At 48.9% G+C, this 57,671-nt stretch carries 46 protein-coding genes and 4 tRNA genes (2 of these 50 cut by a window edge); 20 read left to right on the forward strand and 30 right to left on the reverse strand.

From position 1 onward, the window contains the following. From rnhA to OCV68_RS04270, 8 genes are all read right to left on the reverse strand, one after another. Positions 1–97 carry the 5' portion of a ribonuclease HI gene (rnhA, locus tag OCV68_RS04235; protein WP_022476117.1) on the reverse strand. 347 nt of this gene lie to the left of the window's left edge, so 97 of the gene's 444 nt are visible here — the first part of the coding sequence; its start codon is at positions 95–97; its stop codon lies off the left edge, out of view. Positions 98–109: 12 nt separating this feature from the next. Further along, the gene (locus tag OCV68_RS04240; RefSeq protein ID WP_262570995.1) at positions 110–901 is read right to left on the reverse strand and encodes a hypothetical protein; all 792 of its coding nucleotides are present in this window, start codon (positions 899–901) and stop codon (positions 110–112) included. Next, complete coding sequence (locus tag OCV68_RS04245) at positions 891–1,328, reverse strand: acyl-CoA thioesterase (RefSeq protein ID WP_262570996.1); 438 nt, start codon at positions 1,326–1,328, stop codon at positions 891–893. Before OCV68_RS04245 ends, OCV68_RS04240 begins: the two co-directional genes overlap by 11 nt. Before the next feature lie 14 nt (positions 1,329–1,342). Then, positions 1,343–1,963 (reverse strand): NUDIX hydrolase N-terminal domain-containing protein, encoded by a 621-nt coding sequence (locus OCV68_RS04250; protein WP_262570997.1) that lies wholly within the window; start codon positions 1,961–1,963, stop codon positions 1,343–1,345. A 77-nt stretch (positions 1,964–2,040) separates the two neighbouring features. Next, positions 2,041–3,987 carry a threonine--tRNA ligase gene (thrS, locus tag OCV68_RS04255; protein WP_262570999.1) on the reverse strand — a complete coding sequence of 649 codons (1,947 nt, stop codon included), beginning with the start codon at positions 3,985–3,987 and terminating at the stop codon, positions 2,041–2,043. A 94-nt stretch (positions 3,988–4,081) separates the two neighbouring features. Beyond that, on the reverse strand, positions 4,082–4,795 hold the full coding sequence (locus OCV68_RS04260) for an ABC transporter permease (protein WP_022476113.1): 714 nt from the start codon (positions 4,793–4,795) through the stop codon (positions 4,082–4,084). Positions 4,796–4,868: 73 nt separating this feature from the next. Next, positions 4,869–6,005 (reverse strand): ABC transporter substrate-binding protein, encoded by a 1,137-nt coding sequence (locus tag OCV68_RS04265; protein ID WP_262571002.1) that lies wholly within the window; start codon positions 6,003–6,005, stop codon positions 4,869–4,871. A gap of 10 nt (positions 6,006–6,015) precedes the next feature. Further along, entirely contained in the window at positions 6,016–7,200 is a 1,185-nt protein-coding gene (locus OCV68_RS04270) for an ATP-binding protein (RefSeq protein ID WP_262571004.1), read from the reverse strand. A 777-nt stretch (positions 7,201–7,977) separates the two neighbouring features. On the opposite strand from OCV68_RS04270, the gene rny reads away from it, so the two are divergent. Together rny and OCV68_RS04280 are read left to right on the forward strand one after the other, a co-directional pair. After that, a complete protein-coding gene (gene rny / locus OCV68_RS04275; protein ID WP_262571006.1) occupies positions 7,978–9,549 on the forward strand; it encodes a ribonuclease Y in 1,572 nt (523 codons plus the stop codon). Between the two features lie 354 nt (positions 9,550–9,903). Beyond that, positions 9,904–10,707 (forward strand): CheR family methyltransferase, encoded by an 804-nt coding sequence (locus tag OCV68_RS04280; protein WP_022476109.1) that lies wholly within the window; start codon positions 9,904–9,906, stop codon positions 10,705–10,707. Positions 10,708–10,740: 33 nt separating this feature from the next. On the opposite strand, the gene rlmH is transcribed toward OCV68_RS04280, so the two are convergent. The 8 genes from rlmH to pyrB form a co-directional block, all read right to left on the reverse strand. Next, positions 10,741–11,223, reverse strand: a complete 483-nt coding sequence (gene rlmH, locus OCV68_RS04285; RefSeq protein WP_147622890.1) for a 23S rRNA (pseudouridine(1915)-N(3))-methyltransferase RlmH — start codon at positions 11,221–11,223, stop codon at positions 10,741–10,743. A gap of 14 nt (positions 11,224–11,237) precedes the next feature. Continuing rightward, entirely contained in the window at positions 11,238–12,491 is a 1,254-nt protein-coding gene (gene hflX, locus OCV68_RS04290; RefSeq protein ID WP_147622891.1) for a GTPase HflX, read from the reverse strand. A gap of 3 nt (positions 12,492–12,494) precedes the next feature. Next, the gene (locus tag OCV68_RS04295) at positions 12,495–14,405 is read right to left on the reverse strand and encodes an EAL domain-containing protein (protein WP_262571010.1); all 1,911 of its coding nucleotides are present in this window, start codon (positions 14,403–14,405) and stop codon (positions 12,495–12,497) included. A gap of 585 nt (positions 14,406–14,990) precedes the next feature. Continuing rightward, complete coding sequence (locus OCV68_RS04300) at positions 14,991–15,509, reverse strand: DUF4240 domain-containing protein (RefSeq protein ID WP_147622893.1); 519 nt, start codon at positions 15,507–15,509, stop codon at positions 14,991–14,993. A gap of 202 nt (positions 15,510–15,711) precedes the next feature. Then, complete coding sequence (gene lysA, locus OCV68_RS04305; protein ID WP_022476104.1) at positions 15,712–17,013, reverse strand: diaminopimelate decarboxylase; 1,302 nt, start codon at positions 17,011–17,013, stop codon at positions 15,712–15,714. Between the two features lie 50 nt (positions 17,014–17,063). After that, positions 17,064–17,666 carry a ribosome biogenesis GTP-binding protein YihA/YsxC gene (gene yihA / locus OCV68_RS04310; RefSeq protein WP_147622895.1) on the reverse strand — a complete coding sequence of 201 codons (603 nt, stop codon included), beginning with the start codon at positions 17,664–17,666 and terminating at the stop codon, positions 17,064–17,066. 16 nt (positions 17,667–17,682) lie between these two features. Further along, positions 17,683–20,076 (reverse strand): endopeptidase La, encoded by a 2,394-nt coding sequence (gene lon / locus OCV68_RS04315; RefSeq protein WP_262571013.1) that lies wholly within the window; start codon positions 20,074–20,076, stop codon positions 17,683–17,685. 311 nt (positions 20,077–20,387) lie between these two features. After that, positions 20,388–21,473, reverse strand: a complete 1,086-nt coding sequence (pyrB, locus tag OCV68_RS04320) for an aspartate carbamoyltransferase (protein WP_022476101.1) — start codon at positions 21,471–21,473, stop codon at positions 20,388–20,390. A gap of 264 nt (positions 21,474–21,737) precedes the next feature. On the opposite strand from pyrB, the gene OCV68_RS04325 reads away from it, so the two are divergent. Continuing rightward, complete coding sequence (locus OCV68_RS04325) at positions 21,738–22,352, forward strand: ECF transporter S component (RefSeq protein ID WP_262571016.1); 615 nt, start codon at positions 21,738–21,740, stop codon at positions 22,350–22,352. 18 nt (positions 22,353–22,370) lie between these two features. After that, positions 22,371–23,138 (forward strand): type III pantothenate kinase, encoded by a 768-nt coding sequence (locus OCV68_RS04330; protein ID WP_262571018.1) that lies wholly within the window; start codon positions 22,371–22,373, stop codon positions 23,136–23,138. Positions 23,139–23,289: 151 nt separating this feature from the next. Here the strand turns inward: OCV68_RS04330 and OCV68_RS04335 are convergent, their stop codons facing one another. The 9 genes from OCV68_RS04335 to OCV68_RS04375 all read right to left on the reverse strand — a co-directional run bounded on the left by OCV68_RS04335 (position 23,290) and on the right by OCV68_RS04375 (position 34,543). Then, positions 23,290–23,946 (reverse strand): LexA family protein, encoded by a 657-nt coding sequence (locus OCV68_RS04335; protein WP_022476098.1) that lies wholly within the window; start codon positions 23,944–23,946, stop codon positions 23,290–23,292. A 113-nt stretch (positions 23,947–24,059) separates the two neighbouring features. Further along, positions 24,060–26,717 carry a transglutaminase-like domain-containing protein gene (locus OCV68_RS04340; RefSeq protein ID WP_262571020.1) on the reverse strand — a complete coding sequence of 886 codons (2,658 nt, stop codon included), beginning with the start codon at positions 26,715–26,717 and terminating at the stop codon, positions 24,060–24,062. Next, complete coding sequence (locus OCV68_RS04345) at positions 26,717–27,709, reverse strand: DUF58 domain-containing protein (protein WP_262571022.1); 993 nt, start codon at positions 27,707–27,709, stop codon at positions 26,717–26,719. Before OCV68_RS04345 ends, OCV68_RS04340 begins: the two co-directional genes overlap by 1 nt. A 146-nt stretch (positions 27,710–27,855) precedes the next feature. Next, positions 27,856–28,809, reverse strand: a complete 954-nt coding sequence (locus tag OCV68_RS04350; protein WP_262571023.1) for an AAA family ATPase — start codon at positions 28,807–28,809, stop codon at positions 27,856–27,858. 69 nt (positions 28,810–28,878) lie between these two features. Further along, positions 28,879–29,853, reverse strand: a complete 975-nt coding sequence (locus tag OCV68_RS04355; protein ID WP_022476094.1) for a hypothetical protein — start codon at positions 29,851–29,853, stop codon at positions 28,879–28,881. Positions 29,854–30,000: 147 nt separating this feature from the next. Further along, positions 30,001–30,633: a redox-sensing transcriptional repressor Rex gene (locus OCV68_RS04360; protein WP_022476093.1), complete on the reverse strand. Its 633-nt coding sequence runs from the start codon at positions 30,631–30,633 to the stop codon at positions 30,001–30,003. A gap of 294 nt (positions 30,634–30,927) precedes the next feature. Further along, positions 30,928–32,142: an NADP-dependent isocitrate dehydrogenase gene (locus OCV68_RS04365; protein ID WP_262571025.1), complete on the reverse strand. Its 1,215-nt coding sequence runs from the start codon at positions 32,140–32,142 to the stop codon at positions 30,928–30,930. 198 nt (positions 32,143–32,340) lie between these two features. Beyond that, entirely contained in the window at positions 32,341–32,571 is a 231-nt protein-coding gene (locus OCV68_RS04370) for a hypothetical protein (RefSeq protein WP_022473811.1), read from the reverse strand. A 34-nt stretch (positions 32,572–32,605) separates the two neighbouring features. Beyond that, positions 32,606–34,543, reverse strand: a complete 1,938-nt coding sequence (locus tag OCV68_RS04375; protein WP_262571029.1) for an aconitate hydratase — start codon at positions 34,541–34,543, stop codon at positions 32,606–32,608. Between the two features lie 252 nt (positions 34,544–34,795). On the opposite strand from OCV68_RS04375, the gene OCV68_RS04380 reads away from it, so the two are divergent. The 3 genes from OCV68_RS04380 to OCV68_RS04390 all read left to right on the forward strand — a co-directional run bounded on the left by OCV68_RS04380 (position 34,796) and on the right by OCV68_RS04390 (position 35,158). Further along, positions 34,796–34,869 (forward strand) — tRNA-Gly (locus OCV68_RS04380). 5 nt (positions 34,870–34,874) lie between these two features. Continuing rightward, a tRNA-Arg gene (locus tag OCV68_RS04385) sits at positions 34,875–34,951 on the forward strand. Between the two features lie 130 nt (positions 34,952–35,081). Further along, a tRNA-His gene (locus tag OCV68_RS04390) sits at positions 35,082–35,158 on the forward strand. A 224-nt stretch (positions 35,159–35,382) separates the two neighbouring features. Here the strand turns inward: OCV68_RS04390 and OCV68_RS04395 are convergent. Continuing rightward, positions 35,383–35,469: transfer RNA gene (locus OCV68_RS04395), tRNA-Leu, on the reverse strand. A gap of 195 nt (positions 35,470–35,664) precedes the next feature. Between OCV68_RS04395 and OCV68_RS04400 the strand changes: the two genes are divergently transcribed. The 6 genes from OCV68_RS04400 (at position 35,665) to OCV68_RS04425 (ending at position 42,672) form a co-directional block, all read left to right on the forward strand. Next, positions 35,665–36,468: a JAB domain-containing protein gene (locus tag OCV68_RS04400; RefSeq protein WP_262571031.1), complete on the forward strand. Its 804-nt coding sequence runs from the start codon at positions 35,665–35,667 to the stop codon at positions 36,466–36,468. A 46-nt stretch (positions 36,469–36,514) separates the two neighbouring features. Beyond that, positions 36,515–39,343, forward strand: a complete 2,829-nt coding sequence (gene uvrA, locus OCV68_RS04405; protein ID WP_147622904.1) for an excinuclease ABC subunit UvrA — start codon at positions 36,515–36,517, stop codon at positions 39,341–39,343. 25 nt (positions 39,344–39,368) lie between these two features. Then, positions 39,369–40,037, forward strand: coding sequence for a uracil-DNA glycosylase (locus tag OCV68_RS04410; protein WP_022474049.1), 669 nt, complete (start codon positions 39,369–39,371; stop codon positions 40,035–40,037). A 189-nt stretch (positions 40,038–40,226) separates the two neighbouring features. Then, positions 40,227–40,940, forward strand: coding sequence for a hypothetical protein (locus OCV68_RS04415; RefSeq protein WP_022474048.1), 714 nt, complete (start codon positions 40,227–40,229; stop codon positions 40,938–40,940). Continuing rightward, positions 40,937–42,424, forward strand: a complete 1,488-nt coding sequence (locus tag OCV68_RS04420; RefSeq protein WP_262571033.1) for a PH domain-containing protein — start codon at positions 40,937–40,939, stop codon at positions 42,422–42,424. The genes OCV68_RS04415 and OCV68_RS04420 overlap by 4 nt, the downstream gene beginning before the upstream one ends. Beyond that, entirely contained in the window at positions 42,421–42,672 is a 252-nt protein-coding gene (locus tag OCV68_RS04425) for a DUF6171 family protein (RefSeq protein ID WP_262571035.1), read from the forward strand. The genes OCV68_RS04420 and OCV68_RS04425 overlap by 4 nt, the downstream gene beginning before the upstream one ends. Positions 42,673–42,725: 53 nt before the next feature. Here OCV68_RS04425 and OCV68_RS04430 read toward each other — a convergent pair whose 3' ends face one another. Further along, a complete protein-coding gene (locus OCV68_RS04430; protein WP_022474045.1) occupies positions 42,726–43,388 on the reverse strand; it encodes a DUF2975 domain-containing protein in 663 nt (220 codons plus the stop codon). Between the two features lie 254 nt (positions 43,389–43,642). Between OCV68_RS04430 and OCV68_RS04435 the strand changes: the two genes are divergently transcribed. From OCV68_RS04435 to glgA, 5 genes are all read left to right on the forward strand, one after another. Beyond that, on the forward strand, positions 43,643–45,988 hold the full coding sequence (locus OCV68_RS04435; RefSeq protein ID WP_262571037.1) for a SpoIIE family protein phosphatase: 2,346 nt from the start codon (positions 43,643–43,645) through the stop codon (positions 45,986–45,988). Between the two features lie 225 nt (positions 45,989–46,213). Next, positions 46,214–48,412, forward strand: a complete 2,199-nt coding sequence (gene glgB, locus OCV68_RS04440) for a 1,4-alpha-glucan branching protein GlgB (protein ID WP_262571039.1) — start codon at positions 46,214–46,216, stop codon at positions 48,410–48,412. Between the two features lie 35 nt (positions 48,413–48,447). Next, entirely contained in the window at positions 48,448–49,656 is a 1,209-nt protein-coding gene (locus OCV68_RS04445) for a glucose-1-phosphate adenylyltransferase (protein WP_262571041.1), read from the forward strand. Positions 49,657–49,685: 29 nt separating this feature from the next. Next, positions 49,686–50,810: a glucose-1-phosphate adenylyltransferase subunit GlgD gene (gene glgD / locus OCV68_RS04450; RefSeq protein WP_262571043.1), complete on the forward strand. Its 1,125-nt coding sequence runs from the start codon at positions 49,686–49,688 to the stop codon at positions 50,808–50,810. Between the two features lie 74 nt (positions 50,811–50,884). Next, the gene (glgA, locus tag OCV68_RS04455; RefSeq protein WP_147622908.1) at positions 50,885–52,306 is read left to right on the forward strand and encodes a glycogen synthase GlgA; all 1,422 of its coding nucleotides are present in this window, start codon (positions 50,885–50,887) and stop codon (positions 52,304–52,306) included. A gap of 458 nt (positions 52,307–52,764) precedes the next feature. On the opposite strand, the gene OCV68_RS04460 is transcribed toward glgA, so the two are convergent. Continuing rightward, positions 52,765–53,052 (reverse strand): hypothetical protein, encoded by a 288-nt coding sequence (locus tag OCV68_RS04460; RefSeq protein ID WP_262571045.1) that lies wholly within the window; start codon positions 53,050–53,052, stop codon positions 52,765–52,767. Between the two features lie 108 nt (positions 53,053–53,160). Then, on the reverse strand, positions 53,161–54,768 hold the full coding sequence (locus tag OCV68_RS04465) for a hypothetical protein (protein ID WP_262571047.1): 1,608 nt from the start codon (positions 54,766–54,768) through the stop codon (positions 53,161–53,163). A 340-nt stretch (positions 54,769–55,108) separates the two neighbouring features. On the opposite strand from OCV68_RS04465, the gene OCV68_RS04470 reads away from it, so the two are divergent. After that, positions 55,109–56,113, forward strand: coding sequence for a 2-hydroxyacid dehydrogenase (locus OCV68_RS04470; RefSeq protein ID WP_262571049.1), 1,005 nt, complete (start codon positions 55,109–55,111; stop codon positions 56,111–56,113). Between the two features lie 143 nt (positions 56,114–56,256). On the opposite strand, the gene OCV68_RS04475 is transcribed toward OCV68_RS04470, so the two are convergent. After that, complete coding sequence (locus OCV68_RS04475) at positions 56,257–56,700, reverse strand: hypothetical protein (protein ID WP_262571050.1); 444 nt, start codon at positions 56,698–56,700, stop codon at positions 56,257–56,259. Between the two features lie 296 nt (positions 56,701–56,996). Here OCV68_RS04475 and OCV68_RS04480 point away from each other — a divergent pair, with 296 nt between their 5' ends. Then, positions 56,997–57,671: the 5' end (the start) of a hybrid sensor histidine kinase/response regulator gene (locus tag OCV68_RS04480; protein ID WP_262571052.1), read on the forward strand. It continues 1,842 nt past the right edge of the window; only the first 675 of its 2,517 coding nucleotides appear in the window; its start codon is at positions 56,997–56,999; its stop codon lies off the right edge, out of view.

The following is a 57,671-nucleotide window of genomic DNA, read 5'->3' on the forward strand; positions in this document are numbered from 1 at the left end:
CCTTGTAATGCTCACCCATTCGCAGGATAGCTCCCCAGCCGCCGGGGCCCGGATTTCCCGAACAGGCTCCGTCGGTGAATATTTCTACTGTGTGCATAAGCTCTCCTTTTTACTCGGCATAAAGCACGGAATCTATGTTTGCTACGCTGATGATTGTTCCTCTGCCCACAGTCACCCAGTCATGAGCATCGTATTCGTCAAAGGCGGAGTTGTATTCCTCTTCCGTTACATATTCATCATTTACTTTATACTTCAGTGAAAAATGATAAGGTTCATCGTCGGTGGGGTCAGGGAACTCTTCCGATACGATGCTTTTTTTCAGCACAAGCTTATCACCTTCGAGCTTATAAAAATAATCAGATGTCATACCCATTCCCATATATCCGCTTGTGAGATATCCGTCGGCACTTACAGCTGCTTCGCCGTATGAACCGAATGTGGTGTTGCCTCCTGACAGGTTCACAAGAGTGCCGTTTTTGAATGTGTATGCAAAAACGCCTGCTGCGTGATAGTTGTCGATAGACATAAACAGCTCGGGTATGCCGTCATTATCCATATCAAAGAGATCGAATGAGGGAGATGTTGCGTTTTCGTCATACATCACTTCAATGAGCTTTGCTTTGTAGGCATCTCTGTAATCGGCGGTATTTTCCGTTTCCTGCTCCTCCGATGATGCTTCGGTTATATCCTCAGTAACAGCTTCTGTTTCCGCAAGGGTCTCCTCAGAGACTTCGGCAGTGGTTTCGGAAGCAGTCTCGGAAGCTGTTTCGCTTTCCGCAGATATCTCGGTGATCGTCTCACTTTCGGTAACGGACATATCGGGTGCTGTATTGTCATTATTTCCGCAGGTGGTGAGCATAAGTGCAAGCCCCAGTACCGCCGCAATTTGTTTATTCATCATAAAGTTCCTCCGTACTTCTGCAAATCTCGTCATACACCTCATAAACGTGAGGGTGGGTCTTTTTTATCCTTACGGGGCGCATATCCATATCAACAAAGCAGTGAGTAGTCTTTCCCGAAGCGTGGAGCACGCCCTCATTGTCATAGACCTCATAGGTCACGGAAAACCTTGCCCCGCCGAAATCGGGGATATATGCCTTTACAATAAAATCATCACCGAACCTGAACGGCAGCTTGTAGGTACATTCCGCACTGAGCACGGGGGTCATAAGCCCCTGAGCTTCCACTGTTTCAAAAGGCAGTCCCGCCTGCTCGATAAGGTCAACTCTCGCCTCCTCGAACCAGCGGATATAGTTGGAATGGTGTACTATGCCCATCTTATCAGTTTCATAATAGTAAACACGTCTTGAATATGGTCTGAGCTTCATATTTTACCTCCGCATCAGTCAAACAGCGTCCTGAAATCCTCGTTTTCCGCCGCCTCAAAGCACATTTCTACCTGCTCTCTTGTATTTTTGGCACCACACAGCTCGGGAAGCTCATCTAACGAGAAAAATCCGCATTCCACAGTCTCACTGTTGGGAGCAAACTCGCCGCCCTCAAGCCTGCAAAGCACAAATACCTTGCATATTTTCCAGGCATATTCGGGCTTATTGTGCCTGTCCCTGTCCTGGACTGCAATTATCCGCAGAGGGGTCACGTCCATACCCGACTCCTCCTTTGTTTCCTTTACGGCATTTTCACCTACCGAGAGCCATGGGTCGCACCAGCCGCCCGGGAGAGACCACTCGCCGTTATTTTCCTTCACAAGGAGAATTTTCCCCTCCCTGAAAACGGCAGAACGGGTGTCTATCTTAGGTGTCTGATACCCCTTATCCGTGCAGAAAAGATCTTTCACCTTTTCTATAGGCTCGCCGCTTATCATGCTCATAAGCTCAGCGGAAAGCTCCCGCAGGCGGGTATAGCGCTCCATGTCATATACGTCCTTGACATAGGCAAGTCCATTCTGAGCTATGCTCTGAAGCTCTTCGGCAATGTCAAGGAGCCTGTTTTCGCTTCTCAAATGCAGTCCTCCTAAAAATACAGGGAGCGAAAAAGTTCCGCTCCCTGAGAGTCACAAAATCAAGTTATGAAATATGGTTATCTTGCCTTGGAAGCGTTCTCCTCAACGATCTTGGAAATAACATCGTTCAGAGGTGATGCGCCCATGTCGCCGTCCTTTCTGGAACGGAGAGAAACGGTGTTGTCCTCAACTTCCTTGTCGCCTACGATAAAGAAGTAAGGAATCTTTTCAAGCTGTGCCTGACGGATCTTGTAGCCTATCTTCTCGTTTCTGTTATCAACAGTTACACGGATACCCATGTTTGTGAGCTTGTCCGCAATGCTCTCGCCGTATTCCTTTGCACGGTCGGTAACAGGAAGGATACGTACCTGCTCGGGTGAGAGCCAGAGAGGAAGTGCGCCTGCATACTTTTCAAGCAGATATGCAAGTGTTCTCTCATAGCAGCCAAGGCTTGTACGGTGAATGATGTAAGGATTTTTCTTAGTGCCGTCAACATCAACATATTCCATGCCGAAGCGCTGTGCAAGGAGCATATCTATCTGGATCGTTACCAGAGTATCTTCCTTGCCGAATACGTTCTTGTACTGGATATCGAGCTTAGGACCATAGAATGCAGCCTCGTCGATACCGATGGTATATTCAATGCCAAGGTCCTCAAGGATAGTCTTCATGGCAGCCTGAGCGTGTTCCCACTGCTCGGGAGTACCCTCGTACTTATTCTTGGGGTTAGCGGGATCCCACTGGGAGAATCTGAATGTGCAGTCCTCAAGAAGTCCTACAGTGCCAAGGAAGTACTTTGCAAGCTCCAGGCAGCCTCTGAACTCGTCCTCCAGCTGCTCGGGACGAACAATGTAGTGACCCTCGGAAATGGTGAACTGTCTTACTCTGATAAGGCCGTGCATCTCACCGCTGTCCTCGTTTCTGAACAGTGTGGAGGTCTCGGTCAGTCTCATGGGCAGGTCACGGTAGGAACGCTGACGGTTCAGAAATACCTGATACTGGAAGGGGCAGGTCATGGGACGGAGTGCGAAGCATTCCTTTTCCTCATCGTTGGGGTCGCCCAGAACGAACATACCGTCAAGGTAGTGATCCCAGTGGCCGGAAATTTTGTAAAGCTCTCTCTTAGCCATGTAAGGAGTCTTGGTGAGCTGGCAGCCCTTGGAAGCCTCAACGTCCTCTACCCATCTCTGCATCAGCTGGATAACCTTTGCGCCCTTGGGGAGGAGTATAGGCAGACCCTGACCGATATAATCAACAGTTGTGAAATATTCAAGCTCACGGCCGATCTTGTTGTGGTCACGGTTCTTAGCCTCTTCTACCTGCTTGAGATAAGCCTCAAGCTCGGAAGCCTTGGGGAATGCAGTACCGTAAATTCTGCAAAGCTGCTTGCCCTTGGAGTCGCCTCTCCAGTAAGCGCCTGTGCAGTTGGTGAGCTTGAATGCCTTTACGGGTGCAACGGACATAAGGTGGGGGCCTGCGCACAGGTCAATGAACTCGCCCTGCTTGTAGAAGCTTATCTTTTCACCCTTGTCGCTGTGCTCCTTGCAAAGCTCCACCTTGTAAGGCTCGCCCATTTCGGTAAGCTTTGCAACAGCCTCGTCGGGAGTAAGCTCAAAGCGTGAAAGCTCCAGACCCTCCTTGACGATCTTCTTCATCTCAGCCTCGAACTTAGCCAGGTCATCGGAGGTAAAGGGGTGGTCTGTGTCAAAATCATAGTAAAATCCGTTTTCGATAGAGGGGCCGATAGAAAGCTTTACCTCAGGGTAAACTCTCTTTACAGCCTGAGCAAGAATGTGGGAAGCGGTGTGCCAGAAGGTCTTCTTGCCGTCCTCGGAATCAAAGGTGCATACCTCAAAGGTGCAGTCCTTTTCAACGGGAGTGCGCAGGTCGCATACAACGCCATCCAGCTTTACGCAGCAGGCAGCCTTGTACAGTCCCATGCCGATGTCCTTGATTATTTCAGCAGCGGAAACTCCGCTCTCGGCTTCTCTTACGGAGCCGTCTTTTAAAGTAAGCTTTACCATAATAAATATCTCCTTATATATATTTTTTTGCATGATTTACAGAAATTCAACGGCATTTGCCGCAGGTGCGGTATGCCGCTCCTTTGAAAAATTTTTACTTGTCATCGGAGCAAACACCCCCTTTTATTTTCACTTTCTGTGATCTTTTGTATATAAAACCCAGAGCCTTTGATATCAAAAGCTCAAAGAGCTTTGCCAATATGATTATTACCAGCGTCCAAGCAAAAAGGTCGGCAGTTTCAAGATAAATTTTCGCCCGATAAAGCATATCGCCCATGGTAAGATCGGGCTGACCTATCACCTCTGCCGCAGTGCCGCTTTTGAAAGCCAGCGCCGCTCCCGTCCTGCACGCCGCAGTTAGGAATGGCATAACAGCGGGAAAATACAGGTATCGGAGCTTTTTTGCACCGTCCAGCCTGAATACTTCCGCCGCTTCTTTAAGCTCCCTGTCTGTGCTTTCCGCTCCCTCCAGCACCGCCTCGTATATCACGGGAAGCACCATGAGGAAAGATATCAGAACCGAAAGCTCTCTGCTTTTCATAAAAAACAGTGCAAATATGATGAACGATGCCACAGGCACCGCCTTAACCGCCGTCATAAGGGGCGATATCAGGGTGCGCATGAGCTTGTATCCTGCGGAAAGCGCCGCAAGCACCGTTCCCATGATAAGCGCCAGCATAAATCCGCCGCCTATCCTGAGGAATGAGTTTAGCACCGTCCGCCGGAAATCCGCCTGCGGGATAAGCTCAAAAAGCCTTTTCACCGCCGCAACGGGAGTTACCAGTATAATGCTTTTGTTGAGTGCCATTGCCACCGCCTGCCACAAAGCAAGCCAGAACAATATGCTCAGCATCTTTTGAAAAAAGTCCTTTTTGTCAGACTTATTCATTTATCATTTCCATATAAAAAGCGCCGTCATCAGGGAGCGTACCGCCAACAGCCTTGGGGTCTGCCTCGAAAAGCACATTCCAGTAGCCGCTTACAGCGCTTCTCATATCCTCGCCCCTCAGCAGGGTGATGTTGCAGTATGGAAGAGCCTTTTTGGCAACAGGCGCTTTTACAATATCATAGCCGCCGATAAGCTCTGCAGCTTCATCGGTATTTTCATTCACGAAATCCACCGAAGCCTGATATTCGCCAAGGAAATCATCAAATGCAGCAGTGTTCTCTTCTATAACGCTTTTCTGCGCCACGGTAACGCCCGTGATAAGAGGAGTATCGCACACCTTTTCCCACTCGTCCGTAAGGCTGAGAGCTATCTTTATGTTCTCGTTCCGGAGCTGTGCCGCAGTAACATAAGGCTGTGGGAGAACTGCTATCGCATTTTCGCTTTCAGCCATAACGGCAGCACATTCGCTTGCCTCGGACTTATATTCAACAGTAACGTCCGTCTGCGGCTCAAGACCGTTCTGACGGAGAATGTAGTTGAAAACATACTCGGGAGTGGTGCCCTTGCCTGTGGAATAAACCACCTTGCCTTTAAGGTCGGCAACAGAGTTTATCTCCTCGCCGCTTGTTACCACGTAAAGCACGCCGAGAGTATTAACGGCGGCAACATCTATTGCCCCCTCGGTCTTGTTGTAAAGCACAGCCGCCAGATTTGCGGGAACATTTGCAATATCTGTGCTTCCGCTGACAACTCCCGCAACTATCTCATCGGCAGTGCCGAAAATCGACACATTATATTTATTTGCGGTAAGATTGTTTTCGCTGTCGGACATAAGCTTTGCCATGCCCATTGTGGTAGGGCCTTTAAGGGAAGATATGTTATATTCGGCAGGAGATACGACATTATCAATATCAGATGCTTCAGTTTCAGTCGCATCTTCCGACTGAGCTTCCTCAGCGGTTTCCGATGTTTCCTGTGTTTCAGCCTCATCTGTCACAACAGGCTTGCCGTCTGTCATCGGCAGTGTCACAGCATTATTTTCGGCAGTGCCATTGCTTGCGTTATCACCACAAGCGGAAAGTGCCATAACGGATAACAGGCAAATTACAGTTAAAAATCTTTTTTTCATAACGTTTTCCTTATTCATTGTCGGATGGCTCTTCAGCCTTGAGCATTTCAACAAAATGACGTGCGGCACGTCCGCTTCTGCCGCTTCTGCGGAGAGCATACGCCTCAGCCTTGGTGAACAGCTCGTCCTTATCCATTTCAATTCCGTACTGACCTGCAAGGTACTCAACTATCTTCAGATATGTGTCCTTGTCAGGCTTCAGGAACGTTACCTTCAAGCCGAAGCGCTCGGAAAGGGAAGCCAGCTCCTCACGGGTATCTCTTGCATGGATATCGTCACCGTCACGGTCGGCAAAGCTTTCCTTGACAAGGTGGCGGCGGTTGCTGGTGGCGTAGATGACAGCATTTGATGCCTTGGAGGCAATGGAGCCTTCAAGCACAGCTTTCAGCGCACCGAAATCCGCATCGTCCGAGGAGAATGACAGGTCGTCGATGAAAATGATGAATTTAAGGGGATTATCCGCAATAGCGTCCATAACGTCGGGCAGTTCGTGGAGCTGGGATTTTTTCAGTTCTATGAGCCTCAGTCCCCTGTCCGCAAACTCGTTTACCACAGCCTTTACAGTGGAGGATTTGCCAGTGCCCGCATCGCCGTAAAGCAGGCAGTTTGCCGCAGGCTTGCCCTTGATGAGAGCAAGTGTGTTGTCAATGACCTTTTTCCTCTGGGTCTCATAAGCGGGAAGCTGAGAGAGCCTCTGGGGGTCGGGAGTGAGAACAGGCTCGATAACGTGGTCTTTGAGCATAAATGCGGTGTATTTTGCAAAAATGCCGTAGCCCTTGGTAAAAAGCTGGTCAAGGCGCTCAGCGTAAAGGGCATGGAAATCGTAATGAGTGTTCTCCCACTCGGGCAGATAACCCATGTAGCCCATAGCTGTGCGGACATTTTCCGTGGTCAGCATGGAAATTTCCTCAAAAAGCCCCAGTTCACGGCGGACAGCGTTCTCCATTACGGGAGAAACATTGTCACGGCGTGCCTTTCGCAGCAGATATGCGTTCTCGTCCTCGGTAACAGCCTTGATGACATAGTCGGAAAGGTTGGAGCCGTGCCTGTAAAGAGAGTGAACGAACTCGCCGCAGGCCTCGGGGGACTGTTCCTTGAGCATCGTCAGCAGCCTTCCCATGGTTTTGAGCTTCAGCACGTTGCGGAACACCGCAATGCTTGAAAGCCTTACATACAGATCGTTTAATGTGTTCATCTTAAAATCTTCCTTATAAAAAATAAAAACGTCCCGAAGCCGAAGCCTCGGGACGATATTTTACCGTGATTCCACCCGTTTTCGCACTTGCACCGCCTCATTGCAGGCTGCAAATGCCTCATATGCTCTGTAACGGGAGCGCCGCTGCCTATTAAGCAGGCTCAGAAGACGGTTCCCGTTCATGCGCAGCCCCGCCCGATCCCAGCCTACCGTCGGACAGTCTCTGAAAGCCGCAATGCGTGAAAAGGATTCTTCATCAACACTTTAAAAGTATTTTTTCTTATGATTATCATATCACTAAACCGCATTCCTGTCAACTGTATTTTTATACAGCAAAACCACAAATTTCTTATTGAATAGTGTTAAATTATATAAAATTCCTTGACAAGCGGGGAAAATTATATTACAATAAAAATGTGTTTGCAGTATATAAATCAATGCACTCCGCAAAGCCCGCTGACACAGTGTCAGGAAGCTGCGGCGTGTTATAAAATAAAACTGCTTTTACATTTGTCGCTTCTATAGGTATTTTGTGTATAGAAGATTTTCATATACATTCGGGCAGCAAATGCCCGTCAGGCTTAATATTCTGAATGTGTTCTTATTTTAAATGGAGAAAGCATATGCAATAAGACCAAAGCAAACCATAAAGTAGGACTGCGCTCGCCGTATTATAACTTAATGTTCTTAATATCCGCATAACAAAAAGAAAACTGCGGATAACGAAAATCAATCAAATACCAACTGCCTCCGAAGCGATTATCATAATCAGTTTGAATGAAGGAGGTAATAAATTTGCAGTACGTGATCTATATTGCAATATTTGTGGCAACGGCGGCCGTAGCGGGATTTGTATTTTTCCGTGCAGGCATAAAGTACCGCAAATCCCAGGCAGAAGCAGCGATAGGCTCTGCCGAAAAGGAAGCCGAAAGAATCATTGAAGCAGCAAAGGAAGAGGCTGACAGCAAGAAGAAGATAGCGCTGGTCGAGGCTAAGGACGAGATCCACAAGAGCCGCACAGAGCTTGAAAAGGAGATCAAGGAGCGCAGGAACGAGCTTACCCGTCAGGAACGCCGTATCCAGCAGAAGGAAGAAAACCTTGACAAGAAGAATGACGCCCTTGAAAAGAAGGACGATCAGCTCCAGAAAAAGCTGAAAGCAGCCGATGAAAAGCTTGAAGAGGCTGACAAGATCAAGAAATCCCAGATGGAAATGCTGGAAAAGATATCCCAGCTCACCATGGATCAGGCAAAGGAGCATCTGCTTTCAATGCTGGAAAATGACCTTGTCCACGAAAAGGCTCTCAAGATCCAGCAGTACGAGCAGCAGCTCAAGGATACCTGCGAGGAAAAGGCAAGAGACCTTATCTCGCTGGCAATATCCAAGTGTGCAGCAGATCAGGTAGCTGAGACCGCAGTCTCGGTAGTTCCCCTTCCCAACGATGAGATGAAGGGAAGAATAATAGGTAGAGAGGGAAGAAACATCAGAACTCTCGAAACACTTACAGGCGTCGAGCTCATCATCGACGATACTCCCGAAGCGATCACACTTTCCTGCTTCGACCCTGCCCGCCGTGAGGTAGCAAGGATCGCACTTGAAAAGCTTATCGCCGACGGAAGAATCCACCCCGCAAGAATAGAGGAAATGGTGGATAAGGCAAAGCGTGAGGTCGAGCATAAGATCAAGCAGGAGGGCGAAAGAGCTATCCTCGAGACCAATGTTCACGGAATCAATCACGAGCTGGTACGCCTTATCGGCCGTCTCAGATACAGAACCTCCTACCGTCAGAACGTGCTCAACCATTCTATCGAGGTCGCACATCTGGCAGGCATAATGGCTTCCGAGCTTGGTGTTGACGCAAACCTTGCAAGACGTGCAGGTCTGCTCCACGATATCGGCAAGGCGCTGAGCTATGAGATCGAAGGTTCTCACGTTCAGATAGGCGTTGACGTGTGCCGCAAGTACAAGGAAAGCCCCGAGGTAATCCACGCTATCGAGGCTCACCACGGCGATGTTGAGACCAAGACCGTTATCGCCGCTCTGGTCCAGGCAGCAGATGCGATTTCCGCTGCAAGACCCGGTGCAAGAAACGAAAATTACGAAAACTACATCAAGCGTCTCCAGAAGCTTGAGGAAATATGCACCTCCTACGAGGGCGTTGAGAAATCCTACGCTATCCAGGCAGGCCGTGAAGTCCGCATAATGGTAGTTCCCGAGCAGGTAAACGACGAAAAGATGGTACTCGTTGCAAGAGAAATTGCTCAGAGGATCGAAAACGAGATGGATTATCCCGGACAGATCAAGGTACATCTTATCAGAGAGAGCCGTGCAATCGAATACGCAAAGTAAAAAATATGCCGCACCCCCAAAAAGGTGCGGCATTGCTGTATCTTATTGCCTGAGCTTGAAAAATATTCAGGATTTGAAAAATGGTTAAGCGTCTGCAAGGACTGGGATACCTCCGCTGGGGAATAAAAGTTAAGATATCCTATCTCACATAATAACAAATCGACATTTTGTACAAATTAGCTGAAAATGAGCCTGCAAATTCTTATGATAAATCACCGTAATATTTCGGCAATTCTCTTGTAGAAGCTGTAAAAATATAGTATAATGGTTTCAAAGGGATTTTTGATACAGCACAAGCAAAAGTTCAGATATCAACACTCATTACCCTTTAATACGAGAGAGATAGGTGCACCGATGCTTAAACTGAGCGACGATGATTTTTACCGTGTGGTTAATTTTATAAAAACCAACTACGGTATCAACCTTGAAAAAAAACGAATACTTATAGAAAGCCGCCTGACAGGCATTGCCGCCGCAAGAGGATATGATAATTTCACCGACTATCTTGACCACGCCCTGAACGACAGCGGCAGGGAAAAGATACGCCTGATAAACAGCCTTACCACCAACCATACCTCATTTATGCGTGAGCCTGACCATTTCAGGTTCCTTGAAACGGATATCCTGCCCTATATCGAGAATACCGTGACCGACCACGATATGCGTATATGGTGCGCAGCTTCATCAACGGGTCAGGAGGCATATACCCTTGCAATGACAATCGACCACTACTTCGGCAGCCGCAAGGAGCTGTGGGACACCCATATCCTTGCTACCGACCTTGATACCGAGGTTCTTCGGACAGCCAAGGCAGGCATCTATACCGCCGATATGCTGGAGGGTCTCCCACCCGAATGGGTAAGGAGCTACTTTGTGCGCATGGAAAAGGGCGTATATCAGGTGGCAGACAGGATACGCAACCAGGTCATATTCAAGAAGTTCAACCTTATGGACGACATAAAGTACAAAAAGCCCTTTGACCTTATAAGCTGCCGGAATGTTATGATATATTTTGACGCACCCACCAGAGATGCCCTTGCGGAGCGTTTTTATAACGTGACCAAGCAGGGGGGATATCTGTTTATCGGTCATGCGGAGTCCCTTTCCCGTGATACCAAGTACAAATATATCAAACCTGCAGTTTACAGAAAAATGTAAAAGCTCCGCCAATCGACGGAGCTTTGTTTATTCTTATTTATGATATTTTCCATTCGCCGAAATGCTCATAGCACGGTAAAGCTGTTCCAGCAGCATCACCCTTGCCAGCTGATGAGGAAATGTCATGGGCGACATTGAAAGTCTCAGGTGCGCCGCACTCTTCACCCTGTCCGAAAGCCCGTATGAGCTGCCGATTATCAGGTTCACAGTGCTTTTGCCCTCCAGCGCAAAGCCCTCCAGCTTGTGCGAAAAGTCCTCGGAGGACATCATCTTGCCCTCGATGCACATGGCTATGACTGCACTCTGAGGTGTGATCTTTTTCAGTATCATGTCCGCCTCGTTTTCAAGGGCATTTGCTATCTCTTTCTGAGAGGGCGAGTCGGGCAGACGGCTTTCAGCCAGCTCTATGACCTTTATGGTGCTGTATGCCCCCAGCCGCTTTTCATATTCGGCGCAGGCATCTCTCAGGTAGCTTTCCTTGAGCTTGCCCACGGTTATAACGTTTATGTTCAGCATTTTTATTACCTATATTACTGTTTGTATTTTTCTACAAGATAATACACTTTGTTATCAACAAGAGCGTCAATGAGAGTGCCCTCCGCTGTGTATTCTTCGGAGAATATCTTGCCCTCGTCACGGATAACATTCAGCAGATTTCCCTTGTCATAGGGGATAACAAAGCTGCCACGCACCGATGTTTCGGGGAGATTTGCCGCTATACATTCAAGGAGACGGTCAAAGCCTATCTTCTCCTTTGCGGATATCTTGACGGTGTTATCGTCCTCTGGGATATTTTCCCAGCCTGCCAGCTTGTCGCACTTGTTGAGCACGTTTATTCTGGGAATGCCCTCGCAGCCCAGCTCGTTCAGCAGCTCTTCCGTGACCTGAGCCTGTCCGTATGCGTCATCGGAGCTGATGTCGATGATGTTCAGGATAATATCCGCATTGGCAGCCTCTTCAAGAGTGCTCTTGAACGCCTCAACCAGATTGTGGGGCAGCCGCCTGATAAGCCCTACAGTATCCGCCAGAAGAACGCTTCTGCCGTCGGGCAGCTCTATCGCACGGGAAGTTACGTCCAGGGTTGCAAAGAGCTTGTTTTCAGCCAGAACTCCCGCATCGGTAAGGGCGTTGAGCAGCGTGGACTTGCCCACGTTGGTGTAGCCCACAATGGCAGCCGTAATAACATTATCCTTTTTGCGCCTGTTTCTGATAAGGTCACGGCGCTTTCGTATCTCTTTAAGGTCGCCCTCAAGTATTTCTATCCTGCGGCGGATATGTCGCCTGTCGGTTTCAAGCTTGGACTCACCGGGGCCTCTGGTTCCGATACCGCCGCCCAGTCGTGACAGCGACACGCCCTTGCCCGCAAGGTGGGCAAGGCGGTACTTCTGCTGCGCCAGCTCGACCTGAATGCGTCCCTCTGCGGAAAGTGCCCTCTGTGCGAATATATCAAGAATAAGGGTGGTGCGGTCGATAACACGCACATCTGTGACCGCTTCGATGTTTTTGGTCTGATTTGCGGTAAGCTCGCAGTCGAATATGAGCAGGTCTGCTTCCAGCGCCTCTATCTGAGGCACCAGCTCTTCAAGCCTGCCCGAGCCGATATATGTGGCAGTGTCGGGAGAAGGCCTTTTCTGGAGCACGCTTCCCACAACCTCCGCACCTGCGGTATGAGCAAGCTCTTCCAGCTCGCCCAGCGAAAGCTCTGCGTCAAATTCACCCGTATCTACAGTAACGATTATCGCCTTTACAGGCTGCTCGTCATAGGTTGGTGTAAGTTCTGCCATAAATTATGTTCCTTTCATGTTGTGCTGCTTTATAAATTCCAGGAATTTACCCTCGCTGAGGGGTCTGGAGTAATAATATCCCTGAAGATAGTTTACCCCGTCGGAAATAAGCTCATTCGCCATCTCTTCGGTCTCAACGCCCTCTGCGGCGATCTCAATGCCCAGCTGACGTATCATTCCGATAAGGCTTTCAAGGATAATGCCCGCCTTTTTGTTTTCCCTGTCAAGGCATGGCTGAACAAGGCTCTTATCCAGCTTGATGATGTCAAAACCGTTGTCGGTTATCTTTGAAAGACCCGAACCCACCTTGCCGAAATCCTCCAGCGAGAAGCCGCTTCCGCCGCTCCTTATCCTGTGGATATTCACCGCCATGTGGTTTGAAGTCTCGGCTGTTTCAGCCATTTCAAAGTTGAGGAAATGCGAGGGAACATTGTGCTCGTTCAGCACCGCCATAATATCGTCGGGCAGGCTGCTGTTAACTATCTGCACGCCCGAAAGATTTACTTCCACGTAGTCGATACCCAGCTCGTTTATCCTGTTTCCGCTGATAAAGCGGCACACCTTTTTCAGCACGATGTTGCCGATATCCGTGATAAGTCCGTTCTTTTCCGCCACGGGAATGAACTCGTCGGGCGATACCTGACCGAAGCTGCCTGTGTCGCTGAGGCGGATAAGCGCTTCCGCAGAAGTGTATTTTTCCTTTTCAAGGTTATATATAGGCTGATAATATACGTCGAAACCGTCATTTTCAACCGCATTTTTCAGCAGAGCCACCAGCTCCGTCTCATGCTTGAAGCCGTCGGCGCACTTTTTGTCGATAACGTTCACCAGCTTGCCGCTCTCAACGTGTTCACCCGCATATTTGAGGATATCGTTGACCTCGGCGCAGTTGTGAGCAAAATCGGGAAACCTCAGCACATCCGCATGAGCACTCACTGCAACGGGCATTCCCTGAAGCACCCAAGTGCCCCCAAGCCTTTTCCGGATAGCACAGCAGACGGTCTCCGTAGTCCCCTCATTGTCCGAGAAAAATGCAAAGCAGTCGTCACGGTAAACGTAAACGTTTTTACTGGAAAGCGAGGTCAGAAAGTCTGCCATTTCCTTCATAAGCCTGTGTGACTCGGCGTATCCGAAGCGGGTGATGACCGCATCAAGCTCGTCAATAACAACGCTTATGATATCAAAGGGCTTTTCGGAGTGCATCTTCTCATTGAGCACGCTGTCAAAAGCAAATCTGTTGTAGCAGCCTGTCTGGTGATCAGTGTATTCTCCGGGGTTTTCAAATGCCAGATACACAAGCAGCAGCATTACGGAAATTCCCAGACCCGTAAGCAGGAGATTTGGCACAAAATACTGTATTATACAAACGGTTATCCAGATACCAACGCCGCAGAGTATCATTATCTTGTTTTCGGCGGGTATCCTTATCCTTACAGTGGTGCTGATGATTATAAGCAGCAGTATTCCCACGAAGAAGAACATCGCCACCACCGCAGCGCCCTGTGAGTAGGCGTATTTTTCATTGTCGCACACAAAGTATATTTTCAGGAACAGCGCACTTGCCACCGCCGCCGCAAAGGGCAGATTGCACAGCGCCGATACTATCTTGTTTTCCGTGCCCTTGTCGCTGTCAAGAGCGCATATGTACTTGTAGAAGCTCTGCACAACGGCAGCAATGGATATGTAAAGCGCCCTGTGGGCTATTTTGTTTACTGTGTCGGGAACGGTGTCCATATGAGTGATGGTGTAAACAGTAGTTATGTCACAGAACAGGTTGATAACAGTGCAGATTATTACCACACGGAATTTCTTGTTGGCAACGGTAGGTATCTTTTTTGACCTGAGAAAATCAAAAAGTATTACCGCAACAAATATCAGTGCCGCCAGCTGAAAGCGGATATTTAGCTCAAACAAGCTGCTGCCTCCTATCACTTTGCTAATTTTTATATAATAATGCGATACATAATAATTATACGTTAGCGCCGTATAAGATTTCTACAGTATTTTATTTCCTTTTCATATATTTTTAACCACACCCGATTTGCATTGGCAGCGTGATAATGTAATAAAGCTTTGCAGTAAATCAACCAATTAAAAAAGTCCGCACAAATAAGCACAAAGGTAAAAAGTTTAGCCCACCTTTTCAAAGGTGGCAGGTTTCCAAAGGGCGGAGCCATTTGGTCGTCGCTCGCAAGCGACGAAACCTTTTTGCTGACGGCTAAAATGATTACAACGTTAGCCGACTGATTATAAATTACATAAGCCGCCTGCACCGAAATTTCAAAGTCTTGCATATGAATATGCCCTATCGAAATAAGCTAAAAACTATTTCATGCAGGCGGCTTGAAATCAAGAGGCGTTCCGCAAGGAACGTCGAATTTGATTTCCGCCGTTAGGCGCAGGTACGGACAAATCAGTAAAATTCACTTGCACAGCATTATAACACAAAAGGCTGCCGCAGTATGACACTGCAACAGCCATTTCATTAGTTTTTTGATATTATTGCCACATTTCCGCATTGCTGTGTGACTTTACATCATATTTCAGCTTGTGCGGATATTTGCTCACAGGCTCATTGTGCTTATAAGACCATGCCTCCGCAGCAGCAGTCATAAGGCCGTCAGTCTCGCCCTCCCACTTGCCGTCATGGTCATAGATATGATCGTCGGAAAGCTTTTCCCTGTGACCGATTATCTTGCTGTAATGCTCCATTCCGTCTGCCACAGCCGCATATCTGGCGCTGAGGAACTTATCCTCGGAAAAAGGCTCGCTGCCGAAAAGCTCGTCAGCCCAGCTCTTGCCGTCCAATGCGTGCACCAGCTCGGAAAGCTTGTCATCAAAGGCAAATATATATTCGTCCTCGCACTTTTTCAGGTGGCGTATAAGGGAAGATACAACTGCCTCGCTGTCACCCTTGTATTCGTGATCTATAGTATGTATAAGTTCCCAGAATTCTTCGTCTGTAAGTGTTTTGCTGTGCTGATGGCTGCGGACAAAAAGATCCATTATTATGCTCAAATTACTTCCCCCTTGTTCTTTGCATATACATCTATATGTTTTACATTATAAAATTATAACATATTTTCCAATAAAATCAAGTGCTGATACCAAAAAATCGGCAGAATTTCACAAAAATATCACCTTGCACAAAAGGCGGCGGAATGTTATATACAATACGCATATAATCTTCCGCCGCCAATGCTTATTTCAAAGGATCATCTCAGTCAAGGTCGTTTCTTACGATATCTTCAAGATTTTCTCTTTTTACAACCACCCTGCTCTTGCCGCCGCTTACCATAACAACAGCGGGCTTGGGGATACGGTTGTAGTTTGAGGACATGGAGTAGTTATATGCGCCTGTTGCAAGGACTGCAAGGATATCGCCCGGTTCAACGGGCTGAATGGGCATACCCTCGCCGATAAGGTCGCCTGTTTCACAGCACTTGCCCGCAACGGTAACGACTTCGCTCTTGGGCAGGTCTGCCTTGTTTGCAACTTCAACGTCATACTTGGACTGATAAAGCGCATATCTGGGATTATCGCCCATACCGCCGTCAACGGAAACATATGTTCTGATGTTGGGGATAACCTTCTTTCCGCCCACAGTGTAAAGTGTTATGCCAGCAGGAGCGGCAATAGATCTGCCCGGTTCGATAAGGATAAAGGGCTGTGTGAGCTTCTGCTCAGCGCAAACCTCCGCAACCTTTGCGGAAACCTTTTCCATGTACTTCTCATATGCAACGGGAGCGTCCTCCTCGGTGTACTTGATACCGAAGCCGCCGCCCAGATTAAGCTCCTTTACCTCGAAGCCAAGCTCGTTCTTTATCTTTGCAATGAATGTGAGCATTACCTCAGCAGCCTTTACAAAGGGGTCGATATCGAATATCTGGCTGCCGATGTGGCAGTGAAGTCCCACAAGGTTGATGTGGCTTGCGGAGATCGCCTTCTTCACAGCCTCATAAGCCTCGCCTGTTTCAAGGGCAAAACCGAACTTGCTGTCGATCTGACCTGTCATGATGAAGTTATGGGTGTGAGCGTCGATACCGGGCTTTATTCTGTACATGATGTTTGCGGTCTTGCCTGTTTTCTCGGCAAGAGCGTTCAGGCGGTCAAGCTCGAAGATATTATCAACGATGATTCTTCCCACGCCCTGCTCCAGCGCATAGGAAAGCTCATGGTCAGTCTTGTTGTTGCCGTGGAAGCAAAGCTTTTCGGCAGGGAAGCCGACGCTGAGAGCTGTGTAAAGCTCACCCTCGGAAACAACGTCCAGTCCCAGTCCCTCTTCAAGCATTATCCTGCACATAGCCTTGCAGCAGAACGCCTTGCTTGCGTAGCATACAAGACCCTTTCCGCCGTAATACTTATCCATAGACTGCTTGAAGCTGCGGCAGTGCTCACGGATAAGGTCCTCGTCCATTACATAAAGAGGCGTGCCGTATTCATGCGCAAGCTCCACAGTGTCTATTCCGCCTACGGTAAGGTGTCCTTCACCGTTCACAGCAAGATTTTTCGATACTAACATCCCAGATCAGATCCTTTCGGTTTATTTTTCTGCGCCGACCATTTGTCAGGTCAGCCTATATCGTCATTTCCGCTTTCGGCAAGCTCGCAGATGATATTTCTTATCTTATCCGCTCCCTCGCCGTTCTCGGCGGAAAACTCAACGTGTTCAATGTCGGAGAAATACGGTATCTCCTGCGCAAAGCCTGCCATGCGCTCCTCCCTCTGGCGCTTTGAGAGCTTGTCCGCCTTGGTGAAGATTATCACAAAGGGTATCTCGCTTTCAATGAGGAAGTTTATCATCTGCATATCGTCGGCAGTGGGCGGGTGACGCATATCTATAAGCTGGAAGATAAGCCCCAGATTTCTGTCATCATGAAGATACCCCTCGATAAGCCCCGACCAGCGCACCTTGTCGGACTTTGCCACCTTTGCATAGCCATATCCGGGAAGATCCACCAGATAGATGTTCTCCAGCGAATAATAGTTTATTGTGGCGGTCTTTCCGGGAACTGCCGATACACGGGCAAGATTTTTCCTGTTGAATATCTTGTTTATAAGCGAGGATTTTCCCACATTTGACCGCCCCGCAAAAGCAAGCTCCAGCCTGTCGGAAGGGGGCAGCTGGGAATATTCTCCGTATGACCTGACAAATTCTGCCTTGTTAAAGTTCATCTGTTCCTCCTTGGGTTCAGGTTGTTGTCATAAGCTCCGACTTTTCGGCTTTTTCGGGCTTTTCGGTAAGAGCAGCGTCCAGCACATCGGTTATCTTCTCGGCAAATACAAAGCTGATGCCAGATTTTACCACATCGTCCACATCATCAAGGTCGCCCTTGTTGCCTGCGGGAATGATAACGGTCTTGAGCCCCTCCTTGTATGCCGCCATGGTCTTTTCACGAAGTCCGCCGATGGGAAGCACCTTTCCGTGGAGGGTTATCTCGCCTGTCATTGCCACGTCGCAGCGGACAGGTATTCCCGACAGTGCCGAAACAAGGGCAGTCGTCATGGTAACGCCTGCGGAGGGACCGTCCTTGGGAGTAGCCCCCTCGGGAGCGTGGATATGTATATCCTTCTCCTTGTAGAAGTTGCGGTTGATGCCGTAATCATCGGCAATGGAGCGCACATAGCTTACAGCAAGCTTGGAGCTTTCCTTCATAACGTCACCCAGTGAGCCTGTGGCTTCAACTGTGCCCTTGCCGTCCATTACAAGAACTTCGAGAGGCATTATAACACCGCCTGCGGAAGTCCATGCCAGTCCGTTTACAACGCCAACCTCATCAGTCTTGGAAACTTCATCGCCCAAGAACTTCTGATGTCCCAGAAATTCTTCCAGATTTTTGAGTGTGACAGTCACCTTTCCTGCCTTGCCGTTTTCAGCCATGCCCTCCGCAATTATTCTTGCAGCCTTTCTGCATATCTTTGCGATAAGGCGTTCCAGACCTCTTACGCCTGCTTCTCTGGTGTAGCTGTCAATGATCTCATAAAGGGCCTTGTCATCTATTTTAAGCATAGAAGCTTTAAGGCCGTGCTTTTTCAGCTGCTTGTGGATAAGATGCTCCTTTGCAATGTGGAACTTCTCTTCACGGGTGTAGCTTGAAAGCTCTATTATCTCCATACGGTCCCTCAGAGGAGGGTCGATGGTGCTTATATCGTTTGCTGTGGTAATGAAAAGCACATTGCTCAGGTCAAAGGGCAGCTCGATGTAATGGTCACGGAATGTGCTGTTCTGCTCGCTGTCAAGAACTTCCAGCAGCGCAGATGAGGGGTCGCCCTTGTAGTCCCCCGATATCTTGTCTATCTCGTCCAGCAGGATAAGGGGATTGTTGCTTCCCGCCCTTGTGAGAGCGTCGATTATACGTCCGGGCATTGCGCCCACATAGGTCTTTCTGTGACCTCTGATATCGGATTCGTCCCTTACGCCGCCCAGTGAGATACGCTCATATTTCCTGCCCAGTGCCTTTGCAATGGACTTGGCAATAGAGGTCTTGCCCACTCCCGGAGGGCCGTAAAGGCATATTATCTGACCCTTGATATCGGGAGCCAGCTGCCTTACGGCAATGGTCTCCAGTATCCTGTCCTTTACCTTGTCAAGGCCGTAGTGATCCTTATCCAGAACAGCCTTGGTGCGTGCAAGGTCGGTCTTGTCCTTTGTGGATTTGTTCCACGGCAGGTCAAGGCAGGTGTCAAGGTAGTTCCTTATAACATAAGCTTCCTGAGATGCGGAAGCTGTTCTTGCCAGCCTGTCCGCCTCTTTAAGCAGCTTTTCGGTTATCTCGGGAGCAAGCTTCAGAGCGTTTATCTTCTCCATATATTCGTAGGCTTCGTCCTGAACGGACTCGTCCTCGCCCAGCTCCTGGGAGATAGCCCTCATCTGTTCCCTCAGGTAATATTCCTTCTGGGACTCGTCTATCTGTAATTTAACCTTGTCCTGTATCTCACGCTCGATGCCCATGACCTCCGCTTCGTGTGAAAGCAGTGCCAGCAGCATGCTGAGCTTGTTGTGCAGTCCGTTTGCTTCAAGAAGCTGCTGCTTCTCGGGCACGGGCAATGGCATACTTACGGCAATGTTATCAAACACAGCCTTGGGGTCATCGCTGCCCAGTATGGACTCTATGTATTCCTTGGGCATACGGGGCATATTGGCGCTGTACGCCATAAATTCGTCCTTGACTGCCCTTACAAGAGCTTCCATCTCCATAGGGTCGATCTTGGGCGCACGCTCGGGAGCTTTCTTCACCGTGCAGATGAAATAAGGCTCTTCGCTGATAACATCAACACGCTTTGCCCTGTACAGACCCTCAGCCATAACACGGGTGATCCCCCCGGGGACTTTGAGCATCTGCTTTACCTCGGCAACAACGCCTGTGGTATATATCTTATCTGCGCCCACATCATCGGTATAATCGCTCTGAGCGGCAAGAAATATAAGCTTGCTGCCATTTGCAGCGGCAGTAAGCGCTTTAACGGATTTCTCCCTGGCAACGTCAAAATGTATTATCACTTTCGGGAAAACAACAAGTCCCCGCAAAGCAAGCATGGGCAGCTCCTGAGGTGCCGCAGCCGCCTTTTTCGCTTCAGTTTTCATAGTATAAAAGCCATCCTTTACAAAAACTTGCAGTGAGCAGGTTCAAAAAATTCATTTTGCACGATCTGTTCTCTGCAAAGCAAACGCAAACAGCACCCCTGAACGCCTCTGACAAAAGTCCGATAAATTACGCCTGCATATATATTATAATATAAAAACCCCTTTTTGACAAGTAACAATTTCTATATTTTTAGTTTCATAACAATGCCTTAAACAGTGCATAATATTGCATTTTCAGTCCTATTCAGCCCCAAAAGACAAAAAGCCGCACAAAGCAGCCATGTCGGCGGCTCTGTGCGGCATTGCATTTGTTATACTCCGAGACGTCTCTCGTCGCAGTATTCGCATTCAAGCATATCGCCGACGCCTCTGAAGGACTTAGGCAGATAATTTTCCTTGTGAGTTATGCAGTTGGGATTTGTGCAGCAAACTCCGGGAATGACCTCTCCTGTAAGCAGGGGGCGGGACTCATTGGGGCTGTTCAGCACCGTGAGGATTATTGCCATACGTGCATACATACCGTACTTAGCCTGCTTGAAGTACATGGCTCTGGGGTCATCGTCCACGTCCATGGTTATCTCATCAACTCTGGGCAGGGGGTGGAGCACGATGCAGTCGCTCTTTGCCTTATTGAGCTTTGCCTTGTCAAGGATATAAGCGTCCTTAAGTGCATAATATTCTTCCTCGGAAGCAAAGCGCTCCTTCTGAACTCTTGTCATGTAGAGCATATCAAGTCCGCCGATAGCGTCCTCCAGAGAGGGATTTTCGACAAACTCGCAGTTCTTTGCTCTCAGTATATCCTTGATGTACTCGGGCATACCAAGCTGAGGAGTGGAGATGAACACGAACTTTATTCCCTTGAAGCTTGAAAGTGCCTTGCACATTGAGTGAACGGTTCTGCCGTTTTTCAGGTCGCCGCACAGACCGATAGTCAGGTCTTCAAGTCTGCCCTTTTCCTTGTAAAGAGTGAGCATATCAAGCAGTGTCTGAGAGGGGTGAAGATGGCTTCCGTCGCCTGCGTTGATGATAGGGCAGTCGGCAGTAAGGGCCGCAGCCTTTGCAGCGCCCTCGGAGGGGTGGCGCATAACCATGATATCAGCGTAGGAGGATACTATCTTTGTGGTATCCTTCAGGTTCTCGCCCTTTGCAACGGAAGAGGTTGCGGGGTTATCGAAGCCGATGATAGTACCGCCGAGACGGAGCATTGCAGTCTGGAAAGACATCTGAGTACGGGTAGAAGGCTCATAGAACAGGGTAGCCATGATCTTGCCCTCGCAAGCCTTGGCATATTTTGCGGGATTATCGCAGATATCGGCGCCGAGCTTTACAACGTTCAGCCACCAGTCGCTGCTCATGTCATTTAAGTCAATAAGATTGGTGAAACGTGAATTTACCATAATTAACCATTCCTTTCAGACAGCAATAGCCATAAATTTGCATTATTTTTATAATAGCACACCCGCTAAAAATAATCAACTGTTTTTTGTGAATAATGCACTGCACCGATGATGAAAAAAAGTAAAAAGCCACGGTTATGACGGTTATTTCCCCAATTCACAAATATTGCTTGAAATCCGCAGAACATTATGCTATAATACTCGGGTATTGTATCCATAATTGTATTGTATCCCTTTCGGGAATAATAACAAGGAGGATTTTTTATGAAAAAGTACGACACAAAGAAACTGGTGCTCCTGGCTCTTCTGACAGGACTGCTGGTGCTGATGGCATTCACACCCATCGGCTATCTCAACATTGGCCCGCTGAGTATCACCTTCAATATGATACCCGTAGCCATCGGAGCCGTTGCTCTCGGCCCGACAGGCAGCGCAGTTCTGGGACTGGTATTCGGCATAACAAGCTTTGCACAGTGCTTCGGAATAAGCGCATTCGGCACCGTTCTCTGCGGTATCAGCCCTCTGCTCACGCTCATCGTGACCATTGGCTCAAGAACACTGGCAGGCTACCTCACAGGAGTTGTGTCCTCTCTGCTCAGAAAGGCACCCGCTCCCGTGAACTTTGCGGTCACAGGCCTTGCAGGCGCAGTTCTCAACACTCTCTTCTTCATGACTCTTCTTATGGTATGCTTCGGTTCTTCCGACTACATCATGAGCATGAGGGGCGAGCTGAATGTTCTTGCATTCGTTGCCGCATTCGTGGGAATAAACGCTGTGGTCGAGGCTGTTGTCTCCACCGTTCTCACTCTTGCAGTGTCTATGGGACTTAAAAGCGCAAAGCTTATCGGCAACAAGGGCAGCGAATCATCTAAGGCTTGATGAAAGGACTCGGATAAAATGATCTTTGCAGTTGATATCGGCAACACTAATATTGTTATCGGCGGCGCAGAGCGGCAGGGAAAGATATGCTTCACCGAGCGCATCTCCACTGACCACAAGGCTACCGACTTTGAGTATGCCGTTTCCTTCAAAAGCATTTTTGAGATCCACAACGTCAGCCCCCATGATATCGAGGGCGCAATAATCTCGTCGGTAGTTCCCTTTGTGACCAACACCGTGAAGTCCGCCGTGAAAAAGATCATGGGGATAACCCCCATGGTGGTAGGTCCCGGGATAAAAACGGGACTGAGCATCAAGATCGACAACCCCGCTCAGCTGGGCAGCGACCTTGTTGTGGGAGCAGTTGCGGGAATAAACGAGTACCCCTGCCCGCTGGCTGTCATCGACATGGGAACAGCCACTACATTTTCCGTTATCGACAGGAGCAAAAGCTACATCGGCGGCATGATAATGCCGGGCTTAAAGGTATCCATGGAAGCGCTTACCGAGCGCACCTCCCAGCTCCCGAAGATAGGCTTTGAGCCGCCCAAAAAGCTTATCGGCTCAAACACCGTGGAGTGCATGAAAAGCGGCTTCCTTTACGGAAGCGCATCAAGCATTGACGGAATGCTGGAGCGCATAGCAGACGAGCTTGGCGAAGAGCCTTTTGCGGTTGCCACAGGCGGTCTTGCATCGGTGGTCATACCCCTTTGCAGAAAAAAGATCGTTCGTGATGATGACCTTATGCTTAAAGGTCTTATGCTCATATATTCTAAAAACAAGTGATTTAATTTTGAGATACAATACAAAAAGGACTGTTGCGTGAATGGCGGCAGTCCTTTTATTTTGTAGTTGAATTTGTTTATGAAAATATGATTTGTGCGGGCTTTGGGGTTTGTCCTTTTTTCTTTTCCTTGCTTTTTCTTTGCTTTGCTTCTCAGAACTTCCTTTTGCACTCAATGACCTTACCAAAGATACGCACTCTTGCGCACTCCTCGCCCTCAAATATCCTCGGCGGATAATATGGGTTCTCGCTCCTCAGCTCAATTCGTCCCTTGGACATATATATCTTCTTGACCACGCCGTCCTCATTGTCTATTATGACCACTGCATATGTGCCGCTGTCAACGATATCCTGGCATCTTACAAGGATAAGGTCATCTTCAAGTATAAGGGGAGACATGGAATCGCCCTTTACCCTGAGATAGACATAATTCTCATCGGGGTTGATATCCTCCGCAGGTGCATATTCATAGCCCTCAATATCCATATCCGCATGGCAGGCAAGACCTGCGGCGACACGGCCGATAACCGGTATTCGCACATTTCCGCTCATATCGGCGGGATATGCGTTGGCAGGCATATTAGCTATCTCGTCCGCACCGCCCGTTATCCACGAATAGCTTACCCCCAGAGCGGAGGCGATAGCTTTCAGGACGGGTATTTTGGGTCTTGCGATAGAGCCTGCCTCATACCTTTGAATTGTAGAGGGGGCAACGCCTATCATATTTGCTATTTCCGACAATGTAAGCTCCAGCTCCAGTCGGCGTGATTTAATGCGGTTGCCCGCAAGAACTTTGTTGAATTTTTCCATAACGGTACTCCATTTTCAGATTATGATACTATTATAGCCTATTTTTTTGCGGAATGCAATAGAAATGCAGCAAAAAAGGACTGTTGCAGGCGCAGCAGTCCTTTTTGTTACCGTTATTTTGAATATCTGTCCAGCATGATGATCTTTGCCAGCACTGTTTTTTCTGCCGAAAGTCCGCTGATAAGCTTCTCCGCCGCAGTGCGGTACTGTTTTGCAGACACCGCCGCATCTTTTGCACTGACGCTGCCGTTCTGACCGAACCTTGCCCGCAGTGCCGCAGACACAATATCGCCGCATTCAATGCCGAAGTCCGTTTTCAGCTGTTCGGGAAGCTTTTCAGCCGATACACAAATGCCCTGCATAGCCGCCAGCCGTGCAAGCATTCGGTATATCTCCGCAGCTGCCTTTTCGGGGGCATTTTCAGCCAGCTTCTTTCTGCGCATAAGCTCTGCATATCGCAGTGCAAAAACAGCGCCTACGATAATGACCGCCCACAAAATCACCGTAAGCAGTATCTTCACAGCCTTTGGCATAGGCTTCTTTTCAGCCTGTTGTATTTCTCCGTCAGATGATGTTGTTTCCTCAGTGCTGTCGTTGGAGCTGATGCCAACGCCGTTTATATCATACTCGCTTTGTATGCTGCCCTCGCCTGTCTGCTCCTCGCCTGCAACGTCCGTGTTGCCGCCGTTTCCGTCACCGTTATCGCCTGTGCCGTGAGGGGAAGTTCCGTTATTGCCGTTGTTATCTCCGTCCTGAGAAGACGTATCATCAGCATTTTCACTGCCGTTCTCGGAGGATTCCAGCGATGTTGCCGATGTTCCCTCCTGAGCGGGAGCAGTGTCCGAACCCTCTATCATCTGCACAGTTTCGGTAGCTGTGGTAAGGTCGGGATTTTCTGTAAACACGGGAGCCTGAGTGGTTACGGAGGTTATCTCGGAGACTTCCTCGGGGTTGGCATAATCCTCTGCATTTTCGCTGAACACCATATTTCCGTAGCCGGGAGTAGTCTCGAAAACTATCCAGCCGAAGCCGTCCGCATATATCTCCACCCATGCGTGGGCACGGCTGTCGGGAACGCTGACGGTGGTATATCTGCCCTCGGAGGGGAACATGGCAATGTCGCTGCCCTTGATGACAAAGCCCTCGCAATACCTTGCGGGAATGCCCATATATCGGCAGAGAAGCGCCGCCGCCGATGCAAAGTGAGTACAGCTGCCCTTTTTGTTTTCCGTCAAAAACCACTGAACAAAGTCCGTGCCGAAAGGCTTCTTGCCCGATTCCAGGTCATATTCGCAGGTGTCCGCAAGCTTTTTGCGGATAAATTCCAGCGTATCCCATGTGCTGCCGCCCTCAAAGTCGGCAAAAAAGTCCTCTGCGGCAGTAAATGTGTCGGGAACATCAAGGCAGTGGGCATAAGCATAGTTCCTCATGCGCTCCTGATCTCTTGCCATTTTGTCGTTAAGGCTTATGCTGTCGGGGTTGTCGATGATATACTTGCCATTGTTATAATACGCTCTGTTCTGGGGAAAATACACGCCGAACCTGCGGCGAATGCCGTTTGTCTCCAGCAGACCTGCGCTGTTATTTGGCAGATATTTCACCGTATCGGAGGAATCCGATGTCCTGACAATAACATCTCTCAGCTCCAGATCGCCCAGACCATCTACATATTTAAGGGCACGTCCGCTGAAAAATTCGGGAGAGGTAAGCTTTGTCTCCAGCTGTGGGAGAGCAGGCCCCGCATTCCACCGTGAGCCTGTGTAATCGGTGGCGGTGAAGCCCTTGAGATAAAGCTCTGCCGCATCGGAGGGCAGCGTTACCTCAAGCACATTTTCGCCTGTGAACTCCACCTTGTCGGTGTTGCCCAGCCTGCCGTCATGGGTAACGTTCTTGCTCTTCACGGGAATAAGCGCATCATGTACATCGTCCGAAAGCTTTTCCCAGCTGAAATTCTTCATATATATCGAAAACCGGTCTCTGAACTCGTCCGCCTTGTCGGGACGGGTATAGCCCGTGGCTTTCATGTAAAGTCCCGCTCCGCCAAAGCACAAGGTCAGTATTATCATGCCGCACAAAGCGCTCTGAGCCGCAGTTCTGGCGCAAAGCCTTTCCGCCGACTGCTCCCACATGGAGAGCCGTGCTATCTCCGCCGCCATAGCTCCGCACTGTGCGGCTATCAGCACCGCAAAGGGCACTGTATCGGGTACCAGCCCGAAGTACAGGCACAGCTCGGGCAATGGCACCGTTGCCAGCAGAAAAAGTATGATGTTTGGTCTTTTAACGCTCCTGCACACTAGCAGGCTTATTATGGATACTGTCACCGCAAGGGCGCTGTCAAGGCACTTGAGCCGCATATTCTCATATATTTCATTTGGAGCAAAGATGGGCGCTTCCGCAAACTTTTTGAAAAGGCTGCCCATAAAGTCATTGACGGCGTACATATATCCCGCAATGACCATATCACGGTTGAAAAGCACATAAAAGAATATAACAAGGCTCGATGCCAGCAGCAGCGACCTTGAAAGCATGGGCTTTCTGTCCCACATTCCGAAGATAAATGAGAACACCCACCATGACGCAAGGGTCGATATAATGGCAACAGCAGGGCTGAAGTTCATGAAATATCCGCAGGAAGTGAGGAATGTGAACACCGAGCCATATATGCCGCAAAGCGCCAAAGCGCTCATAATAAAGCGGTATATGGGCGATGCCTCACCCGAGGGAACGTTCACGCCCACGGTTATCTTGGCGGGAGAATAAGGCTTTGCCATCACTCAGCCTCCTTTCCCACGTCGCACATAATGAAGCCGTATGCCTCGGGAATGCCCTCGAAGCTGCTTTCGCAAAGCACTTCCGCCAAAGCAAAGTAAGAAGCATCGTCGGAATACTGCGCCGCAAGTCCGTTTTCGGTGTAAATGCCATCGCACTGCGAATGGGCAGGCACAGCGGCATATACCTCCGCTCCCCCTGCATTCAGATAATATGCGCAGCTCATGAGCCTGCACAGTACCTCGTCACGGACAGTCAGGTCGCCGTGAGAAAGGTCTGCGGTAAGCAGATATTTGCTGCTGTTGTTAACGCTCAGCACCTTTACGATATCCTTGTCAAATCGTGCGCTGAGCTTGTAGTGCATAAGTGAAAGCCTGTCGCCCGGGGCAAACTCACGGAAGCCGCACACATCGCCGGGAGTGCCGTTTTTAGGCTTCTCGCCGCTTTCGCCCTCTGCCTCGCCCCCAAGTGAAAGAAAATATTCCGCCAGAGCAGAAAACCTCTCCGAGATCCTTGGAATGATATGCACAGCGGCGGACAGCTTTTTCCTGTAAAGCGTCCATGAAAAAAGCCCCATAATGTCGCTGACCCTGATGTATTCCACGAAAATATCCGTCCTGCCGCAGTGCTCGGAGGAAACATTCACCGAAACACATTCGCTGCTGCGTGCAGGCACAGGCACCGTTACCGTGTGAAAGCTCACCTCGCCCGTGGGCATAAACACCGTCCTGAGCCTTATCTTTACGCAGGAAAGAGGGAATATCGAGCGGTTTATGAGCCTTATGCCCACCTCTCCCTCGCTGTTTCTGAACACGGTAACATGGTCATTTTCATTTTCCGCACTGAACATACGCACCGTTACCGCCAGCTGAACCGCCAGCAGAAAGGGCAGTATGATAAGCGCCGCCAGAAGCAGGAACGCAACATCGCCCTTGTAAAGCGGCCAGAAAAGTGCGGCAGCCGCAAGCAGAATAAGATATAACAGCTTTATCACAGCGGCTCCTTTCCGCAGAAATTTACTGCATTATCGCAAAAATCCCCCGTTTGATAATAATACAATCGGGGGAATGGATTTGTTTCATTTATACCGCACGCCGAGCAAAAAAATGCAAATTACCGGCGGTGGGTATCTCGTACTGATCATATTTTCGGCGGAGTTACCCCTCTGCAAATGTCGCAGAGAATGTCCCTTACCTCGATGTCGGAGGGAAGCTTGCCCTTGACCCTTGCGGGGATTATCCTGTGGGCGCACACATCGGTGTAAACAAAGGTAACGTCCTCGGGGATAACAAAGTTCCTGCCCTTGAACATGGCGGCGCACTTTGCCATTGCCGCAGCCGCCAGCGAGCCTCTTGTGCTGACGCCAAGCTCCAGCCGCCTGTCGGAGCGGGTAGCCCCCGAAAGCCTTGCGATATAGTCATATATCTCGTCGCTTACAAAAACATCCTCGGCAGCGCCTCTTATCTCGATAAGGTCCTGCGCCGTCATTATGGGTTCAACCCGGGGAGCAGCCTTTTTGGATGACTTTGCCTTTAATATCTCAGTTTCCTCGCCTACAGTGGGATAGCCCATGGAAAGCCTTATCATAAAGCGGTCAAGCTGGGATTCGGGGAGCAGCTGTGTTCCCGCAGAGCCTGAGGGGTTCTGTGTCGCAAGGACGATAAAGGGGTCGGGCAGCTTTCTTGTAACGCTGTCCACGGTAACAGCCCCCTCCTCCATAGCTTCAAGAAGGGCAGACTGGGTCTTGCTGGAGGTTCGGTTTATCTCGTCCGCCAGGAACAGGTTGCAGAACACCGCACCGGGCTTGAAATCAAACTCGCCCGTGGCACGGTTGGGCATATAAAAGCCCGTAACGTCCGCAGGCATAACATCGGAGGTAAACTGCATTCTGTTGTATTTCAGCGACAGTGCCTTTGAGAAAGCCACAGCCATAGTGGTCTTTCCCACGCCGGGGATATCCTCCAGCAGGATATGTCCGCCTGCACAGGCTGTCATCAGTATTTTTATAATGATATCGTCCTTGCCGATAACGGTCTTTTTTATCTCGTCCGCCGACCTTTTCAACAAAACTATCAGCCGCTTGTCAATTTCCATGCAAAAGTCCTCCGTAAAAATATGCGGCGAAGCTGTGCCCCGCCGCATGATAATTATTTGATCAGCAAATCAGCTCATTGCGAGTATTGCCATATCGCCGTTTGTTGCAAGACCTTCCTTGACGTTTGCGTCAACTATTCTCTTTACCACGTTGCCCTTGATCTCTCTGAGAGAGGTGTCAAACGCCTTTATTGCGGTAAGGAACGCCTCGTCCTTGTCCTCTCTGTCAAAGGTATAGCAGGTAAGCATTACCTTGATGGTGTTGAAGAGTGTGTTGAAGAATACGAAGTTATCCCACAGAGGAATGGAGAAGTCAGCGTAAGGCATACAATATGTCCATACGTAATTTACCATTATGTGCTCGATGTAATGCTCTCTGCCCTTGAGGAAGTCCTCATAATAAGCCTTCTTCATGGGAATATACTTGCTTTCATCGAACTTGAAGTCTCTCATGCTCTGGTCGCAGCCCACGTTCTTGAAAACGGTGAAGCGGACCTTGTCAAGTGCCTCGTTGGAGGGCATTGTGCGCAGGAAGGAAAGGCCGTCGCAAAGGCTGTAAGCAAAGTTGGGCTTTACAGACTCGAAGTACTTTATTACCTCGTCATGCTCCGGCGTTTTAAGGAACTCGCCCACAAATGCGGGGATAAGATGACCCTTGGACTTGTCCATCATGCCCTGAACGGTCTTGTAAGCAAAGTTAAGGAGAAGCATTCTCTTCTCGAAAACGTAGTTTCTGTTCTGGAGAATGTTCATGGTAAGGGTCTTGAGGATCCAGTAGTTCTGGAGAACAGGGTTCTGCTTTATCATTTCCTGACCCTTTTTCTCATACTCAGCCTCATGCTCGGGCTTGAGGCTTGTCATTTTATACTGAAGCACGTCGGGAGTGTTCATAAGAGTCTTGATAACTCTGTCCTGATTAAGGGGGAATACGTATTCGATGGACGAAGGAGTTACGAGAACATTATAAACAACACCCTCATTTTCAGGGTTAGTCTTGTCAGAAAGGTCTGCATAGAACGCAGGGGTAATAATAGGGTATGGCATTATATTTCCTCCATATCCGCACCACGGGACAACTGCCGCCGTCTGCGGTAAATTTACAAAATAAACCTTGCCATATAAGTATATCACACAATCAACAAAAAATCAATGGTAAACCCAAAAATATTGTATTTTGCACTAAAACTATTCTCATAAATTGGTAAGTCCGTAGGATAAAAGCATAAGGCTGTCGCCCAGATGAACGTTTTCAACCACAATATCCTTGTATCTTTCGGTCAGGTCAAGGTGAGAGAAATTCCAGAAAGCCTTTATGCCGCACTCCACCAGCAGGTCGGCGCACTCAGCCGCTGCAGACTTGGGAATGCACAGCACGGCTATCTCGGGGCGCATAACTGCGGTAAAATCCGACACGCTGTCCATACTGCTTATCTTTATGCCGCCAACAGTCATGCCTATCTTGTTTTCGTCCGTGTCGAAAATGCCGCACAGCTCCATGCCGTATTTCTCGAAATTTATGTGAATGGCAAGCGCCCTGCCCAGGTTTCCCGCACCTATGAGGATGACCTCTTTCCTGCGGTCAAGTCCCAGTATCTTGCCTATCTGCGTCCGAAGCTCCGCCAGATTGTAGCCGTAGCCCTGCTGACCGAAACCGCCGAAGCAGTTAAGGTCCTGCCTTATCTGGGAAGCGGTAAGGGACATTTCCTTTGCAAGCTCCGCCGAGGAAGCTCTCACCGTTCCCTGCTTTATAAGCTCGCCTATAAAGCGGTAATATCTTGGCAGACGCTTTATCACGGTCGCAGAGATCTCATCTTTCTTTGCCATGCCGTTCTCCTTGGTATATTATCAGCGTGAGAGTGTTTTGTCATAAACGTTCCGGTGGAACGTTTATGGATTTTAGATTATACGGAACCGTAAAAAGGGGAGGCGGTCGTGTTCGCCTCCCCTCGAAATGCTGCCGCATTTCTCACCCTTTGCTCCGTTTTCTTGAATAAAAAGGGGCGCCGCCCCCTTGGCCCCTGCCACCTTTGTAAAGGTGGACTAAACTTTTGCCTTGTTTTTATTTGTGCAGCTTTTTACAAACCAGCATTTATCAAGACAATAAGCATTGCTTTATTATCAAAGCTCTTCTCTGAGTCTCTTTTCGATCTCCTTGAGGAAGGTCTCGGTATCTACCTTCTTCTTGTTCTCGATAGAGGAAAGAGCAGCCAGGTCGCCTGTCATAACGCCCTCTTCAATGGTTCTGACAGTAGCCTTTTCCAGAGCATCAGCATAGTGGATAAGCTCGGGAAGGTTGTCCATCTCGCCTCTCTTGCGGAATGCGCCTGTCCATGCAAACAGAGTTGCAACGGAGTTTGTGGAGGTGCTTTCGCCCTTGAGGTACTTGTAGTAGTGACGCTGAACGGTTCCGTGAGCAGCCTCATACTCATATACTCCGTCGGGAGATACGAGAACGGAGGTCATCATTGCAAGGCTTCCGTAAGCGGTAGCAACCATGTCGGACATAACGTCGCCGTCGTAGTTCTTGCAAGCCCAGATGTATCCGCCGTTGGAACGGATAACTCTTGCTACAGCGTCGTCGATAAGGGTGTAGAAATATTCGATGCCTGCGGCTTCAAACTTCTCCTTGTAGTCCTTCTCGTAGATCTCAGCGAAGATATCCTTGAAACGGTGGTCATACTTCTTGGAAATGGTGTCCTTGGTAGCGAACCATACGTCCTGCTTGGTATCGAGAGCGAAGTTGAAGCAGCTTCTTGCAAAGCTCTCAATGGACTTGTCCTTGTTGTGAAGTCCCTGGATAATGCCTGCGCTGTCCTTGAAATCATAGATAAGGGAGCGTGTTTCCTTGCCGTCCTTGTCGGTGCATACCAGCTCGCACTTGGAGCCCTGCTCCACCTGCATCTCGGTGTTCTTGTAAACATCGCCGTAAGCGTGACGGGCAATGGTGATAGGCTTTGTCCATGTGGGGATATAGGGAGTGATGCCCTTTACGATGATAGGTGTACGGAAAACGGTACCGTCAAGGATAGCACGGATAGTGCCGTTGGGGGACTTCCACATTTCCTTCAGGTTGTACTCGGTCATTCTTGCGGCATTGGGGGTGATGGTTGCGCACTTTACAGCAACGCCGTACTTCTTTGTAGCCTCTGCGGAGTCGATAGTTACCTGGTCGTCAGTCTCGTTTCTGTGCTCAAGTCCAAGGTCATAGTATTCGGTCTTGAGGTCAACGTAAGGGGTGATAAGGATATCCTTGATCATCTTCCAGATAACTCTGGTCATTTCATCTCCGTCCATCTCGACGAGAGGTGTTTTCATCTGAATTTTATCTGCCATTTTATCTTACCTCCTGAAATTTTATACTAATCTTTAATCGTTCTATAGACAAAGCCGACAGATGAAATAAGGCCAGTCTGGGAAAGCGACTGCGGGCGGGCTTGTCGCCCGGCAAGGGAGCTTGACGAAGAATGGGCTTATTTCAGCCGAGGATTTGTCTATAGGTTGATTGAGGATCAGTATTATTGCCGTGCAGCTTTATAAGCCTGCTCTTGCGATCATATAGACCACAGTACCGACTGCACATGAGGAAACGACTGCTATGGAGCTTCTCTTTTCCTTTTCCATTTGTGGGAATTTGCTTTTCAGCACGCTATCCGCCACAATGCCGACCACCAGTACAGCAATAAATGCAGCCGTTCCGGCAGGCGTGTCGAAGCCCTTATGACTGCCGCCCGTTCTTCGGATAAAGTATAAAAAGCTGTCCACTGTCATTCCTCCGTATGCGTGTCCCGTATCGGTATTACTTTAAGGATTCTCTTGTGTAGTCAAGCAGACCGCCTGCAAGGATAATGTCCTTGGTTCTGCCGGAAAGCTCGCAGAGAACGGGGATCTCCTTGCCGTTTGTCTTGTTAACAACGGTAAGCTGGGTCTTGCCCTCGGAAACAGCCTTTCTTACATCAGCAAGAACAAGCTCGTCGCCCTGAGCAATATTGTCATAATCAGCCTCGTTCACGAATGTGAGGGGCAGAATGCCTGCATTGATAAGGTTTGCTCTGTGGATACGTGCAAAGCTCTTTACCAGAACTGCCTTTACGCCAAGGTACAGAGGTGCAAGGGCTGCGTGCTCACGGGAGGAGCCCTGTCCGTAGTTGGAACCGCCTACGATAATGCTCTTGCCCATGGACTTTGCTCTCTCGGGGAACTTCTCATCGCATACAGTGAAGCAGAAGTTGGAGATAGCGGGGATATTGGAACGAAGAGGAAGTATCTTTGCGCCTGCGGGCATGATATGGTCTGTGGTAATGTTGTCGCCGACCTTGAGGGAGCAGCCGCAGTCAATGGTCTCCGCAAGAGGTGCAGTCTCGGGGAAAGGCTTGATGTTGGGGCCTCTGAGGATAGTTACGGAATCCATCTCAGCCTCGGAAGCGGGGGGAACGATCATATTGTCGTTGATATCGAAATGAGTGGGCATCTCGAACTTGAACTCGCTGTCGATAGTTCTGGGGTCGGTGAATACGCCTGTGAGAGCGGAAATTGCAGCAGTTTCGGGAGAAACCAGATAAACCTGAGCGTCTCTTGTACCGCTTCTGCCCTCAAAGTTACGGTTGAAGGTTCTGAGGGATACACCCTTGGAGTTAGGTGACTGACCCATACCGATGCAGGGACCGCAGGCAGATTCAAGGATACGTGCGCCTGCGTCGATCATAACAGCAAGAGCGCCGTTCTTTGCCAGCATATTGAGCACCTGCTTGGAGCCGGGGGCGATGGAGAGGGAAACATCGGGGTTAACGGTCTTGCCCTTTAAGATGTGAGCCACCTTCATCATATCCATAAGTGAGCTGTTTGTACATGAACCGATGCAGACCTGATCTATCTTCATGCCGCTAAGCTCTTCGACAGACTTGACATTATCGGGAGAATGGGGACAAGCAGCAAGAGGAACAAGCTTGGAAAGGTCGATCTCAACAAGCTCGTCATAAACAGCGTCGGGGTCAGCGGAAAGGGGAACATAAACGTCCTCTCTGCCCTGAGCCTTCAGGAACTCTCTTGTGGTCTCGTCGGAGGGGAAGATAGAAGTAGTAGCGCCAAGCTCAGCGCCCATGTTGGTGATGGTAGCTCTCTCGGGAACGGAAAGTGTCTTTACGCCCTCGCCGCAGTACTCGATGACCTTGCCTACGCCGCCCTTAACGGAAAGGCGCTTGAGGACTTCAAGGATAACGTCCTTTGCGGATACCCAGGGAGAAAGCTTGCCTGTAAGCTCTACCTTTACTACCTTGGGGTATGTAATATAATATGCGCCGCCGCCCATTGCAACCGCAACGTCAAGTCCGCCTGCGCCGATAGCGATCATACCGATACCGCCGCCTGTGGGGGTATGGCTGTCGGAACCGATGAGGGTCTTGCCGGGAGCGCCGAATCTTTCAAGATGTACCTGGTGGCAGATACCGTTGCCGGGACGGGAGAAGTAAATGCCATGCTTCTTGGCAACGGAGCCGATGAAGCGGTGGTCGTCCGCATTTTCAAAGCCTGACTGGAGGGTGTTGTGGTCGATATAAGCAACTGAACGCTCTGTCTTTACTCTGGGCACACCCATAGCCTCAAATTCGAGGTAAGCCATAGTGCCTGTAGCGTCCTGTGTAAGGGTCTGGTCGATCCTGATGCCGATCTCATTGCCCTTGACAAATTCGCCGTCAACGACATGAGCCTTGAGTATCTTTTCAGTTAAAGTAAGTCCCATATATTTCAATCCTTCCTGCGGTAATTAAGAGAATATCTCATAATACATTATACTTTAATCAGATGAAATTGTCAATGTAAAATTGCGTAAAGAGGCGGATTTTGCGTGCTCCGGAGGCAAAGTTGCATATTTTGCACAAAAACCCATATTCAAAATATAAGATTTTTTATTTCCAGAAGTATTGACAACAGCAAGATACCGTGCTATAATATAAATCGTCACTTGAACGGTTTGCAAGAACGATCAGTGAATGCGGGTGTAGTTCAATGGTAGAACTCCAGCCTTCCAAGCTGGTCGCGTGGGTTCGATTCCCATCACCCGCTCCAGATATGCGTCTTTAACTCAGCTGGATAGAGTAACTGCCTTCTAAGCAGTAAGCCACTGGTTCGAATCCAGTAAGACGCGCCAATTTTTTCTTAGGCGAAAGCCTTTTGCGGCAGTCAGATTCCTTAGAATCCCTGTCGGTCTTGCTCCCATGCTTCTGCGTTCGGGAGCGTATTTATATTGTAACGCTCCGTAAGAACGTTACATAAATATGGTGGGTGTAGCTTAGCTGGTTAAAGCGTCGGATTGTGGTCCCGAAGATCGTGGGTTCGAATCCCATCTCCCACCCCACTGAATTGCCGTACATTGTACGGCAATTTTTTTATGCCCAAAACAGATCACAAAATCTCAGACTTAATGGCTGTTCGGGATAAAAGAAAATGCGGCTGAATGGGCTCATAAAAAAGGAACGTTTCCAAAGAAACATATGCCGAAAGCTTAAGGCACAACCGCATTCATTATGCAAACAAAAAGCCCCACAAACAACGTACAAACGTTATTTGTGGGGCTTAGCTTGGTGCCGCTGACCGGACTTGAACCGGTACGGATGTTACTCCGAGGGATTTTAAGTCCCTTGTGTCTGCCGATTTCACCACAGCGGCGCATATTTAAGCTTACATATTATATCATATAACAGAGAGAATGTCAATGCTTTTTTCTTTAAACTTTGCGCACTTTGGCAATAATTGCCCCGTGATGTCAAAAAATCGGAGCGATGTACTGTACTATTTATAAATAATGCTTGAAATTTAAAAATATTTGCGGTATAATACACACATATGAACGGAGGTGCCGCTATGCTGACCGACCCCGATATCAGCCATGTTGCCGATGATGAGCTTGACCGTGCCATTGCCGAAAGAAACGAGGAAATGAAAGCCCAAGCCGACCTGTCGGAAATATCTGCCGATGACAAGCGAAAAAAATCCGCCCTCGGTCACAGGGACAGGGTAAGGGAACGCTTTCTGAACACGGGACTGGATGGCTTTGCAGACCACGAGATACTGGAGCTGTTGCTCTTTTACACCATTCCCAGGCAGGACACCAAGCAGATCGCCCACGAGCTTATCGACCGCTTTGACAGCGTGGCGGGAGTATTTGACGCTGACATTGAGGAGCTTTGCAAAACAAAGGGGATAACCCAGAATTCTGCGGTGCTGTTCAAGCTTATTCCACAGCTTATAGGCGTTTATTACAGCGGCAAGGACGAAAAGAAGTCATACACCAACTCCGATATGCTGGCAGAGCTTTTCAAGCCCATGTTTGTGGGCGAAAGCACCGAAAAGTTCATGCTTGCCTGCTTCGACAGCCGCCTGCGCAGGCTCTCCGTTACCGAAATAAGCCGTGGCTCGTCCTCCTGCACAACCATTGATATGCGGAAAATAATGAGCGAGGTCACAAAAAACGGCTGCACCATGGCCGCCATTGCCCATAACCACCCCAAAGGCGCTCCCCGTCCATCCGACGAGGACGTTGCTGTTACCAGGCGGATAAACGAGATATTCCGTGCTGTGGGCGTAACCCTCATGGATCACATAATCGTTGGCGAAAGCAGGACATATTCCCTGCGTGACGGCGGCGAGCTTAGTATATTTGATTAAAGATCGGTATTAAAAGTCACTGCAATTTCTGAAAGGATAAATTCTGATGCCTATTGACAAGATAGTTATTAAAGGTGCAAGGGAGCACAATCTGAAAAACATCGACCTGGAGCTGCCCCGTGACAAGCTCATTGTCATGACGGGTCTTTCAGGCTCGGGCAAATCCTCCCTTGCCTTTGACACCATATATGCCGACGGTCAGCGCAGATACGTGGAAAGTCTGTCCTCCTATGCCAGAATGTTTCTGGGTCAGATGGACAAGCCCGATGTGGATTCCATTGAGGGACTTTCCCCTGCCATCTCCATCGACCAGAAGACAACTTCAAAGAACCCACGCTCCACTGTGGGAACCGTTACCGAGATATACGACTACTTCCGTCTGCTTTTCGCAAGAATAGGCGTTCCCCACTGCCCCGTCTGCGGCAGAGAGATAAAGCAGCAGACCGTTGACCAGATAGTTGACAAGATATCCTCTCTCCCTCAGGGCACAAAGATACAGATACTTGCCCCCGTTGTCCGTGGACGAAAGGGCGAGCACACAAAGGAGCTTGAAGCCGCAGGCAAATCGGGCTATGTGCGTGTGCGCATCGACGGCATAGTATATGACCTGTCGGAAGAGATAAAGCTGGAGAAAAACAAGAAGCATACTATTGAAATAGTTGTTGACCGCCTTGTGGTAAAGCCCGAAATGGGCACACGCCTTGCGGACAGCATCGAGACCGCCGCAGGCATTTCGGGCGGCATTGTAATATGCAGCGTTGTTGACGGTGAGGACATCATGTTCTCCCAGAACTACGCCTGCCCCGAGCACGGAGTTTCCATGGAAGAACTTTCCCCCAGAATGTTCTCCTTCAACAACCCCTACGGAGCCTGCGAAAAATGTACGGGCCTGGGCGTTTACAAGAAGATAGACCCCGACCTTATTATCGCAAATCCCGACCTTTCCATTATGGAGGGCGCCGTAAAGGCAAGCGGCTGGTCAACCACCGATGATAATTCCATCGCAATGATGTATTTCAAGGGCGTTGCCCAGCATTACGGCTGTTCCGTCAAGGATCCGCTTTCAAAATGGAGCGATGAGGCTGTTCACGCCCTGCTTTACGGCACGGGTGATATCAAGCTGAAGCTCCACCGCACCACAGCCTACGGCGGCGGCATTTATTATCAGCCTTTTGAGGGAATAGTCAACAACCTTGAGCGCAGATACCGTGAAAGCAACTCCGAATGGAGCAAGGCGGATATCGAGCAGTATATGTCCGAGGAAAACTGCCCCGAATGTCACGGCAAGCGCCTTAAAAAGGAAATTCTCGGTGTTACCGTGGGCGGAAAGAACATTGCAGAGGTAACGGATATGTCCGTGGTGCAGTGCTATGACTTTTTCGACAAGCTCACTCTCACCGAGCGTGAAAGCTTCATCGCCGAGCGCATAGTCAAGGAGATAAAGGACAGGCTGGGCTTCCTTAAAAGCGTGGGTCTGGAATATCTTACACTGTCCCGCTCCGCAGGAACGCTTTCGGGCGGCGAGTCCCAGAGAATACGTCTGGCAACTCAGATAGGCTCTTCACTGGTGGGTGTGCTTTATATCCTTGATGAGCCGTCTATCGGTCTTCATCAGAGGGATAATGACAAGCTTATCGCAACGCTGAAGCGTCTGCGTGATCTGGGCAACACACTTATCGTAGTTGAGCATGACGAGGATACCATGAGAGCGGCGGATTTCATCGTTGACGTAGGCCCATATGCAGGCGTTCACGGCGGCGAGATAATCTGCGCAGGCACAGTGCAGGACGTTATGAACTGCGAACGATCCATAACAGGCGCATATCTCAGCGGCAGGAGAAAAGTCCCCGTTCCCGAAACAAGAAGAGCGGGAAGCGGCAAGCTGCTCACCGTTCACGGTGCAAAGGAAAATAACCTTAAAGGCATCGACGTTTCAATACCTCTGGGCACATTCACCTGCGTAACGGGTGTCAGCGGCTCGGGCAAATCATCGCTGGTAAACCAGATAATCTACAAGTATCTGGCGGCAAAGCTCAACAGGGCAAGGACCCGCCCCGGAGCTTTTGACTCTATCGAGGGAGACGAGTATCTTGATAAGATAATAGCCATCGACCAGTCGCCTATCGGCAGAACTCCCCGTTCAAACCCCGCCACATACACAGGCGTTTTCAACGATATAAGAGACCTTTTTGCCGAGACCAACGACGCAAAAATGCACGGCTATACCTCAGGCAGATTTTCATTCAACGTCAAGGGCGGCCGCTGCGAAGCCTGCGAGGGCGACGGCATAATCAAGATAGAAATGCACTTCCTGCCCGATGTGTATGTCCCCTGCGAGGTCTGCAAGGGCAAGCGCTATAACCGTGAAACTCTGGAAGTAAAGTACAAGGGCAAGAACATTTACGATGTGCTTGAAATGACAGTTGACGAGGGCGTGGAGTTTTTCTCAAACCACCCCAAAATATACCGCAAGCTGCTGACGCTGCAGGAAGTGGGACTGGGCTACGTGAAAATAGGTCAGCCCGCAACAACGCTTTCGGGCGGAGAAGCTCAGCGTGTAAAGCTGGCTGCGGAGCTTTCAAAGCGCTCCACAGGCAAGACGATATATGTGCTTGACGAGCCTACCACAGGCCTCCACACAGCAGATGTACACAAGCTGCTGGAGGTGCTGGAACGCCTTACCGACGGCGGAAACACCGTGCTTGTCATAGAGCATAACCTTGACGTGATAAAAACAGCGGATTATCTTATCGACCTTGGCCCCGAGGGCGGCGACAAGGGCGGAACGCTGGTATGCTGCGGAACTCCCGAGGAAGTGGCAGCCTGCGATAAGAGCTATACAGGCAGATATCTGAAACCAATGTTAAGCAAATAATGTTAAGCAAATAAGGGGGAGCATGATGGTTCATTTCGGCAACGAATGGGACGAGATAATGGCAGGGGAGTTTGACCTGCCCTACTACAAGCAGCTGAGGGAATTTTTAAAGCAGGAGTATTTCACAAAAGAGATATATCCTGATATGAACAACATCTTCAACGCAATGAAGCACGCTTCATACAGCGATATAAAGGCAGTGATACTGGGGCAGGATCCATATCACGAGCCCGGGCAGGCACACGGCCTCTGCTTTTCCGTTCAGAAGGGCTGCCCCATTCCGCCGTCGCTCCAGAACATATATAAAGAGCTGAACGCAGACCTGGGAATACCACCCGCACCTCACGGAGAGCTGTACAAGTGGGCGGATAACGGCGTGCTGCTTTTAAACACAGTCCTCACCGTCCGCAGGGGACAGGCAAATTCACATAAAGGCAAGGGCTGGGAGATATTCACCGATGACGTTATAAAGAAGCTCAATGAGCGTGAGAAGCCCATGGTATTCTTATTATGGGGAGCAAATGCACGTTCAAAGAAGCAGTTCATCACAAATCCCAATCATCTTGTGCTTGAAGCGGCTCACCCGTCGCCATTGTCAGCATACAACGGATTTTTCGGGTGCAGGCATTTTTCCAAGTGTAATGCTTTTCTGGAAGCACACGGCATAGAGCCTGTGGACTGGAGAATAGAATAATAGATAAGCAAAGAAAAAAGTCCGCACAAGCACACTCTTAATGTAATTGCACCTGAGTTATCGCACGACCGTTCATGCTACACCTTTTTTCATAATAGCATTGATTTAAAAAGATAAATATGGTATAATAACGTCAGCACCGCACATATCCTTGTGGTGCTGACTATTTTTTTGCAAAGGAGCGGTAAGATGACAAAACAATATACCTCAGACCCCAAGGGACGAAAATTTTTATCAGCTGCCGCTTTCCTGCTGACTTTGGTCATCATCTTTGCCCTTAATATACTCAGGCAATATGTCAAAGAAAAATTTCCACAGTATCTACCCGATACCACCAGCCTCCCCGAAAAGCTCATAATCGTGCTGATGATAATTTTTGCGGCGATATATGTGGTGTTTATCGTTATTTTCCTGCCAATGTGGTACAAAACCATACGGTACATTATGAAGGATAACGAGATAATTTCATGCAGCGGTCTTATATCCAAGACCTACAGGATAATGAAGCTCTCTGCCATTCAGCACGCTTCAAGGATATCCCTGCCCTTTTCAAAATACACCTGCTTTAATTTTATTTCGCTGAACGCCCTGGGCGGCTCCATGCTGCTGATGTTCCTCTCCGCCGGGGACTGCCGTGAGATACTGGATATATTTGAGCGCTCTATCACTGCAAAAAAAGAGCCGAAAGCTAAGACACAGCCCACTCCCAAGGGGAAATATTCCCTTTCCCAGTCGGACGGCTCTGCCGATTATGTTTATACCGACAATTCCTCTCTTTTAAGCTCCGAGGAGATATCGGACGTGCTTGACGGCTACAGCAGCTTCAGGCAGCTGAGCTTTGACGATATCCCCGACTCGCAGCTCACATTCACCGACACGGACAGCGGGGAGGACAGAAAGTGAAAAGACAGCACCCTCTCGCCATCATAGGATACACCTCAAAGAACTTCTGGCTGCTGCTTATCCCTCTCATACGTGGTCTCGTGGCGCTGAAATTCGACTTCTACAACTGGGCATCGGGCGCACAGTGGGATATTCTGGCTGTAACGGTAATGATAGCCGCCGCATATATGAGGTGGTACTGCACCTCATATGAAGTGACCGACGATTCCGTGCATATAAAAACGGGAGTTATCGTCCGCCGTGACACGTATATCCCCTTTAAGTGCATAAGCGCCGTTACCAGCGAAGAAAACCCCATTTACGGCAAATTCGGGGCGATACGGCTTTATATCGACACCGACGCTGTTACAGGCAGCCGCAAGCAGGCGGACGTAAACATAATGACCGACCGCATGACCAGAGCGCAGCTTTTCAATCTTCTTTCCGCCGCCTTTACCGAGGACGAGCCTAAAAAGATAAATTACACCTACAAGGTGTCCAAGCGGAGCCTTGTGGCGTTTTCATTCCTGTTCTCATCAGCACTGTCGGGCGTTGCCCTGCTGATAACCGCCTTTTCGGGAAGTACGGACATCATCGGCGACCAGCTGGAAAGAGATTTCCTCACCGTGGTCAATGACCTTTCGGACGTTGTGGCAAGCCGGCTGGGACGGCTCATCAAGGGCATCTCCCCTGCGGGCATAGCCGTTTCAATAATCATCGGCGTGGGCTTTCTCATATCCTTTGCGGAAAATATCCTGCGGCACATAAACTTCACCGCAGGGCGCAGGGGAAAGTGCATAATCATCTCCGCAGGACTTATCGTCAAGCGAATGTACTGCATCAACAGCCGCAGGGTGAACATCGCCGATATGCGCCAGAACCTGCTGATGAAATTCTTCGGCATAACCTCGGTACACGTAAACTGCACAGGCTACGGCAAGCGTAAGAACGAGTTTCCCGTGTTCGTGCCCATATGCTCAATCAGGCGTATAAACGACGGAAAAAGCGTGCGTAAGCTTTCCAGCGTCATGGAAATGCTGCTGCCCGATTTCTCGGGGGCGGAAAGCTACATCAACCCCAGAACCACCTATATAATGCGATTTATAATGCCCCCTGCGCTGGCGGTCTATGGCATACTGCTGTTGGGAATGGTGCTTATGATAATGTTTCCACACTGGTACAGCCTGATATGGTTTATGTCTATACTGCTTGAGATACCCGCAATATGGCTTGTATTCGTAAAAGCCTGCGCATACTGCACCAACGGCATAAACATCACCGACAAGAGCGTGTGCGCAAAATACAGCGTGTGGTACTCATTCCACACCATCACCGTTCCTCTGGAGCGTGTGGCGGAGATACGCATTACTCAGACGATTTTCCAGCGCATGAACAGATCCTGCGATGTGATAATATACACAAACTCCGAGTACATAGGCAGCCACAGGATAACAGGTCTGCCCATAACGGAAGTACAGGAGCTTATCAGGGAGAGATTCAAATGAGACCATTCTGCAAAAAATGCTTTTTCAGCGAGCTTGACCCGGGCGGCGTTTATAACGAGATAAAGGACATGATAGCAGCTCTGCCCGAGGAAAAGCGGGCAGACGATGACACATACCGCCATCGGCTGGACATCTGCGGCAGCTGCGAAAGTCTGGGCAGCGGCATATGCGGAAAATGCGGCTGCTTTGTGGAGCTGAGAGCCGCAAAAAAAGATATGTACTGCCCAAGTGAAGATAAGAAATGGTAAACAAAAAAATCCCGATGCAAGCGCATCGGGATCTTCGTTTTTATGCAGTTTTATCAGATGGTGAGGTCGTGGGAAGCATACTGCTGTGCAAGGCCCTCGCTGATAACGGTATAAGTAGAATCTACCTGAACGTTACCGATAAGCATTCCTGCAAAGAATGCAAGGATAACTGCTGCAACAAGTGCAACAATGGGGATATCCATGATAGTCACCGCAGACTCACTGAATGTATTGTCCTTCAGGGACTTATTGAGGATTCGGCAAACAACGATAAGAACAGCTGTTATAACAATGATTGCTGCAAGTATCACCAGATACTGACCGTAGCTTGTGGTGCGGTAGATCATGTGAGGATCATCGGGCTTGTAATAGATGGAATATCTCTGACCAAGCTCCGCATCGCCGTTGAGCACGATGCCTGTAGCATATACCTCCTGGTCATATGCCATGTACTTGCCGTCAACAACTACCTGAGTTCCGATGTAATCAAAGTGATCTTCATCGGTAATATCATATACCTTTGATACGAAAAGGTCGGTGTTGAGCCTTGTTTCAAGGTCACTTCCCGAAGTTGCCATCCAAGTCTTTGAAGTAACACTGTTAAGCTTTGCGTAGCGTGAAAGACCCATTTCCACGTAGAATGTAGCAATGCCCAGCAGAAGTGCGGCTACACACATAAGTATGCACGCAACATAATAGCGCTTTTTGATTTTCAATCTGCATTCCTCCCGTTTATTCTCTTGCCGTATCCTGACAAAACAGTCACAGAATCACAGCATTTTTATATAATAAATTATACCATCTTAATTTTATTTTGTCAAGTATATTTGTATATTATTAACGAACCGTAATGAGTATCCTAATTCGTGCATATTTCCACGTTTCGAGCTTTTTCTTATATCCTTTTTATTATAATTGTTATCACAACATTCTTCGGAACAAAAGATAAACAAAAGAAAGGACGATACTCATGCAGACAAAAACACTATCACCATCGGAAGTACAGACAAATCAGCCTCGGGTACATACAGCGCCGAATATATGCGCAGTCATCGCCTCGGCGGCGGCAGGCTTTCTTATCACCAACGTAAAAATAGGGGGAACGCTGTCACCGTTCCTCACCTCGCTCATATCGGCACTCACGCCGCTGTACGGCACAGCGGCGCTTTTCGGCGGTATATGCTCGGCACTTGTCACGGGGTCGGTGTGGAAGTGCATCGCAGAGCTTTCGGCGGCAGTCCTCACTGTCATTTACTGCAAGATTTTCAGCAGGCAGAAGGGCAGCAGAATAAAAGCCATTGCTGCAGGACTTATCTACTTCATATGCGCCAGTGCGGTAAGCGCAGGCAGCGGTGACTGGGTGCTTTTTGCCGCAGTTTTTTTCAGAGGACTTATGTGCTCCGCTGCCTCATATTGTATGTGCGAGACAAAAAGGCTTGCACGGAGAGGGTGCAGTGACAATGGGAATGCCAAAATGAACAGCGTATTCTATGCGGGCATCGTTTATATGATAATCATTGCCGCCCTTTGCTCAAAAACGGTGTGGATAATCAACGCAGGCCGCATTGCCGCAGGCTTCTGCACCGCTGCCGCCGCAAGGAAGTTCGGAGTAAGGGGAGGAGGGGCTGTGGGAGTTCTCTCCGCCTCGGCTTTTCTTCTGGCGGAGCAGTCCCTTGGTCGGTGCGGAGCAATGCTTGCCTTTGCAGGGCTTGCTTCGGGACTATATCACATCAGGGGCAAATATGCGGTGAACATCTGCTTTATCTGCTCGGCATTCGGCATAACCGCAGCGGCGGGAATGCCCTCGGGCACGCCCGAATTTATTGCGGACATGGGCATAGCCGCCGCCCTGTACTGCCTTATCCCCGAAAGGCTTTATATGCCAAAGCTCAACGGCATATGCTCCGTCAGGTCAAAGGGGGAGGATATCCGTTCGGACAGGCTTGGCTTTGCGGCGCAGGTGCTTGAGGAGGTGGGAAACGATGTGGAAACAGCTTCGGATATGCTCAGCAGATGCACGGAGGCTCCCGATGAAAAGATCAGCGATATTGTCAGGAGCACCGTATGCGGCAAATACTGCTCTCAGCGCAAGTGTACGGCGGTTTTCTGCGCTGTGTCGGACAAAACTGCCGATGATTGCTTCAAGGCCGCTGAAGCTCTGGCGGAGAGCAAGGGTTCGGTTACTTGCGGCGAGCTGCCGACGGGCTTCGACGGCTGCCGTGCGAAAGCTCAGGTCGCTTATGCCTGCACTCATGCAATGGAGCTCAGAGCGCTGCAGAGCCGAAAGAGCGCATTCGTGCGGAGATTTTTAGAGGGCGCTTCCGAGCAGCTTTCCGCCTCCTGCGGTATAATAATGTCAATGGCGGAGGAGCTTGACCCACGCTTTAAAGAGGATTTCTCCCTTTCCGAATCAGCCGCAAGGATACTGGCGGACTGCGGCATAGAAGCAAAGTCGGTGAGCGTTGCCTTTGACAGCGACCTGCACCCATTTGCGGAAGCATACATATGCCGTGAGAAAAAGATCCCCGAGCCTGACATGGCGGAGATGACCGAGCGCCTTGGTCTGCTTTTGGGATATGAGCTTTCAAAGCCTGCCATAATATGCTGCGGCGAGGGCGATAAGCGCATCATGCGGATACGCTGGCGCACGGAAGCAAGCTATACCCCCGACTGCCGCATACTTGCCTTTGCAGCCGAAAGCGGCGTGAGCGGCGACAGCCACGGCTGCTTTGAGGACGGCAGGGGCAATTACTACATTATTCTGGCGGACGGCATGGGCAAGGGCGCAAGAGCTGCGGCGGAAAGCAGCATGGCGGTGAATATGCTGAGGCGGCTCATTCTTTCGGGAACAGGGCTGGAAAGCGCTATAAGAACGCTTAACGTGTTAATGACCGCAGCCTCCCCCGATGAGACCTTTACCACTGCGGATATTATGGAAATAAACCTGTACAGCGGCGCCACAAGGCTCATCAAAATGGGTGCAGCCCCCACTGTAGTTATGCTGAGGGACGGGGAAACAGCCTACACAGAGGTGTATTCCGACTGCTCCGCTCCCCTTGGCATAATCGCTTCCGCCAAGATAACCGAGGAGCATTTCACCCTTGACAGCCGCTCACGGCTGGTAATGACCACCGACGGCATAGGCCCCGAGCATATGGGCTATATAACCGCTCTTCTGGAAAATGAAACTCTCACCTGCGAGCAGATATGCGACAAGATAATGGCAGCATCGGACGAAAATGAGCTGTCATCGGAAGAAAAAATGCGCCGCAGGGACGACAAGACCGTTGCTGCTGTAAGACTTTACAAAATATAAACATTTTTATTTTAATGCCGATTTTGAAACTGTTGAAATCTGTTGTGAATATATACAAGGCGCTTGTAAAAAATACGTGAGATTTGTAAAACTTTTACAATACCCCTTGTAATTTAATGCACAATCTGTTAAAATATTTATATACGAAAGCTTGGAAAAGTGTGCAAATTCACCGCATACCGTTTCCATGTGTATTTTGTACCAAAAGGTGGGTTTTATATAGAGATGAACGACAACAAAAATACTGTAGAAAACTACGAATTTCCGCTGTTTGTGTTCCATGAGGGAAACAACTGCGAAGCTTTTAACTTTTTCGGTGCCCATAAGGCGGTAAAGGACGGCGTGGAGGGCGCATATTTCAGAGTATGGGCTCCCAAGGCAAAGTCCGTTTCACTTATCGGCGATTTCAACGGCTGGGACAGGTCAAAAAATCCCATGTACCGTCTGGACGACCCCACCGTGTGGGAAGTGTTCGTTGAGGGCGTGGAGGATTATTTCACCTACAAGTACAGCGTGGAGACCTCTCACTACAGCATCGTTGAAAAGGCAGACCCCTACGGCTGCCATATGGAGCTGCGCCCCAACACTGCGTCAAAGTTCTTTGATATTGATAATTACCAGTGGCACGACCAGAAATGGTATCAGCAGAAGGCTAAGACCAACGTTTATAAAAGCCCCATGAACATCTACGAGGCTCACCTCGGCTCATGGAGGCAGTATAAGGACGGCTCTCCCTTCGATTATATCAAGTTCGCACATGAAATGTCCGACTACCTCAAGGAAATGGGCTACACCCACCTTGAGCTTATGCCTCTGGCGGAATATCCCTTTGACGGCTCATGGGGATATCAGGTAATTGGCTATTATGCCCCCACCTCCCGCTATGGTACTCCCGCTCAGTTCATGGAAATGATAGACATTTTCCATCAGAACGGCATTTCCGTTATCCTCGACTGGGTACCTGCCCACTTTCCAAAGGATTCCGCAGGTCTTTTCGAGTTTGACGGCGACTGCTGCTATGAATATTCCGATCCTCTGAAAAAGGAGCACGCCGCATGGGGAACAAGAGTTTTCGACTACGGCAAGGGCGAGGTACGCTCGTTCCTTATTTCAAACGCTATATACTGGATAGAAAAATTCCATCTGGACGGTCTCAGAGTTGACGCTGTTGCTTCAATGCTCTACCTTGACTACGACAGACGTGAATGGCGTCCCAACAAGAACGGCGGCCACGAAAATCTTGAGGCTATCGAGTTTTTGCAGAAGCTCAACACTGTTGTGTTTGCAAGAAATCCCGATGTGCTCATGATCGCTGAGGAGTCCACCGCATGGCCTATGGTAACAAAGCCTGCCGATATCGGCGGCCTTGGCTTCAACTTCAAGTGGAACATGGGCTGGATGAACGATACGCTGGACTATATGCGCACCGACCCCATCTACCGTGCGGGCAACCACGGAAAGCTTACATTCTCTTTCTTCTACGCTTTCAGCGAGAACTACATACTGCCTATCTCACACGATGAGGTAGTTCACGGAAAGGCATCGCTGTTCAGCAAAATGAGCTCCGGCACGATGGAGGGCAAATTTGCTTCCATGAGGGCGTTCATCGCATATATGTACGCTCACCCCGGAAAGAAGCTCAACTTCATGGGAACAGAGCTTGCACAGGTCATCGAGTGGAACTATGAAGAGGAACTCGACTGGCTGCTGCTGGGCTTTGAGACCCACCTTAAAATGCACGAATTCTTCAAGGATATAAATCACCTCTATCTGGAGTCGAAGCCCCTGTGGCACGATGACGATTCATGGGACGGATTCAAGTGGATATGTGCGGACGATTACACCCAGAGTGTTATCTCTTTCCGCAGGATAAGCACATCCGAACAAGGTAAGCATGATGAGATCATCGTTGTCTGCAACTTCGTTCCCGTAACACGCACCGATTACAAGATCGGCGTTCCTTACGAGGGCACATATGAGCAGATACTCTCCACAGACGACCTGAAATACGGCGGCTCGGGCGAGGTGGATAACGGCAGGATCAAAGCGGAGGAATATTCCATGCACGGCTATGATTACTCCATATCCCTGACGATTCCGGGACTTTCCGCAATGTACTTCAGATATGTACCGCCCAAGAAGCGTGCAAAGAAGTCCGACACTGTTATCGACGTGACCGAGACCGCTGAGGTCAAGACACGCAAGACAGCCAAGGCTCCCGCAAAGAAGAAGCCTTCAGCGAAGGCAACTTCTGCGAAGGCTGCTTCGGCAAAGGCTGCCGCAACAGAGGAAACATCTTCTGAGAATACATCAGCAAAAACTGCGGAAAAGTCCGAAAATACAGCATCAACAGCAAAAACAACTTCGGCATCGACTGCTCCCAAGAAGGCAAGCAAGTCCAAGACCGAAAAGACTGCCAAATAAGCAGGCAGTATATATCGAAAGGAAGGATTTTCAAGATGTACACTAAAAAAGAATGCGTCGCAATGCTTCTGGCAGGCGGACAGGGCAGCCGTTTGTATGCCCTCACTCAGGATATGGCAAAGCCTGCCGTTCCATACGGAGGAAAATACAGGATCATCGATTTTCCTCTTTCCAACTGCGTAAACTCAGGTATTGATACAGTAGGTGTCCTCACCCAGTATCAGCCTCTCGTACTTAATGACTACATCGGCAACGGTCAGCCCTGGGACCTTGATAAGCAGTACGGCGGCGCTCACTGCCTGCCTCCTTATCAGACCGCTCTGGGCGCTGAGTGGTACAAGGGTACTGCAAACGCTATCTACCAGAACATTGCTTTCGTTGACAGATACAACCCCGAGTATGTTGTGGTTCTTTCAGGCGACCACATCTACAAAATGGACTATAACGAGATGCTCAGCTATCACAAGGAAAAGAACGCTGCTGCTACCATCGCCGTTCTGGACGTTCCCATGGAGGAAGCTTCCCGTTTCGGCATCATGATAACCGATGACGACGGAAACATCGTTGACTTCGAGGAGAAGCCCAAGCACCCCCGTTCCACCCTTGCTTCCATGGGTATCTACATCTTCACATGGAGCAAGCTGAAGCAGTACCTTATCGACAACGAGAACAACCCCGATGAAGATAAGGACTTCGGTAAGGCTATTATCCCCAACATGATGAACGCAGGCGAAAAGCTTGTTGCTTACACCTTTGACGGCTACTGGAAGGACGTTGGAACCCTTGATTCCCTGTGGGAAGCAAACATGGACCTCCTCAATCCCAATATCCCCATCGACCTTTACGATCCTGACTGGAAGATGTACTCCAGAAACCCCGTTCTTCCTCCTCAGTACATAGGCGAGAACGCAAATGTTGAGAACTCCATGATCGCAGAGGGCTGCATCATCGACGGCAACATCGACTTCTCCGTAATCTACGAGGGCGTTACCATCGAAAAGGGCGCAACCGTAACAGATTCAATCATCATGCCCGGCTCCGTTATCAAGGAGGGCGCAACTGTAGAGTACGCTATCGTAGGCGAAAATTCCATTATCGAAAAGGGCGCACACATCGGCGCTCGTCCCGAAACCGTTGAAAACCGAGACGACTGGGGCATTGCCGTTATCGGCAACAAGATCACGATCGCTGAAAATCAGGTCGTAGGTCCCAAGCAGATGGTTCCCGATATCAAGAAGAAGTAAGAGTTTTCACGGAAGGAAGGTTATTTCAAATGAGCTTAAATAAAAAAATCCTTGGCATAATCTTTGCCAATATGCACGAGAACGTAGTTCCCGAACTTACAAGACAGAGAACAATGGGTTCCGTTATGTTCGGCGGACGCTACAGACTTATCGACTTCACCCTCTCTAACATGGCTAATTCAGGCGTTGATGAGGTTGGTATCATCACAAAGTCCAACTACCAGTCACTGCTCGACCACCTGGGCAGCGGCCGTGAGTGGGATATGGCAAGAAAGAACGGCGGACTTCACCTGCTGCCTCCTTTCAGCAACCTGACCAGCGGTATGTACAGAGGACGTCTTGAGGCTCTCTACGGCATTTCCGATTTCATCAAGTGCTCCGACGCAGACTATGTTATCATGTCCGACTGCGACGTTGTAACAAGCCTTGACTACAACAAGGTATTTGACGCTCACATCAAGAGCGGCGCCGATATCACTGCTGTTTATTCCACCGCAAACCTTGACCTTGAGGCTGCTGAGCACAGCAACATTCTTGGCATCGACGAAACAGGAAGAGTAAACAACGTTCTTATCGACCCCCAGATCAGCGGCGAGTGCAACGTTTGCCTGAATACATACATCATCTCCAAGGATCTGCTCATGAACATGGTAGCCGACGGTGCTGCAAAGGGCATCTACAGCTTTGCAAAGAGCATTCTCCAGGCAAGATGCAATGATTACAAGATCATGGCTTATAAGCACGAGGGCTACTTCTCCAAGATCACTGATATCAAGTCCTATTACAATGCTAATATGGCTCTTCTTGATACCGACAAGAGACAGAAGCTGTTCCCCGACAATGCTCCTATTTACACCAAGGTAAGAGATAATCCTCCCGCAAAGTTCGCTATCGGCGCAAAGGTAAAGAACTCCCTTATCGCTGACGGCTGCATCATCGAGGGTACTGTTGAGAACTCTATCCTGTTCAGAGGCGCAAAGGTAGGCAAGGGCTCTGTTGTTAAGGACAGCATCATCATGCAGGATACCGTTATCGGCAAGAACTGCGTTGTTGACTGCGTTATCACAGATAAGATCGTTAAGATCACCGACCGCAAGATACTTACAGGCTCTGCAAACTACCCCATCTACATCGGCAAGGGTGCTGAGATCTGATAAAAACTGACCGATCGGCTTGCCTTGGGATATGCTCAGGGCAGGCCGATTTTTATGAAAGGAAACCACACCATATGAGAATACTTTATACAGCTTCGGAGGCTCTTCCATATGCAGCTTCGGGCGGACTTGCCGATGTTGCAGGCTCACTTCCTGCGGCTCTGTGCAAGGCAGGCCATGACTGCCGTGTAGTTCTGCCCCTTTATAAAAGCATAAAGCCCGAGCTTCGCAAGGACCTGAGATTCCTTATGAACTTCACCGTTGACGTTGGCTGGAGAAAGCAGTACTGCGGCGTTTTCGAGGGTCATGCAAACAACGTGACATATTATCTGCTGGATAACGAATATTACTATGCAAGAGACGGCCTTTACGGCTTCTATGACGACTGCGAGCGCTTTGTTTTCCTCTCCCGTGCGGTAATGGAGCTTATCAGGCACATCGACTGGAAGCCTCAGATAATAAACTGCAACGACTGGCAGACCGCCCTTGTTCCAGTTTATTATCAGACCTACTACAAATATCAGCACGGCTATGAGGATATCAAGACCGTGTTCACTATCCACAATATCCAGTATCAGGGCAAGTACGGCATGGACGTACTCAACGAGGTAATGGGCATTCCCATGTACCATGCAAATCTGCTGGAATATGACGGCTGCATCAATATGATGAAGGGCGCTTTCGAGACAGCGGATAAGATAACCACCGTTTCCCCCAGCTATGCTTGGGAGATACTTGACCCATGGTACGCTCACGGCCTTGACCGTGCCCTTGCAAACAAGCAGTATAAGCTCTGCGGCTTCCTTAACGGCATAGACACAAAGCTCTATGACCCCGAAAAGGATCCCCTGATCCCCGCTCACTTCTCCGCCGATGATATCTCAGGCAAGGAAAAGTGCAAGGAAGCTCTTGAAAAGGAGCTGAAGCTTGCAAAGAACGGCGAGCCTATCATCGGAATTGTTACAAGATTTGTTTCCCACAAGGGAATCGACCTTATCAAGTACGTTTTCGAGGAAATGGTGAATATGGGCTGCCGCTTTGCTATCCTGGGTTCGGGCGAGAAGATATTCGAGGATTTCTTCAAGGAAATGGCATGGCGCTATCCCGACAGAGTAAGTGCCACCATCGGCTTCGTTCCCGACCTCGCCCGCCGCATATATGCAGGTGCGGATATGTTCCTGATGCCCTCACAGAGTGAGCCTTGCGGACTGGCACAGATGATATCCATGCGCTACGGAACTATACCCATTGTCCGTGAAACAGGCGGACTTAGGGACAGCGTAAGAGACGCAGGCGGTGAAAACGGCAACGGATTCACATTCAAGACCTATAACGCTCACGATATGCTCAACGCCGTATGCAGAGCATATGAATACTACAAGAACAAGCCTGCCTGGGCAAAGCTTGTTTCCGATGCAATGAAAAATGACTTCAGCTGGGACAGCTCCGCAAAGCTCTATATCGGGCTTTACAAAGAGCTTGCCGGGGAGGAATAATAAAAGTGGCTGCTGCACGAGATGCAGCAGCCTTTTTTAGTAAGCGTTAAAGCAAGGAATTTGCTGATTTATCCGTACCTGCGCCTTACGGCGGAAACCAAAATCGTCGTTCCTGACGGAACGGCTCTTGGTTTCAAGCCGCCTGCATGAAATTGTTTCTGATTTGTTCGAAATGAAACTTTTATTTTGCTTGATTTTAAATTTACAGTGCAGGCGGCTTTGGAAATTTATAATTTGTCGGCTTTGGGTTTTATCATTTTAGCCGCTCGCAAATGGATTTCGTCCTCTGCGGAGGACGACCAGATGGCTCTGCCCTCAGTGGACTTCCCAAACCCTTTGCCTTGTGCTTATTTGTGCGGATTTCTTTATCCTCTCCCGCACTGCATTATAATAAAGAAATGGCTGCCACAGCTAAATACTGCGGCAGCCCATTTTTATGCCCTTATCCAATCCTCATATCACTTATCTTTTTTATCCCTGATATATTTCCTCAGCAGGAAAAAGGGAAGCGCTGTAACGCTGATGTCCGACAGGCACAGCAGCACCAGCCATTTGCAGGGCGAAAGCACGCCTGCCAGAATACAGAAAACAAATGCCATGCCCGGAAATCCCGATACGTGCTTCCCACTTTTGCGGCTTTGTATAGGAGCAACAACATATGTCAGTATCCAAAAGAACAAAGCAACTGCCCACGAGAATACAGGAAAGCCCCATACAGTAAAAAATTCAATCATCTGTCTGCTCATATTATCCCCCATTACAATGTCATACTTTAAAGAAAAGCCATAGTATCTCTGAAATTGCATCAGAAATACTATGGCTTAAATTTTTTAAGTCGTATTATTCAAGCAAAATTACTTGAGAACTATGAGGTAAGGACCGCCCTGGTCAACTGTGAATGTGCAGGAACCGTTGGACTGAACCTTGGTCTTGTAAACAGCCTTGAGAGACCTGCTGTCGGGGTTGTAGCGGTAAACTACAGCTGTGAGATCAGCACGCTTCTTGTTGAACTTAACTGTTACGCTTGCAGTGGTTCCGAAGTCATTGAAGCTTGTGGAAACACCAATCTGAGCCTTGGAAACAGCACCGTTGGAAGCCTTCTTAACGAGGGAAGCGGGGATGTAGTCAATGTTGTACTCAGTGTAGATGGTAACGTCCTGAGGAGTATCAACGTTCTTGCCGTTAACAGTCCACTTAACACCGTTGTCGAGAACGAATGTTACGCTTACGTTTCTGCCGTCAAGTGCGTCAAATACTCTCTTGTCAACAACGGAGCAGCCGTTCATATCAACCTTGATGTTAGCGCCCTTCTTAGCATTGTTGATGTACTTAACAATGGTCTTCCAGCCTGCATAGTTCTTGTTGCCGTAGAGGTAAGGCTCGCCGTCCTCAGCTGCATCGGTCTTGCTTGTGGAAGTAGAAGTGGAGAAAGGATCCTTTCTGAACATGAGGTAAGGATCGGTAAGATAGCCGTAGCCATAGTTATAGCCGTAGCCGTAGTTGTAGTTCTTGCCGTAGTAGTTGTAAGGAACATAGGAAATATCTACGCCGAGAGCGGTTCCGCCTGCTTCAATAGCTGCGTCAAGGCTGCCGTAGTAGGTTCCGTTGTAGTAGTAATAGTACTTAACGTTGCCTGTGCTGCCAACGGGAGCATAGTAGATATCAATGCCGAGAGCAGTTCCGCCTGCTGCGATAGCTGCATCGAGAGAAGGATATGCAACGCCGTTGTAGTAGTATCTGTAGATGGAGCTTGCGTTTCCGTCATAAGCGCCGCCAACGTAGGTTACGAAGGAGCTGTTGTTGTTGGAAGCTGCAAGAGCTGCCTCATAAGTGTTGTAGCACTTACCTGTGTATGTGCTGTAGTAATAGCCACGGCCGTAAGCACTGTTGCCAACATATGTTACATAAGCAGAGTTGCCGTTGGAAGCTGCAAGAGCTGCGCTGTATGTAGAATAGTACTGACGTGTGTAAGAGCTGTAGTAATAGCCGTAGTAGCTGTTGCCGTAGTAGTTAGCAACATAAGATACATAAGTGCTGTTGTTGTTGGAAGCAGCGAGAGCCTCGGAATAGGTTCTGTAGTACTTATTTGTGTAGGAGCTGTAGTAAGCACCGGTAGCGCTGGGGTAGTTGCCGTAATATGTGCCGATGTAAACAACGTGAGGATTCTCTATGCCTGCGTCCTCAGCTGCCTTCTTTGTATCGTAGTACTTGTTGGGGAATCTGGGGTCAATGTACTTTTCGGTAGCACCGGCGGGAACTCTGCTTGTAGGAACGGCTTCGTAAGTTCCTGCTACGCCTGATGCAGTATCAGCATCTACAGGGTAGGAATAGTAAACGCCGTTGTAGTAATAATAATATCCACCATTATTTTCAATAGCAGAAGCATTGAACGCAAACATCTGAGAAGCCATCAGGGCTGCGCATGCAATAGAAGCGATGGACTTAGTCAATTTCTTGCTCATTGTAAAATCTCCTTTGTTTATTTATTTTTTCATACGGAACAAATATCGGGTTTGTATTATAAGGTTAGTACAGCTTTGGTATTGCTCCCTATTTGTCTTTATTATAACATATATTTTCCCAAATGCCAATAGTAATTACAACAAAATTTATTACAGTTTAATTACATAATATCAACAAAAAAACAACGTACCGACTGAATAAAAAATCACGAGGAACAAATACTATGATTTGTGAAATATGAACCGCATAAAAATATACCGATTTGGTATATTGACAAATCCTTGGAAGTATAGTATAATAAAATCATACAATAACAGTATATTTTATAAGGAGGCCTATATGGAAACTATTGCTTTTTATGACACCAAGCCCTATGACAAGGACAGCTTCGACCGCCACAACAACGGCAGATACAAGCTCCGCTACTTTGAAGATAAGCTCACCTGTGATACCGCCGCACTGGCAAAGGGTTGCAAAGCCGTATGCGCCTTTGTGAATGATAATATCGACAGATACGTTATCGACGCACTGAACGAGATCGGTGTGGAGCTGGTGCTACTGCGCTGCGCAGGCTATAACAACGTTGACCTGAAATATGCCGCAGGCAGGATAAGAGTGCTGAGAGTTCCCGCCTACTCCCCTTACGCCGTTGCCGAGCACGCAATGGCGCTGATACTGCTCCTTAACCGCAAGATACACAAATCATACCTGCGCACAAGAGACTATAATTTCAGCATAAACGGTCTTACAGGCTTTGACCTTCACGGCAAGACCGCAGGCATCATAGGCACAGGAAAAATAGGTCAGGTTTTCGGAGATATATGCAAGGGCTTCGGAATGGATATCCTAGCATATGACCCTTACCCCTCGGAAGGATTTGCGGCAAAGGGCGCAAAATATGTAAGCCCCGAAGAGCTTTTTGAAAAGAGCGACATCATCTCTCTCCACTGCCCGCTGACACATGATACAAAGTACATCGTGAACGAAAACTCATTGAAGCTTATGAAGCCCTCCGCATTCGTCATAAACACTTCAAGAGGAAAGCTTATCGACAGCCACGCACTTCTTACCGCACTGCGTGAAAAGCGTATCGCAGCAGCGGGACTGGACGTTTACGAGGAAGAGGCGGACGTTTTCTACGAGGACCGTTCGGGAGATATCATAGACGACGAAACACTTTCGCTGCTGGTATCAATGCCGAATGTAATAATCACATCACATCAGGCGTTCCTGACAGCGGAAGCGCTCAGTGCTATTGCAACAACAACGCTTTCCAATGCGGATAATTTCTTTGCGGGAAATGCCGCAGAAAACGGACTTTTTGCAAATGAGGTAACAAAATAACAAACGTAATAACCAAAGGTGCTGCTGCAAAACCGCAATAGCACCTTTGGTTTACCAAGTCTAACAGGAAGCCCGAAGTGTCCCTTACCTTCCGCCTGCACTCAGTCTGCTTTTCCATATCCTCAGGGAAATGGTCGGCAATGTCAAGCATACCCATAATGCCGTTTATGGGGGGTTCTGATATCGTGGCTCATACGGCGCAAAAACTCGGTCTTGGCAGCATTTGCCTGCTCAGCCTCACGGGCAGAGTCGATTATCTTCTGCTGATATTCTATCTCCTTGTTTTTCTGCTCGGTGATGTCCCTGACAGTGAATAAAAGTATCTTCTTGGGGATAAGCACATAAATATTGTATTTTCCCAATACAACCCTGCTGCCGTCCGTGATGATAACAGTGCCATCCATTGCCACCTGATAGCCCACAAGCATATTTTCGGGAGTTATCTTCTTATCGCCCGTCTCTGCATCCTTGCCGAAGCACACCACAAAGCCCTTGCCGTCAAAACGCCTTACTGCGCCGAAGTTGAAGCTGATATCCCCGTTCATTCCGCTTATCTCACGGATAATATCCTCCGTGGGGATACTCATGCCCGCACTCTGCACCACATTAAGCTCATTGTCAAGGAACAGTATGCCGTCTATCCTCTGGTCTTATATTTTTCCAACGCAATGCTAAGCCCATCAGATGTGCTTTTTGTAAACTAATTATAAAATCTTAACTTTAGGTTATATTTATAAAACACAATGTTACCTATTATTCACAAAAAATTTTTGACATCTGTTAAAAGGCAACTTGCAAAGATGATATAATAAAATGAACAAATCCAACAGGGCAAAATCACGGATTTTTCATCGTAAACACAAATTACAAGCAGGGCAAATATATGGATAGATTTCATGAAGTGACTAAAAAACGAATATGGAACGATAATCTCAGAACTCTTATCACTCTGGCAGTGGTTTTTGTGCTTGTGCTGGTAAGTATGCTGGGCACATATAAGGTGCTGCTCATAAATTTACGCAAGATGGGGCATGAGCTTATACAAAGCTATGCTTCCGACGAGGAGCGGAGCATTGCCGTTTACAACACCATCATAAAAATGGGTATGTCGTCTATGGAAAGCTCGGAGGAAAGCGGCTCCCCTGAGGAAATAAGCATAAAAATGCAGGATTTCTTCAAAAAGGCTGCAGATGCCTCAGGCAATCCTGACCTGCAGTGCTTTGCTATCATAAAGGGCAGGCTCGTATCCACCGAGCCTATAGAGGGACTGGATAAGTACGACTTTGAAAATACAGGCTGGTACCGCAATGTACTGGCTGCTGACGGTCAGGTAATATTCACGGACATCAATGACGAAAGCGGAGCAAAGTTCACCGTTGCCGCAGCAGGCGAACCCGATACTGACTGCGCAGTGTTTATAAATCTCAGAAAGCAGGACTTTATATCCGAACACAGCGGACTGAACCTTCCCGAAAAAGGCGCATATTACCTTTTTGATACAGACGGTCATCTGCTTTATTACACTGCCCCCTTTGAGGTAGATGAAGCTTCTATTGAG

This window comes from Huintestinicola butyrica (assembly GCF_025567215.1).
Lineage (GTDB): Bacteria > Bacillota > Clostridia > Oscillospirales > Ruminococcaceae > Huintestinicola > Huintestinicola butyrica.

Bases quoted from the DNA above. Each gene is read 5' to 3' on its own strand.
- OCV68_RS04240 (WP_262570995.1), bottom strand. From the start codon at position 901: ATGATGAATAAACAAATTGCGGCGGTACTGGGGCTTGCACTTATGCTC.
- OCV68_RS04245 (WP_262570996.1), bottom strand. From the start codon at position 1,328: ATGAAGCTCAGACCATATTCAAGACGTGTTTACTATTATGAAACTGAT.
- thrS (WP_262570999.1), bottom strand. From the start codon at position 3,987: ATGGTAAAGCTTACTTTAAAAGACGGCTCCGTAAGAGAAGCCGAGAGC.
- OCV68_RS04260 (WP_022476113.1), bottom strand. From the start codon at position 4,795: ATGGCACTCAACAAAAGCATTATACTGGTAACTCCCGTTGCGGCGGTG.
- OCV68_RS04265 (WP_262571002.1), bottom strand. From the start codon at position 6,005: ATGAAAAAAAGATTTTTAACTGTAATTTGCCTGTTATCCGTTATGGCA.
- OCV68_RS04270 (WP_262571004.1), bottom strand. From the start codon at position 7,200: ATGAACACATTAAACGATCTGTATGTAAGGCTTTCAAGCATTGCGGTG.
- rny (WP_262571006.1), top strand. From the start codon at position 7,978: ATGAAGGAGGTAATAAATTTGCAGTACGTGATCTATATTGCAATATTT.
- OCV68_RS04280 (WP_022476109.1), top strand. From the start codon at position 9,904: ATGCTTAAACTGAGCGACGATGATTTTTACCGTGTGGTTAATTTTATA.
- rlmH (WP_147622890.1), bottom strand. From the start codon at position 11,223: ATGCTGAACATAAACGTTATAACCGTGGGCAAGCTCAAGGAAAGCTAC.
- hflX (WP_147622891.1), bottom strand. From the start codon at position 12,491: ATGGCAGAACTTACACCAACCTATGACGAGCAGCCTGTAAAGGCGATA.
- lysA (WP_022476104.1), bottom strand. From the start codon at position 17,013: ATGTTAGTATCGAAAAATCTTGCTGTGAACGGTGAAGGACACCTTACC.
- yihA (WP_147622895.1), bottom strand. From the start codon at position 17,666: ATGAACTTTAACAAGGCAGAATTTGTCAGGTCATACGGAGAATATTCC.
- lon (WP_262571013.1), bottom strand. From the start codon at position 20,076: ATGAAAACTGAAGCGAAAAAGGCGGCTGCGGCACCTCAGGAGCTGCCC.
- pyrB (WP_022476101.1), bottom strand. From the start codon at position 21,473: ATGGTAAATTCACGTTTCACCAATCTTATTGACTTAAATGACATGAGC.
- OCV68_RS04325 (WP_262571016.1), top strand. From the start codon at position 21,738: ATGAAAAAGTACGACACAAAGAAACTGGTGCTCCTGGCTCTTCTGACA.
- OCV68_RS04330 (WP_262571018.1), top strand. From the start codon at position 22,371: ATGATCTTTGCAGTTGATATCGGCAACACTAATATTGTTATCGGCGGC.
- OCV68_RS04335 (WP_022476098.1), bottom strand. From the start codon at position 23,946: ATGGAAAAATTCAACAAAGTTCTTGCGGGCAACCGCATTAAATCACGC.
- OCV68_RS04340 (WP_262571020.1), bottom strand. From the start codon at position 26,717: ATGGCAAAGCCTTATTCTCCCGCCAAGATAACCGTGGGCGTGAACGTT.
- OCV68_RS04350 (WP_262571023.1), bottom strand. From the start codon at position 28,809: ATGGAAATTGACAAGCGGCTGATAGTTTTGTTGAAAAGGTCGGCGGAC.
- OCV68_RS04355 (WP_022476094.1), bottom strand. From the start codon at position 29,853: ATGCCATACCCTATTATTACCCCTGCGTTCTATGCAGACCTTTCTGAC.
- OCV68_RS04360 (WP_022476093.1), bottom strand. From the start codon at position 30,633: ATGGCAAAGAAAGATGAGATCTCTGCGACCGTGATAAAGCGTCTGCCA.
- OCV68_RS04365 (WP_262571025.1), bottom strand. From the start codon at position 32,142: ATGGCAGATAAAATTCAGATGAAAACACCTCTCGTCGAGATGGACGGA.
- OCV68_RS04375 (WP_262571029.1), bottom strand. From the start codon at position 34,543: ATGGGACTTACTTTAACTGAAAAGATACTCAAGGCTCATGTCGTTGAC.
- OCV68_RS04400 (WP_262571031.1), top strand. From the start codon at position 35,665: ATGCTGACCGACCCCGATATCAGCCATGTTGCCGATGATGAGCTTGAC.
- uvrA (WP_147622904.1), top strand. From the start codon at position 36,515: ATGCCTATTGACAAGATAGTTATTAAAGGTGCAAGGGAGCACAATCTG.
- OCV68_RS04410 (WP_022474049.1), top strand. From the start codon at position 39,369: ATGGTTCATTTCGGCAACGAATGGGACGAGATAATGGCAGGGGAGTTT.
- OCV68_RS04415 (WP_022474048.1), top strand. From the start codon at position 40,227: ATGACAAAACAATATACCTCAGACCCCAAGGGACGAAAATTTTTATCA.
- OCV68_RS04425 (WP_262571035.1), top strand. From the start codon at position 42,421: ATGAGACCATTCTGCAAAAAATGCTTTTTCAGCGAGCTTGACCCGGGC.
- OCV68_RS04435 (WP_262571037.1), top strand. From the start codon at position 43,643: ATGCAGACAAAAACACTATCACCATCGGAAGTACAGACAAATCAGCCT.
- glgB (WP_262571039.1), top strand. From the start codon at position 46,214: ATGAACGACAACAAAAATACTGTAGAAAACTACGAATTTCCGCTGTTT.
- OCV68_RS04445 (WP_262571041.1), top strand. From the start codon at position 48,448: ATGTACACTAAAAAAGAATGCGTCGCAATGCTTCTGGCAGGCGGACAG.
- glgD (WP_262571043.1), top strand. From the start codon at position 49,686: ATGAGCTTAAATAAAAAAATCCTTGGCATAATCTTTGCCAATATGCAC.
- glgA (WP_147622908.1), top strand. From the start codon at position 50,885: ATGAGAATACTTTATACAGCTTCGGAGGCTCTTCCATATGCAGCTTCG.
- OCV68_RS04460 (WP_262571045.1), bottom strand. From the start codon at position 53,052: ATGAGCAGACAGATGATTGAATTTTTTACTGTATGGGGCTTTCCTGTA.
- OCV68_RS04465 (WP_262571047.1), bottom strand. From the start codon at position 54,768: ATGAGCAAGAAATTGACTAAGTCCATCGCTTCTATTGCATGCGCAGCC.
- OCV68_RS04470 (WP_262571049.1), top strand. From the start codon at position 55,109: ATGGAAACTATTGCTTTTTATGACACCAAGCCCTATGACAAGGACAGC.
- OCV68_RS04475 (WP_262571050.1), bottom strand. From the start codon at position 56,700: ATGAGTATCCCCACGGAGGATATTATCCGTGAGATAAGCGGAATGAAC.